Annotated in this window: 40 protein-coding genes and 1 pseudogene (1 of these 41 only partly in view); 25 read left to right on the top strand and 16 right to left on the bottom strand. The window is 70.0% G+C overall.

Translation table 11 applies throughout. From position 1 onward, the window contains the following. From dcd to NRB56_RS32845, 3 genes are all read left to right on the top strand, one after another. A protein-coding gene (gene dcd / locus NRB56_RS32835) for a dCTP deaminase (RefSeq protein ID WP_319943876.1) crosses the window boundary here: on the top strand, positions 1-254 show its final stretch. The gene continues 322 nt to the left of window position 1, outside the view; 254 of the gene's 576 nt are visible here — the last part of the coding sequence; its start codon lies beyond the left edge, outside the window; it ends in the stop codon at positions 252-254. Positions 255-388: 134 nt separating this feature from the next. After that, the gene (locus NRB56_RS32840; RefSeq protein ID WP_153348258.1) at positions 389-1,711 is read left to right on the top strand and encodes a UDP-glucose dehydrogenase family protein; all 1,323 of its coding nucleotides are present in this window, start codon (positions 389-391) and stop codon (positions 1,709-1,711) included. Between the two features lie 114 nt (positions 1,712-1,825). Beyond that, complete coding sequence (locus tag NRB56_RS32845) at positions 1,826-3,211, top strand: Hsp70 family protein (protein WP_153348259.1); 1,386 nt, start codon at positions 1,826-1,828, stop codon at positions 3,209-3,211. Between the two features lie 2,173 nt (positions 3,212-5,384). On the opposite strand, the pseudogene NRB56_RS32850 reads toward NRB56_RS32845, so the two are convergent. From NRB56_RS32850 to NRB56_RS32860, 3 genes and pseudogenes are all read right to left on the bottom strand, one after another. Beyond that, positions 5,385-6,641, bottom strand: a pseudogene (locus NRB56_RS32850) (YibE/F family protein); the annotation flags it as partial. A gap of 398 nt (positions 6,642-7,039) precedes the next feature. Further along, positions 7,040-8,299: a pyridoxal phosphate-dependent aminotransferase gene (locus tag NRB56_RS32855; RefSeq protein ID WP_406603565.1), complete on the bottom strand. Its 1,260-nt coding sequence runs from the start codon at positions 8,297-8,299 to the stop codon at positions 7,040-7,042. Positions 8,300-8,356: 57 nt separating this feature from the next. After that, complete coding sequence (locus NRB56_RS32860) at positions 8,357-9,367, bottom strand: XRE family transcriptional regulator (RefSeq protein ID WP_227838531.1); 1,011 nt, start codon at positions 9,365-9,367, stop codon at positions 8,357-8,359. A gap of 583 nt (positions 9,368-9,950) precedes the next feature. Between NRB56_RS32860 and NRB56_RS32865 the strand changes: the two genes are divergently transcribed. From NRB56_RS32865 to NRB56_RS32875, 3 genes are all read left to right on the top strand, one after another. Next, entirely contained in the window at positions 9,951-10,400 is a 450-nt protein-coding gene (locus NRB56_RS32865; protein ID WP_319943878.1) for a hypothetical protein, read from the top strand. Positions 10,401-10,506: 106 nt separating this feature from the next. Next, entirely contained in the window at positions 10,507-13,155 is a 2,649-nt protein-coding gene (locus NRB56_RS40330; protein WP_153348261.1) for a helix-turn-helix transcriptional regulator, read from the top strand. A gap of 376 nt (positions 13,156-13,531) precedes the next feature. Continuing rightward, entirely contained in the window at positions 13,532-13,762 is a 231-nt protein-coding gene (locus NRB56_RS32875) for a hypothetical protein (protein ID WP_153348262.1), read from the top strand. Between the two features lie 167 nt (positions 13,763-13,929). Here the strand turns inward: NRB56_RS32875 and NRB56_RS32880 are convergent, their stop codons facing one another. Both NRB56_RS32880 and NRB56_RS32885 read right to left on the bottom strand, forming a co-directional pair. Then, positions 13,930-14,286, bottom strand: coding sequence for a hypothetical protein (locus NRB56_RS32880; RefSeq protein ID WP_153348263.1), 357 nt, complete (start codon positions 14,284-14,286; stop codon positions 13,930-13,932). Between the two features lie 378 nt (positions 14,287-14,664). Further along, positions 14,665-18,345 carry a heterodisulfide reductase-related iron-sulfur binding cluster gene (locus NRB56_RS32885; protein ID WP_153348264.1) on the bottom strand — a complete coding sequence of 1,227 codons (3,681 nt, stop codon included), beginning with the start codon at positions 18,343-18,345 and terminating at the stop codon, positions 14,665-14,667. Positions 18,346-18,831: 486 nt separating this feature from the next. Here NRB56_RS32885 and NRB56_RS32890 point away from each other — a divergent pair, with 486 nt between their 5' ends. Beyond that, a complete protein-coding gene (locus tag NRB56_RS32890) occupies positions 18,832-19,632 on the top strand; it encodes a hypothetical protein (RefSeq protein WP_227838532.1) in 801 nt (266 codons plus the stop codon). Positions 19,633-19,946: 314 nt separating this feature from the next. On the opposite strand, the gene NRB56_RS32895 is transcribed toward NRB56_RS32890, so the two are convergent. The 5 genes from NRB56_RS32895 to NRB56_RS32915 form a co-directional block, all read right to left on the bottom strand. Next, entirely contained in the window at positions 19,947-21,242 is a 1,296-nt protein-coding gene (locus tag NRB56_RS32895; protein WP_153348266.1) for a S1 family peptidase, read from the bottom strand. Between the two features lie 129 nt (positions 21,243-21,371). Continuing rightward, a complete protein-coding gene (locus tag NRB56_RS32900; protein ID WP_153348267.1) occupies positions 21,372-22,754 on the bottom strand; it encodes a S1 family peptidase in 1,383 nt (460 codons plus the stop codon). Positions 22,755-22,939: 185 nt separating this feature from the next. Next, positions 22,940-24,118: a hypothetical protein gene (locus tag NRB56_RS32905; RefSeq protein ID WP_153348268.1), complete on the bottom strand. Its 1,179-nt coding sequence runs from the start codon at positions 24,116-24,118 to the stop codon at positions 22,940-22,942. Between the two features lie 72 nt (positions 24,119-24,190). Further along, complete coding sequence (locus tag NRB56_RS32910) at positions 24,191-26,800, bottom strand: LuxR C-terminal-related transcriptional regulator (protein WP_319943879.1); 2,610 nt, start codon at positions 26,798-26,800, stop codon at positions 24,191-24,193. A 7-nt stretch (positions 26,801-26,807) separates the two neighbouring features. Beyond that, a complete protein-coding gene (locus tag NRB56_RS32915; RefSeq protein WP_153348269.1) occupies positions 26,808-28,211 on the bottom strand; it encodes an Hsp70 family protein in 1,404 nt (467 codons plus the stop codon). 185 nt (positions 28,212-28,396) lie between these two features. Here NRB56_RS32915 and NRB56_RS32920 point away from each other — a divergent pair, with 185 nt between their 5' ends. From NRB56_RS32920 to NRB56_RS32960, 9 genes are all read left to right on the top strand, one after another. Next, positions 28,397-29,587: an IniB N-terminal domain-containing protein gene (locus NRB56_RS32920; protein ID WP_153348270.1), complete on the top strand. Its 1,191-nt coding sequence runs from the start codon at positions 28,397-28,399 to the stop codon at positions 29,585-29,587. 85 nt (positions 29,588-29,672) lie between these two features. Then, positions 29,673-30,530, top strand: coding sequence for a haloalkane dehalogenase (locus NRB56_RS32925; RefSeq protein WP_153348271.1), 858 nt, complete (start codon positions 29,673-29,675; stop codon positions 30,528-30,530). 173 nt (positions 30,531-30,703) lie between these two features. After that, a complete protein-coding gene (locus NRB56_RS32930; RefSeq protein ID WP_153348272.1) occupies positions 30,704-31,690 on the top strand; it encodes an RNA polymerase sigma factor in 987 nt (328 codons plus the stop codon). Then, positions 31,687-32,328, top strand: a complete 642-nt coding sequence (locus NRB56_RS32935; RefSeq protein ID WP_319943880.1) for an HhH-GDP family DNA glycosylase — start codon at positions 31,687-31,689, stop codon at positions 32,326-32,328. The genes NRB56_RS32930 and NRB56_RS32935 overlap by 4 nt, the downstream gene beginning before the upstream one ends. A 464-nt stretch (positions 32,329-32,792) precedes the next feature. After that, positions 32,793-34,643 carry a molecular chaperone DnaK gene (gene dnaK / locus NRB56_RS32940; protein WP_153348273.1) on the top strand — a complete coding sequence of 617 codons (1,851 nt, stop codon included), beginning with the start codon at positions 32,793-32,795 and terminating at the stop codon, positions 34,641-34,643. After that, positions 34,640-35,401 (top strand): nucleotide exchange factor GrpE, encoded by a 762-nt coding sequence (gene grpE, locus NRB56_RS32945; RefSeq protein WP_319943881.1) that lies wholly within the window; start codon positions 34,640-34,642, stop codon positions 35,399-35,401. The genes dnaK and grpE overlap by 4 nt, the downstream gene beginning before the upstream one ends. 24 nt (positions 35,402-35,425) lie before the next feature. Then, positions 35,426-36,592, top strand: coding sequence for a molecular chaperone DnaJ (gene dnaJ / locus NRB56_RS32950; RefSeq protein WP_319943882.1), 1,167 nt, complete (start codon positions 35,426-35,428; stop codon positions 36,590-36,592). Then, the gene (locus NRB56_RS32955) at positions 36,592-36,984 is read left to right on the top strand and encodes a heat shock protein transcriptional repressor HspR (protein WP_153348274.1); all 393 of its coding nucleotides are present in this window, start codon (positions 36,592-36,594) and stop codon (positions 36,982-36,984) included. The genes dnaJ and NRB56_RS32955 overlap by 1 nt, the downstream gene beginning before the upstream one ends. Before the next feature lie 456 nt (positions 36,985-37,440). Further along, positions 37,441-38,610 carry a globin domain-containing protein gene (locus tag NRB56_RS32960; RefSeq protein ID WP_153348275.1) on the top strand — a complete coding sequence of 390 codons (1,170 nt, stop codon included), beginning with the start codon at positions 37,441-37,443 and terminating at the stop codon, positions 38,608-38,610. A 25-nt stretch (positions 38,611-38,635) separates the two neighbouring features. Here the strand turns inward: NRB56_RS32960 and NRB56_RS32965 are convergent, their stop codons facing one another. From NRB56_RS32965 to NRB56_RS32975, 3 genes are all read right to left on the bottom strand, one after another. Continuing rightward, positions 38,636-39,421, bottom strand: a complete 786-nt coding sequence (locus NRB56_RS32965) for an FAD-binding oxidoreductase (protein ID WP_319943883.1) — start codon at positions 39,419-39,421, stop codon at positions 38,636-38,638. Positions 39,422-39,470: 49 nt separating this feature from the next. After that, a complete protein-coding gene (locus NRB56_RS32970; RefSeq protein WP_319943907.1) occupies positions 39,471-40,631 on the bottom strand; it encodes an FAD-binding oxidoreductase in 1,161 nt (386 codons plus the stop codon). Between the two features lie 113 nt (positions 40,632-40,744). Continuing rightward, entirely contained in the window at positions 40,745-41,680 is a 936-nt protein-coding gene (locus tag NRB56_RS32975) for an NADP-dependent oxidoreductase (protein ID WP_153348277.1), read from the bottom strand. 272 nt (positions 41,681-41,952) lie between these two features. Between NRB56_RS32975 and clpB the strand changes: the two genes are divergently transcribed. The 6 genes from clpB (at position 41,953) to NRB56_RS33005 (ending at position 49,229) form a co-directional block, all read left to right on the top strand. Then, positions 41,953-44,520 carry an ATP-dependent chaperone ClpB gene (clpB, locus tag NRB56_RS32980; RefSeq protein WP_319943884.1) on the top strand — a complete coding sequence of 856 codons (2,568 nt, stop codon included), beginning with the start codon at positions 41,953-41,955 and terminating at the stop codon, positions 44,518-44,520. Between the two features lie 73 nt (positions 44,521-44,593). Next, positions 44,594-45,403 (top strand): DUF5666 domain-containing protein, encoded by an 810-nt coding sequence (locus NRB56_RS32985; protein WP_153348279.1) that lies wholly within the window; start codon positions 44,594-44,596, stop codon positions 45,401-45,403. 106 nt (positions 45,404-45,509) lie between these two features. Further along, positions 45,510-46,610, top strand: a complete 1,101-nt coding sequence (locus NRB56_RS32990) for a type III secretion system chaperone family protein (protein WP_153348280.1) — start codon at positions 45,510-45,512, stop codon at positions 46,608-46,610. 96 nt (positions 46,611-46,706) lie between these two features. Continuing rightward, a complete protein-coding gene (locus NRB56_RS32995) occupies positions 46,707-47,537 on the top strand; it encodes an SDR family NAD(P)-dependent oxidoreductase (RefSeq protein ID WP_153348281.1) in 831 nt (276 codons plus the stop codon). Positions 47,538-47,546: 9 nt separating this feature from the next. Then, on the top strand, positions 47,547-48,092 hold the full coding sequence (gene pyrE / locus NRB56_RS33000) for an orotate phosphoribosyltransferase (RefSeq protein ID WP_153348282.1): 546 nt from the start codon (positions 47,547-47,549) through the stop codon (positions 48,090-48,092). Positions 48,093-48,164: 72 nt separating this feature from the next. After that, the gene (locus NRB56_RS33005; protein WP_319943885.1) at positions 48,165-49,229 is read left to right on the top strand and encodes a beta-ketoacyl-ACP synthase 3; all 1,065 of its coding nucleotides are present in this window, start codon (positions 48,165-48,167) and stop codon (positions 49,227-49,229) included. 21 nt (positions 49,230-49,250) lie between these two features. On the opposite strand, the gene NRB56_RS33010 is transcribed toward NRB56_RS33005, so the two are convergent. Then, a complete protein-coding gene (locus NRB56_RS33010) occupies positions 49,251-49,697 on the bottom strand; it encodes a hypothetical protein (RefSeq protein ID WP_153348283.1) in 447 nt (148 codons plus the stop codon). Positions 49,698-49,893: 196 nt separating this feature from the next. Here NRB56_RS33010 and NRB56_RS33015 point away from each other — a divergent pair, with 196 nt between their 5' ends. Then, positions 49,894-50,544: a TrmH family RNA methyltransferase gene (locus NRB56_RS33015; RefSeq protein ID WP_153348362.1), complete on the top strand. Its 651-nt coding sequence runs from the start codon at positions 49,894-49,896 to the stop codon at positions 50,542-50,544. 3 nt (positions 50,545-50,547) lie between these two features. Here the strand turns inward: NRB56_RS33015 and NRB56_RS33020 are convergent, their stop codons facing one another. Together NRB56_RS33020 and NRB56_RS33025 are read right to left on the bottom strand one after the other, a co-directional pair. Continuing rightward, on the bottom strand, positions 50,548-51,588 hold the full coding sequence (locus tag NRB56_RS33020) for a fused (3R)-hydroxyacyl-ACP dehydratase subunits HadA/HadB (protein ID WP_153348284.1): 1,041 nt from the start codon (positions 51,586-51,588) through the stop codon (positions 50,548-50,550). 235 nt (positions 51,589-51,823) lie between these two features. Then, the gene (locus tag NRB56_RS33025; protein ID WP_227838533.1) at positions 51,824-52,729 is read right to left on the bottom strand and encodes an Rv0361 family membrane protein; all 906 of its coding nucleotides are present in this window, start codon (positions 52,727-52,729) and stop codon (positions 51,824-51,826) included. A gap of 3,144 nt (positions 52,730-55,873) precedes the next feature. On the opposite strand from NRB56_RS33025, the gene NRB56_RS33030 reads away from it, so the two are divergent. Both NRB56_RS33030 and NRB56_RS33035 read left to right on the top strand, forming a co-directional pair. Beyond that, entirely contained in the window at positions 55,874-56,317 is a 444-nt protein-coding gene (locus NRB56_RS33030) for a DUF3151 domain-containing protein (protein WP_153348285.1), read from the top strand. Positions 56,318-56,336: 19 nt separating this feature from the next. Continuing rightward, positions 56,337-57,482: an FUSC family protein gene (locus NRB56_RS33035; RefSeq protein WP_194291081.1), complete on the top strand. Its 1,146-nt coding sequence runs from the start codon at positions 56,337-56,339 to the stop codon at positions 57,480-57,482. Positions 57,483-57,671: the final 189 nt, after the last annotated feature.

Consider the following 57,671-nt stretch of genomic DNA (forward strand, 5'->3'; position numbering starts at 1 on the left):
GATTGCTCACCCATTCGACGGCCGGATTCATCGATCCCGGATTCAGCGGTCACATCACGCTGGAACTGTCCAATGTGGCGAATCTGCCGATCACGTTGTGGCCGGGAATGAAGATCGGGCAGTTGTGCCTGTTCCGGTTGACCAGCCCGGCCGAGAATCCGTACGGCAGTGCGGCGGCGGGGTCGAAGTATCAGGGGCAGCGGGGGCCGACGCCGTCGCGGGCCTATCTGAATTTTCCGGTTTCCCGGCCCTGAGCCGGGCTTTCGGGTGCGGCCGGCGCGGCCCGCACCAGGCGGCGCGCCGTCCTGCCCCGCCTGTACATCTACTGTTGCCCGGTGCCTCGCCTCGATGACGCGGGGCGGTCACAGCGGCTGGATATCTCTCGAATATGCGTCTCACGGTGTTCGGGACCGGGTATCTGGGAGCCACCCATGCCGCATGCATGGCTGAGCTGGGGCACGAGGTGCTCGGTGTCGACGTCGATCCCGGTAAGGTGGCCAAGCTCGCAGACGGGGTGGTGCCGTTCTACGAACCGGGGCTGGAGGTGGTGCTGCGGCGCAACCTCGATGCCGGCCGGCTGCGGTTCACCACCTCGTATCCGGAGGCGGCCGCGCACGCGGACGTGCACTTCCTCGGCGTGGGCACGCCGCAGAAGAAGGGCGAGTACGCCGCCGACCTCAAGTACGTGCACTCCGTGGTAGACACCCTCGTACCGCTGATGGAGCGGCCCGGGGTGATCATCGGCAAGTCCACGGTGCCGGTCGGTACGGCCGCCGAACTCGGCGCCCGCGCCCGGACGGCCGCCGCGGTGGATGTCGAGGTGGCCTGGAATCCGGAGTTCCTGCGGGAGGGCTTCGCGGTCCAGGACACGCTGCGGCCGGACCGGCTGGTGCTGGGCACCGATCGTGATCGCGCCGGATCGGCCCGAGTCGAGGAGCTGGTGCGCGAGATCTACGCGGAACTGCTGGCGGCCGAGGTGCCGTTCCTCACCACCGACCTGGCCACCGCGGAACTGGTGAAGGTCTCCGCGAATGCCTTTCTGGCGACCAAGATCTCGTTCATCAACGCGGTCTCCGAGGTCTGCGAGGCGACCGGCGCCGATGTCACGGTGCTGGCCGACGCGCTCGGCCACGACGCGCGCATCGGCCGCCGATTCCTCAACGCGGGACTGGGTTTCGGCGGCGGCTGTCTGCCGAAGGACATCCGCGCGTTCATGGCCCGCGCCGGCGAGCTCGGCGCCGATCACGCGCTGGCCTTCCTGCGCGAGGTCGACAACATCAACATGCGCCGCCGGACCAAGGTGGTCGACATGGCCGCGAAGGCTTGCGGTGGAACGTTACTCGGCGCGAACGTGGCCGTGCTCGGTGCGGCGTTCAAGCCGGAATCCGACGACGTGCGCGATTCGCCGGCGTTGAACGTGGCGGGCATGATCCAGCTGCACGGCGCGGTGGTGACGGTCTACGACCCGAAGGCGCTGGAGAATTCGCGGCAGGTATTCCCGACGCTCAATTACGCCACCTCGGTCGTGGAGGCCTGCGAGCGGGCCGACGTGGTGCTGGTTCTCACCGAATGGAACGAATTCACCGCGTTGTTGCCGGAGCAGCTGAACCCGGTGGTCCGGCGGCGCACCGTGATCGACGGTCGCAACTGTCTGGATCGGGCGCGCTGGCGCTCGGCGGGATGGGCGTACGTGGGACTCGGCACTCCTTAGTGTCCGGGCGACCGGGTACAGTGACCTTCACCGCAGTGTGATGCGACGTAGGCCGATCTGCAGGGGGTCACCGCCGCGCGCACGTCGTGGAGCGTGAAACGAGATGGGCGGCACATGAGTTCGGTACTGGGAGTTTCGGTGGGGGCCGGCGCCGTTCGTGTCGCGCGACCGCACGCCGGTAACACCGCCGAATGGTTCACCGCGGATCGGTTCGACGTGCAGAACCGGCCGGTCGAGGGGCTGCGACCCGAGGATCTCGCCGCGGAGATCATCAGCGGAATTCACCTCGACACACCGGATCTCGAAGCCACCGCGGTCGGCTACCGGGACGACCAGCACGGTCGCGGGTTGCGGGCCGCCCTCGCCCGGCGGCAGCTGGTCAACTACGAACTGGTGCCGGAAGTCCTGGCGGCCGTGGAGTTCCTGCTCGCCACGGGTGAATTGCAGGGTTACCGCACCATCGCCCTCTACGACCTGGGTAGCTCCGGATTGACCGTCAGCGTGGTCGATCTGGCCACCCGCCAGGTGCACTACAGCGAGCGCACCAGCGATATCGGCGGCGACTATCTGGACACGCTGATCCGGGAACAGCAGATCGCCTCCGGCCGCATCGCGCACCCCGCCGACCCGGCCGGCCTCACCGCACTGGACGCGCTGTGCCGGCGGGCGAAGGAGCAGCTGAGCGGGAACACCGCGGTGGCGCTCCCGTCGGAATACGGCCTGGTGCTCATCTCCCAGGAGAATTTCGAGGCGCTGATCCAGCTGGCCGTCGAATCCTCGGCCCGGCTGACCCGCGAGGTGATCACGCGGTCGGAGCAGGCGGTGCAGGCGGTGGTCGCGATCGGCGGCTGCGCGCGAATCCCGTTGGTGTCCAAGACCGTCGGCCGCTGGACCGGTATGCCGGTGGTGGTGCCGGCCCAGCCCGAGACGGTGGTCGCCCGCGGCGCGTCGCTGCTGGCCCGGCCGTCGGTGCTCGCCGCGCCGACCCGGCCGGTGCCCATGGTGGCCACCGCGCCCAGATCCGCCAAATCCCAGCTCGCCAAGGCGAAGTCGGCGACGAACGGGCCGGACGCCGAGGAAGGCCGCCGGGAGCCGGGCGCGAGTCGCCGCCGGGAATTGAGCGTGGCGGGCGTGGCGGTCGGCGCGCTGGTGGTGATCGCCGCGCTCGGATCGGCGCTGGGCTGGGGTCCGCAAGTGCTGCAAGGTGATTCGCAGAGCAGCAACGCCCAGTCGAGTTCGGCCGTCACCACGACCGTGCCGTTGCCGGTCATCCCCACCGGCACCCGATCACCGGACGACCCCACCAACGCCTCGATCGCGGCGCCGCCCCCGCAGTATTCAACGACCACGACCGACGCCCCCTCGACCACACCGGGACCGAACACCATCGTCGTGGTGCCGGGCCTGCCGCCGATCGTGGTGCCGACCATCCCACCGGTCGTACTGCCGCCGTTGCTGCCGAACGGTCAGCGACAGCAGCCACAGCAACACCAGCGCTGATCCGCCGAACCGGCGGCGACGGCCCGCGAGACCGGTGCCACAGGAGCCGAATCCTGTTGACGCCGTGCTCGTCCGGCGGGTGGCCGTCGCCGGCCGGTCCGGCCTCATGCCCTTCGACGCACGTCCGACTCGTTGTACCGCGGTGGCCACCGGGGGAACGGCCTGTACCGCGGCGGCCGTCGGGAACGGACGTGTACCGCGGCGGCCGTCGGGAACGCCTGTACCGTAGCGGTCGCCGGGAACGCCCTGTACCGTAGCGGCTGCCGGGAACGACCGGGTGCATCGCCGGTGGCCGAATCGGACGCCGTATCGCTCGGTCGAGCGACATCGATACCGGGCGTCGGCCGACGTCGGTAGAAGCCGTACTCGTCCGAGGACAACCGTCGGCCGCGCCGACCGCCGGGGTCTCCGGGCCGGTCTGCCATTCTCCTGAGCTGGAACCGTGATTCGTTGTACGGAACGACTACCGGGATAGAGCGGGGCGGATTCGCCGGTGTGCGGGATCGAAGTTACCGAGGCGCGGCGGCGTCGCGGCCCGAAATGCGTCCGAGCAGTGGACATTCGGCTGATATCCGGTCGGGTCGGTGGCCGGGCTCTACGGATCGGTATTCGGCTGATGCCTGGTCGGGTCGGTGGCGGGGGCTGTACGGATCGGTATTCGGCTGATGCCTGGTCGGGTCGGTGGCGGGGGCTGTACGGATCGGTATTCGGCTGATGCCTGGTCGGGTCGGTGGCGGGGGCTGTACGGATCGGCACCCGGCTGATGTGCGGCCGGGTCGGGCGGCCGGGCCCTACAGATCGGCACTCGGCTGAGCGCGATCGGTGTGGCGGGGCCGATCGCGAATCAGTACGGCCCGTAGTCGTCCGCCGATGAGTGCCGCCCGCGGCTCTCCGAACCGCTCTGCCATTCACCGGAGTTCTGTCCGTAACCTGTTGTGCTGGAACGGCTTCCGGGATACGGCTGGGCGAATTCGCCGGTGTGCGGATCGAAGTTGCCGAGGCGGCGCGGCGGTGTCGCGCGGCCCGCGTTGCCACTCGGCGTCGCGGCGTTCCAGGCGGAGAAGCCGCCGGAATCCGGCGCCGCGTCGTGGTCCGAGGACCAGGCCGAGAAGTCTTCCGGCTGCGGCTGTCCGGTGCCGGTGAACTGATCCGGGCCGTATCGAGGGCCGGCCGGTGGTGGCTGGTTGCCGTGATTCGGTGGGACCGAAGCGAATTCGCCGGAACCATACGGCCCGGCCGGATTCACCGGACGATGTCCGGCGGCCGGATGCTCACCCGACCGATAGGGGTCGGCGGGGTACTCACCGGGCCGCCCGGTCGCGGCCGGCTGCCCACCGGGTCGATAAGGGTCCGCCGGGCGGCTGCCCGGACCGGCCGGATACTCGCCGGAACGGTACGGGTCGGCGGGTGCTTTGCGGACCGCAGGTTGCTCGGCTGAGCGGGCCGGATACTCGCCCGACCGATACGGGTCGGCGGCGGCCCTGCGGACCGCCGGTTGTTCCCCGGAGCGGGCGGGGTATTCGCCCGACCGGTAGGGATCGGCCGGTGGCCTGCGAACGGCGCCCTGCTCACCGGACCGGTAGGGATCGCTCGCCGGGTTGCGGACAGCCGACTGCTCACCGGACCGATACGGGTCGCCCGGCTTGTGCGCCGCGCCCTGCTCACCAGACCGATACGGGTCGCCCGGGTCGTGGGCCGCGTGCTGCTCACCAGACCGATACGGGTCGCCCGGGTCGTGGGCCGCGTGCTGCTCACCGGACTGATACGGATCGACCGGCCTGCGGACTGCGCTCTGCTCACCGGACCGGTATGAGTCGCCCGGCCTGCGGACCGCGGGTTGCTCACCCGATCGGTAGGGGTCGCCCGGTGGCTTGCGGGCCGCGGGCAGTTCGCCGGATCGGTACGGATCGCCCGTCGCACGCGAACCACGGCCGGTTGGGTCGGCCGCCCGGCGACCGGCATCGCCGGGCCGGGCCGCGTCCTCGTCCGGGCGACGCGCACCCCCCGGGCCGGAACGGTCGTGCAGGTCGGCGTAGTACTGATCGAGGTCGTCGTCCTCGTGCACGTGCCCCTGCTCGCCGGTGGCCGACGCCGGCTCGCGGCGGCGCGCGGGCTGTTCGGGGCGGCGGGAGCGGGTGCGCGGGGGCTCGTCCTCGACGTCGCGCCGCGGCCGCCGGGCCGTACCGCGCCGGGCCGCAACGGGTTCCGCAGCACCGAAGGGCCGGGCCAGCATCACCGCGATGACCGTCGTCAACGGCACCGACAGCGCCAGGCAGATGCCGCCGACAGCGGATCGGGCGATCTCGATCGCGACCGCGTCACCGGTGAGCACATCGGTGATCGAGCGCCCGGCGACCGAGAACAGCAGCAGCAGCGGCAGCGCGCCGCCCGCGTACGCCAGCACCAGCGTGTACACCGTGCTGGCGATGTGGTCCCGGCCCACCCGCATGGCGGCGGCGAAGACCTCCCGGCGCGAGGCGGCCTTGTCGAGGGTGGCCAGCTCGAACGCGGCCGACGCCTGGGTGATGGTGACGTCGTTGAGCACGCCGAGCGAGCCGATGATGAATCCGGCCAGCAGCATTCCGGTGATGCTGACGTGCTGCAGGTAGGTCGCGACGTTGGTGTTCTGTTCCTCGGACAGCCCGGTCACGTGGGTGAGCTTCAGCGTCAGCCATGACAGCACGGCCGCGAGCACCATCGCGCTCAGCGTCCCCAGCAGCGCCGAGCTGGTGCGCAGATTCACCCCGTGCGCGAGGTACAGCACCGCGTAGAGGATCACCGCCCCGGCGATCAGCGCGACCGGCACCGCGGGCTTCCCGTCCAGGAGCGCGGGCAGCAGGAACAGCACGAGCACCCCGAACGCGATTCCGAGCCCGAGCACGGCGCGTAGCCCGCGCCAGCGGGCGACCACGACGATCACCACCACGAAGCAGATCAGGATCAGGGTCAGCGGCAGGCCGCGCGAGAAGTCGTCGAACGAGTAGACGGGCACCCCGCTGGGGTCGTTCTGCCGCACCAGCCGGATGTGGTCACCGGCGTGCAGGTCGGGTTGCCCTGGGCCCGGGGCGATTTCGAGCAGCGTCTTCTTGCCCTGATGCGGCCCGGAATCGATCGAGACGGTACTGCGCTGACAGTCGTAGGAGTTGGGCCGCGGCGCCGCGGGGGTGTCGTCGAACACCTTGCCGTTGGACAGGCTGCCGCACGGCCCGATGTCCTGCATCACCACGGTGCCGGATTCGGTCTGCATCGCCCCGCCGACGCCGTTCTGCATGGGCAGCGGGATGTCGACGTGCTGGTGGCTGGGCCACATCCAGACCGCGCCGATCAGCACGAGCACGCCGATGCCCGTGAGCAGCCCGATCACCACCCGCTTGGCGGTCGTTCCGATCTCGAGTGGACCGGAGTGATGGTGATGATGGTGGTCGCTCACCGAGTCCCTGCCTGTTGTCGTGTGCCTGACCGAAGCGAGCCTAAATGATTCACCTCGGCGACTTCTCGAGAGTGGAGCACGGCACTGTGCGGGAGATCATCGGATCGACCGGCCCGCATCCCGGTGGCAACCACCGGATCGGGACAGCCGGGTACCCGTTCGGGTACCGCGGGGAAGTGGGAGGGGCGGCGGAGAGCAGGGGGATGTCTCCGCCGCCCGGGGATCCGGCGGCCCAGGGGGGTAGGCGCTGCCGAATCCAGGGCCGAGCGGCCCAGGGGGGGTAGGCGGCTCGGCCGGGCACCGAAGTGCCGAGGACTACTGTACACAAAACGCCGCGCTTTGCACCAGCCAGTCGTAAAAAAGCCAAGGTTTCCGAACTCAGGGTTGGTTTTGCGGCCCTATTGCCGGTAACCGGCCAGGAAGTTACCGAACCGCTCGATGGCCACGGCCAGATCCCGCGCCCACGGCAGCGTCACGATCCGCAGATGATCGTGGTGCGGCCAGTTGAAGCCCGTACCCTGCACCATCAGGATCTTTTCCTGCAACAGCAGGTCCAGGACCAGCTTGGCGTCGTCGTGGATCTCGTGGACCTCCGGATCCAGGCGCGGGAACGCGTACAGCGCCCCCTTCGGTTTCACACACGAGACACCGGGGATCGTATTGAGTCGCTCCCACGCCACGTCGCGTTGTTCCAGCAACCGTCCGCCGGGCAGGATCAGATCCTCGATGCTCTGGTATCCGCCCAGCGCGACCTGAATCGCGTGCTGCGCGGGCACATTCGGGCACAGGCGGGACGAGGCCAGCAGATCGATCCCCTCCAGGAATCCGGCGGCGTGCTCGCGCGGGCCGGTGATCACCAGCCAGCCGGAGCGATATCCCGCCACCCGGTACGTCTTGGACAGGCCGTTGAAGGTGAGGCACAGCAGATCGGGCGCCAGGGAGGCCAGCGAGATGTGCTTGGCGTCGTCGTACAGGATCTTGTCGTAGATCTCGTCGGCGAGCAGCAACAGTTGGTGTTTGCGGGCGAGATCGACCAGCTGTTGCAGCACCTCGGTCGAATACACCGCGCCCGTGGGGTTGTTCGGGTTGATCACCAGCAGCGCCTTGGTGCGGGGGGTGATCTTCGATTCCAGATCGGCGATGTCCGGCTGCCAGCCGTTGGACTCGTCGCACAGATAGTGCACGGGGGTACCGCCGGCCAGGCTGGTCATCGCCGTCCACAACGGATAGTCCGGCGCGGGGATCAGCACCTCGTCGCCGGAGTCCAGCAGCGCCTGCATCGTGATGGTGATCAGCTCGGAGACCCCGTTGCCGAGGTAGACGTCGTTGACATCGAATTCCGGGAAACCCGCCACCAACTGGTAGCGGGTCACGATCGCGCGCCGCGCCGACAGGATGCCCTTGGATTCGGAATAGCCCTGCGCGTAGGGCAGCGCGGCGATGATGTCCCGCATGATCACGTCCGGCGCGTCGAAGCCGAACGGTGCGGGATTGCCGATGTTGAGCTTGAGGATGCGGTGGCCCTCGGCCTCCAGTCGTGCCGCGTGCGCGTGCACCGGCCCCCGGATCTCGTAGACGACGTTCTGGAGCTTGGTCGACTGCTCCAGGATGCGCGGGGGCCGATGATGTGACTGGCTGGTAGGACTCACCTTGTCAATGGTGCCACTCGGTGGCAAGCGGGTTATTCACTGCGCCGGAATGTTATGAACGGCGGTTCAGGGCGTAGGGCTACCCGGCAGCATCCCCCGCGCCGCCGTGGTACCGCAGAACTCCTCGAGCCGCTCGTCCAGTCGGCGGGCCTCGCGGGCGTCCCGGAATCGCGGGCTCGCGATGTGCCGCCGCAGCCCGGTGAGGCGCTCGTCCAGTTGGGCGATGCGCTTGTCCTCGTCGAGTTGCAGGACAGGTTGCAGGGATTCGGTCGCGCCGTCGAGACTGCCGTTGATGAGATGGGCCGCCGCGCTGTCGACGCGAGCCAGCGCCTCCGCGCCGTAGGACCGCTGTTGTTGCGGCCCTTCGGTATACAGCTCGATGGCGCGCTGGGTGGCGGTTAGTGCGGGCTGGGCCTGGCCGAGGTGGATGTAGGTGGCGCCGGCGTAGTACTGACTCTTCGGCTCGCCGAAGCCGAACACGCCGCCGATCTCGTCGTGCAGGGTGTCCGTACCGGTACCGCCGCGCGCGGTGTCGGCCGCCCGGATGCAGCGTTCGGCGTCGACCGTGCTGCCCAGTTTCGACCAGACCCGGGCCTCGATGTTGTGCAGGCGTACCTGTGCCGTAGCCGATTCCGCGTACTGCTGCCCACCCTGCGCGAGCAGCACCGCGCGGCGCGGCCGCTCCGACCAGTACTCGATGAGCGCCTGCATGCCGCGGGTCCAGGCGCGAAGTCCGTTGTGCCCGCACAGTTCCGCGTACGCCCAGGCCGCACGGGCCTGTTCGCCGGCCGCGTCGTGGTAGCCGAGATCGGTACTGGCATTGGCGAGCAGACCGGACAGAATTCCGGCGATCAAATACAGATGGCTTGTGTCCGAAGGCTTTTGGCGACCCTCCAGCAATCGGTAGACCCGGCGTCGCACCCGCAGCATCTCCACCATCATCGGGGCGGGCGGTACGTGAACATAGTCGTTGGCGATCCGGAGTACGTCGCTGTCGAGTTGTTCCAGGACGGTCGGCCCTACATTGGAGGCCTCGGCCCGGCCCGCGTGCTCGCTTGCTTCGTGGGCAGCCGCCATGATCAGATCCCTCTCCGAAATTACCGCCAACGCATCGGCTCTCATCGCACCCGCGTCCACGAGGTCCAAAAGTTCCGCGTCGGAGGAATAGTGGGCGCGCACCGAATCCGGTTGCTGCGCATCATTTTCTGGCTCGACATGATCGACCGATGACCCGTCGATCAACGCCGCGAACCGTGCCCGCACGACTTCGTCGGACCTGGCCAGGGAGGTGTCCAGCGCAGCCTGATTCACCGGGCGCGGATGCACCCGGGCTCCGCCGGCCTCCCATTTCGAAACCAGCCGTTCGTGAACTCCGAGATGAGCAGCGAACTCCCGAATACTCATCCGCTTGGCATCGCGGAGAGCCCGGGCCTCCCTGCCTGACCACTGCCGTACCACGACGTCATTCCTTCCGAACGAACCGGTGCTGTCCAGGGTACGAGTGGTCGGTGATCTCGGCCACAGTCGAATTGGAGCCGGGGCGGGGCAATTCGCCCAATTCTCGGTGAGGGGCAGTGAAAGGGCAGTGGTGAGCGGGTGCCCGGGCGTTCCGGATTCCCCCCGCCCGCGCGAACCTGATTAGGAATCGAGGAGAGCGCCCGTGAACGTCGAGAAACTCCACACCGTCGCGGAATGGGTGACGTTCTACCGGCAGGAGCTGACATTGCCGGTCGCGGAACGCGGTGGATTCGTCATGCTGCCCGTCACGGCCCAGCTCGGTGTCGTCCACCTTCCCGTCGTACGGGCGGAACGGGTCCGGGATTCGCTGACCCGGCAGGGTATCGCTGGGCCGGTACTGGCCCGCCAGATCCGCTGGAGCTTCCTCGTGACCCCCGACGGCCGGCCGGGTCCGCAGGTGCTGGAGGTGCTGAACCGGCTCGACATCGGACTTCCGGCGGCGGGCAGTGCCGTCATGCTGCCCACCGGACTCGGCCGCTGGACCCGCGAGGGCTGCCATTGGGTGGTCCAGCCCGTCGCCGGCGCCGCACTCCCACCCCTGTCCATGGTCATCACGACCGCACTGGCGGTGGGGTCCGGCGGCGAGGACTGACCGCAGACCGGTCCTCGCCGCAACGAGACCGGGTCCGCCCCTTTCCGGCAGTCGACGGGGCGGACCCGGGCTCCATCCGCCGATCGCACCGGCGTTAGGTTGGATCGTGCGCACGATCGAGGGGATCTGCGGCCGGGAACGGGAGCGGGCCGCGGTCGACGACACCCTTGCCGCGCTCCGGGAGGGCCGCGGTTCGGCACTGCTGTGGTGGGGTGATCCCGGGATCGGCAAGTCGGCGCTGCTGCGGGACGCGGCCGAACGTGCCTGCGACTGCCGGGTTCTGGCGTGTTCCGGCGCCGCGGCCGAATCGCCGCTGGCGTTCGCGGCGCTGCACCAACTGCTGTGGCCGGTCGCGGATCGGATCGCGGACCTGCCCGGCCCGCAGGCCGCCGCGCTGCGGGCCGCCCTCGGCCTCGGCGCGGGTGTCGCCGGCGAGTTCCATGTCGCCACCGCGGTCGTCACCCTGCTCTCCCGGCTCGCGGCGACCGCGCCGGTGCTGCTGTCGATCGACGATCTGCACTGGCTGGACGAGGCCACGGCTCGTGTCCTGCGGTTCGTGATCCGCCGGACCGCGGCGGTGCCGATCGGACTGCTGGGGGCCTGCGACCGCGATCCGGCCGGGACCCGGTGGAATTCGCTGCCCGCGCGGTGGCTCGGCCCGCTCCCGGAATCCGCCGCCCGGGCACTGCTGCGGCAGCGGTACGGCGCGCTGAGCGCCTTCCGCACCGACCGGATCCTGGCCGTCGCTGGTGGCAATCCGCTCGCACTGTGCGAATTACCGGTCACGGCAAGAGAGTACGAGGGTACGGCGAGCCGTCCGGCGCCGGTGGGCGCGCGGATGCGGCAGGCGTTCGCGAGCCGGCTGGCCGAACTGCCCGGTCCGTTGCGCACGCTGCTGGTCGTGGTGGCCGCCGAGGAGGTCGGCGATCTCGCGATCGTGAGCCGGGTAGCGACGGAATCCGGTGTGGGCGAGTCGATCTGGACGCAGGCCGGTGAGGGCGGGCTGGTCCGTGCCGAGGACGGCCGGATCGGGATCGGGAATCCGCTGTTCTGCGCGCTCGCCTACGACGCCGCCACGGCGCAGCAGCGGCGATGGATACACCGCGCGCTCGCGTCGGCGCTCGTGGCGGCCGGCGAGCCGGACCTCGCGCTGTGGCACCGGGCCGCCGCGGCATCCGGCCCGGACGACGAACTCGCTTGTGCCCTGGCGGATTCGGCCCGGCGGCGGACGGCCCGGTCGGGGCGGCTGGTGGGCGCGGCGGTGTTGCGCCGCGCCGCCGCCCTCTGTACCGACGCCGAGCGCGCCGGTCGCTGGCTGGCCCGGGCGGCGCGCGCGGCGTGGGAGGCGGGTGACGTGGAATCCGCACGTGCGCTGCTGGATCGGGCGAGCGGCGCGTTGCCGGCCGACCGGATGGCGGCGTCCACCGCGGGGCTCGCGGGCCTGCTGGAGATCGCGACCGGCTCTCCGGTCCGGGCCCGGGGCATGCTCCTGCGCGACGCCGCGCTGGTGCGCGAGCCGATGGCCGGGGACCTGCGGCTGGCCGCCGAGCGAGCCGAGTGGGCGGCGGGCCGGGCCGAGCGGGAACCCGAGATCGCCTCGCTGCTCGGCCGGGTCGACGGATTCGCCGCCGGTTCGGCGCCGGGCGTCGCGGCCCGGCTGCTGCCGCCGGCGGCGCTGGTGCTGGTCTGGGGCCTGGCCGAGCGAACGGTCGGACTGTACACGGAAGTCGCTGCGCGACTGCGTGATTCGGGTGACATCGCGGGCCTGGCCTATCTGCTGCCACAACTGGTGGCCGTGCAGATGGCCACCGATCAGTGGCCGGAAGCCGACGCGAGCCTGCGGGAGGCGACCGGTCTGGCGGAGGCCGGCGACTGGGAGAACACCCGGGCCGCCTGTCACAACCTGGCCGCGAAACTCGCGTCGTTCCGGGGTGATTCGGCACAGGTCGAATTCCACGTCGAACAGGCGCTGGCGCTTTCCCGGCCGCGCCGCATCGGGGTGCTGATCGCCGGTGCGTATTGGCACAGCGGCGTTCACGAATTGAGCGTCGGCAATCCGGAGGCGGCCTACGAACGGTTGCGCACGCTGAGTGTGCCCGGGCACGAGTCGGCGCATCCGACCATCGCCCGGCTGGCCGCCGCCGACATCGCCGAATCGGCGTGGCGTTCCGGGAATTTCGAGGCCGCGACGACGCACAGCGAATTGTTGCGGACCTGGGCGTTGCGTTCCCGGGCGCCGTGGGCGGTCGCCTCGACATATCGGGTATTGGCCTTGCAATCCGAGGGTTTCGTAGCGGAGCGTTATTTCCGGCGGGCGCTGGAGGTACGCGGGATGCCGCGCTGCACATTCCATCGGGCGCGCACGGGGCTGCTGTACGGGGAATGGCTGCGGCGGGCCCGCCGCCGGGCCGACGCGGCCGAGCAGTTACGGCTGGCCCACGCGGGGTTCCAGCGGATCGAGGCGAGCCTGTGGATGAAACGCGCGGCGCGGGAACTCGAGCTGACCGATGCGCCCTCCGGCGGCCGGCGCGGCAGCGACACCCGGTTGACCGGCCAGGAAATGCGGATCGCGGAGCTCGCGGTGGCCGGTCTGACCAATCGTGCCATCGCCGGTGAACTGGCCATCAGCCCCCGCACGGTCGGTCACCATCTCTCCCACGTGTTCGCCAAGCTGGGTGTGCGTGACCGGAAGAGTCTGATGTTTGCCGACCTCGGCGCGGGGTTATCCACAGCCCGGGGTGAATCCATCGGGTAGCCGGGCATCCGGCACGCAGATCGCTGTCCGTTGTCGCCGGTTGTGAATAGGGATAACTTCACAACTCGGCGCCATTCCTGGATAAGTATGCGTATAGGTATGCGTATAGGCCCCGGTCTTCGGTGGTGGATAGCTGTGAAGTCGCCATATTCCACATACTCCCCGCACACGTGGGCGTTGATTTCGCCGACCGTCGCAATAGTTAACATCCCGCAAACAAGTTCCATTCGGTCTGGTATCGCATTTCCGCTACGGCGGGCGGAAACACGCATTGTCTGTGATAAAAAATCGCCGGTCGGTGTGATCACCGGCCACCCGGTCGGAGTCCGAATGGTCGTCGATCGGTCGAGGGAATGGATTCGAGGGGAAATTTCGGATGAAGAAGATGCGAATCGTGGGAACGGCGGCCGTGGCCGCCGGTCTGCTGCTCGGTGGCGCGGGTATGGCCGCGGCCGACGCCGGCACCGCACAGCCGGTGACGGAAGAGGGCGGCACCACGACCCCTTCGACCGGCTCCGCCAGCGGATCCGCCGCCCTGGCGCAGGGTCTGACGGCGCTTCTGGCGAGTGGTAGCGCTGGTTCGAAGAGCGTCGAGACACCCAGGTAAGGAATCGCGGCCCGAATCATCCGGCGCGGAGTCGTTTCCGGACCTGGTGATCACGGGGGGTCGTCGATCGGCCGGTGGCAGTCTCGCAGACCTGTCGCCCGCCGCCGGAACGCCCCGGTCTCATCGAGGCCGGGGCGTTTTCGTGCGCTGACCCGGCAAGTTCCGCACTACTCCGCCGGTTGCCAGGTCGACCGGCCGTCACCGTCCTCGTCGACGCAGGTCATCACCTGGTTCTGGGTCGAGTCGAGCGCGAGCGTCAGATCCTCACCGACGACACAGCGGGCGCCGCGGCTGACGGTCGGCAGGTTCATGGTGTGGGTCTCGGCCCAGACGGTGCCGACATTGGGGAATTCCGAGCAGTTCATCCAGACACCCTGGGGGTTGGTGAACGGACGATCGGTCGCCGGATTGCACGGGTCGCCCATCACGGGGTCGGCGTGCGCGGTCTGGACGATGCCGCCGGTGATCAGGCACGCCGCCGCGGCCGCCGCGACGGCGCCGAGTCCGATGTTCAGCCGGGCCATGGGAGATGCTCCTTCCGGGCGGGTGAAAAGTCGAAGCCGGGAAAGAACCGAGGGTATGCACGCCGCCCACCGATTTCGGCGACACTCGGATCACGATGTCGTAAGCCACCCCTGACCTGGTGATATTCCGAAGTTCGGGACACCGTACAGATTATTTTCGGTAACACGGCCGTTTCGGCCCGCGCCCGTCGAGGGCTTTCGACCACCCACCCGGCCGCAAGCCCGAGAGGCCACAGCGTGCTTTCTCCACAACACTCCACAGGTGCTGTCGGTGATCCCGCCGCCGGTGCTGTGCCGAGAAACGAATTCGGGGCGAGCCGCTGGTGCGGCTCGCCCCGAAGGTTCAGTCGGTCCGGCCCCGAGGCCGGACGCGGCTCGTCAGCTCTTGCGACCCGGTGCCTTGGCACCCGACTTGAAGCCGAGCCCGCCCGGTTTGGCGGTCGGCAGCGTCGTTCCGTTGCCGTTGGACGTGCCCGCCGGGGAATCGGACTCCGACGCCGGGTTCTCGGCTGTAGCGGTCGCCGCCTCCTCGGTGGTGGTCTCCTCCGGCGCTGATTCGGTCGGCTCGGCCGTCGCAGACCCAGCGGCCGAAGTCTCCGGGCCTCTGCCGGTTGTCTCCGACCCTCCGGCCGAAGTCTCGGGGCCGGTACCGGTTCTCTCCGACCCTCCGGCCGAAGTCTTGGGGCCGGTATCGGATGTCTTCGACCCCCCGGCCGGAGCTTCCGGGCCGGTATCGGTTGTCTCCGACTGAGCGGCCGGAGTCTCCGAGCCCGTATCGGATATCTTCGACCCTCCGGTCGGAGCCTCCGAGCCCGTATCGGTTGTCTCCGGCTCAGCGGCCGATTCGGCAGCCGGAGTGGCGGGCTTTCCGGCGCCGGGGGCCTTCGGGCCGGGGCGCTTGAAGCCCGACTTCATGGCCAAACCCTTGGCCGGGACCGTCGGCTTGGTTTCCGTCGCGGCTGCCGGAGCCGAGGACGAGGTGCCGGTTTCCGTCGTCGGAGCCTTGGTGCCGGAAGTCGGCGCATCGGCCGACGCCCCGGTGGCAGCGTCACCGGGAGCCTCGGTTGCGGTAGCGCCGGAAGCCTCGGCCGGAGCGGCCTCGGTGGACGCGGTCTCGGTGGCCGGAGCGGCGGCGGCCGGCTTGGCCCCCGGAGCCTTCGCACCCGGTGCTTTCGCCGCGCGCTTCATCGCGAGCCCGCCGGGCTTCGCCGTGGGGGTCGTCGGTGTCGCGGGCGCCTCGGCAGCGGTCTCGGTGGCCGGAGCTTCGGCGGGAGCGGCCTCGGCCGCAGGGGCCGGCTCGGCCGCGGGTGCCTTCGCACCCGGTGCCTTGGCGCCGCCCTTCATACCGAGCCCGCCGCCGGGTGCCTTCGCGCCGCCCTTCATGCCCAGTCCGCCGGGCTTGGCGGTCGGCGCCGAGGGGGCCTCGGCGGCAGGCGTCTCGGTGGCCGGTGCCTCGGCCGCAGCCGACGCTGCGGCGGCCGGTGCTTTCGCGCCCGGTGCTTTGGCGGCGCCCTTCATGCCGAGCCCGCCGCCGGGTGCCTTCGCGCCGCCCTTCATGCCCAGTCCGCCGGGCTTCGTGGCCGGTGTCTCGGCCGCCGGGGCCGCCTCGGCTTCGGGTGCCGCCGTGGCCCCACCACCGGGTGCCTTGGCCGCGCCCTTCATTCCCAGCCCGCCGCCGGGCGCCTTGCCGCCCTTCATGGCCAGGCCCTTGCCGGTCGCCGGTGCGGCCGCGGGGGTGGTTTCCGTCGCGGTCGCGACGGGAGCCGGTTCCGCCGGAGCGGCCGGTTCGGGCTCGGGTTCGGTCTTCGGCTGCTGGACCACCTTCAGGTTGGCGGACAGCGTGGCCGGTTCGACCCGGGTGATGGCCTGCAGCATCAGCTGGGAGACGTCGACGACCTCGGTCTCCTGGCCGACCTCGCCGGAATCCTTGCGCGCGGTGACGCCGTCGGTGAGCATCACGCGGCAGAACGGGCAGCCGGTGGCGATCAGGGACGGGGTGTTGCCGCCGGACAGGGTGGACAGCGCCTCGTCGGTGCGGTCCAGGTTGACCCGCTTGCCGAGCTGTTCCTCCATCCACATGCGCGCGCCGCCCGCGCCACAGCACATCGACCGCTCGCCGTGCCGGGGCATCTCGGTGAGGGTCGCGCCCGAGCCCTCGATCAGCTCGCGCGGCGCGTTGTAGATCTTGTTGTGCCGGCCCAGGTAGCAGGGGTCGTGATAGGTGACCTGCTGCGAGACCGAGGCGACCGGGACCAGCTTCTTCTGCCGCACCAGGCGGTTCAGCAGCTGGGTGTGGTGCACGACCTCGTACACGCCGCCGACCTGCGGATACTCGTTGCTGAGCGCGTTGAAGCAGTGCGCGCAGGTGACGACGATCTTCTTCCGGTTGTCGGCGACGCCCTCGAACACCGAGTTCAGCAGTTCGATGTTCTGCGTGGCCAGCTGCTGGAACAGGAATTCGTTGCCGGCGCGGCGCGCGGAGTCGCCGGTGCAGGTCTCCTCCGCGCCGAGCACCATGAACTTCACGCCCGCCGTGGCGAGCAGCTCGGCGACCGCCTTGGTGGTCTTCTTGGCGCGGTCCTCGTAGGCGCCCGCGCAGCCCACCCAGAACAGGTACTCGTAGCCGTCGAAGCTGTCGGCCTCCTGGCCGAAGACCGGGATGTCGAAGTCCAGTTCGGAGATCCAGTTGAGCCGGTCCTTGGCGTTCTGGCCCCAGGGATTGCCCTTGTTCTCCAGATTCTTGAACAGGCCGGCCAGCTCGGAGGGGAACTCCGATTCGATCAGCACCTGGTAGCGGCGCATGTCGATGATGTGGTCGACATGCTCGATGTCGACCGGGCACTGCTCCACGCACGCGCCGCAGGTGGTGCAGCTCCACAGCGCCTCGGGATCGAACACGCCGCCGGCCTCGGCGTCGCCGATCAGCGGGCGCTCCGCCTCGGCGCGGGCGGCGGCGGAGATGCCGGCGAGCTTGCGCTCGTCGGGCTTGCCGTCGGCGTCGACCAGGCCGACCTCGTCGCCGGCGGCGTCGCGGCGGCCACCGGCCAGCAGGTACGGCGCCTTGGCCTGGCCGTGGTCGCGCAGCGACATGATCATCAGCTTCGGCGACAGCGGCTTACCGGTGTTCCAGGCCGGGCACTGCGACTGGCAGCGACCGCATTCGGTGCAGGTGGTGAAGTCCAGCCAGCCCTTCCAGGAGAAGTCCTCGATGCGGCCCGCGCCGAACGTGTCGGTGTCCGGGTCGGCGGTCTCCATATCGATCGGCTTGCCCTGCGACATCATCGGCTTGGCCGCGCCCAGGGCGACCCCGCCGTCCTTCTCGCGCTTGAAGTAGATGTTGAAGAACGCGGCGAACCGGTGCCAGGCGACACCCCAGTTGATGTTGCGGCCGACCAGCAGCAGGAAGGTGCTGCCGGACACCATCTTCACGAATGCGAACACCGCGACCAGAGCGACGCTGTCGGGCAGCAGCTTGGCCACCTGCATGGTGAAGAAGTCGGTCCAGGCGGTGGACTCGTGATAGGTCGCGATCTTGCCGGCCTTCACCAGCACCATGCCGAGGCCCTCGATGAGCACGATGCTCTCGATGATGTAGGCCGGGACGAACCGGGAACCGGTGAACCGGGACAGCCGCGCGGGCACCCGCGGGTGGTTCAGCTGGCGGATGGTGATCAGCACGAGGATGCCGATCACGGTGCCGATGCCGAGCACCTCGTCCATGAAGTGGTAGATGTGCCAGTTGCCGAACACCGGCCAGTGGAACGTCGGATCGAAAGTCTGTCCGTACGCCTCGAAATAGAGGATGAATCCGGCGAGGAAGCCGATCATCACCAGCCAGTGTGCCCAGCCGACGGTCCGGAACTTGTTCATCCGGGTGTGGGCCAGGAATTCGACGATCATCGTCTTCAGACGGGGCAGGAACGGCCGCCAGCGATCGGGGGCGGGCTGGCCGATCATGATGGCGCGGACCATCGTGCCGACGCCGCCGATGAATGACGCCCAGGCCAAAAGGCTGAACACCACCCCAATCGTGCCCAGCGTCACTGTCAGGGCATTCATGTCGCGACCTTCCTTCGATTCAACGAGCCTCCGGCGGCAGGGCTGGTGCCGCCGGGATTGCACGTATCGTAACGACCGCCAAGTTACCCATCGGTAACTTATCCCGCCACCTCGGGGTCGGGCCGGCCGGGGCCCCAGCTTGTCGGGGCTGGACGTACCCGTTCTGTGACCGGATTCACGGACGGTGACCAACCCGACTTCGATCTTTACGGTAAATCCCGGCAATCCGGACCAGGCACGCGGGATCCATTCCCCACTGACGGAAAAGTCCGATCTCGCGTTGGTGGGGTTCGTTCGACTAGGCTCACGAAGTCTCGCGCGCTGTGCGTATCTTCACACCGATCGGGGAGGGTCTGCGGGTTTGTCACCCGAGGGATGCAGAGGCTCTCAGGGTGGGATACGGACGGCGCAACCTGATCGAAGATTGGACAAAATCGAATGAGGATCCGCAGCGGAACTGCGGCGGCAGGAATGGTCATCGGCGCAATGACCATCGCACTGGGCACGGCGCATGCCGAGCCTGCCCCCGACGCGGCGCAGACCGCGATCGACTATTCCGCCAAACTGGTGGACAAGACCGTCGTCACCAAACTCAAGGGCGGAACCTTCACCCTGGTCGACAAGCCGGTCACCGCCCCCGGTGCGTCGCCCGACCAGAAGCAGCAGGTCGTCGACATCAAGGACAAAGCCGGCAACATCGCCATGGAGATGCCGCTGGACTTCCGGATCGCCGGCGTGCAGATTCCGCTGAAGCCGGTTCTGAAGGAGGACGGCACCGTTCTGGAGCTGACTCCGGATCGCCCGGCCGGCGTGACCATCGGGTCGCAGCCGCTGGTCGCGGTCGCCCGCCCGGTCGACGCGCCCGCGCCGGACGCCGCCGCCCCGGCCCCCGCCGACACGCCGATCACCCCGGCGCCCGCGGACAAGCCGATCCCGCAGGCCAAGGACGTCGCCTCGGCGACGGAGAACCAGCGGGCCATGAACGACTTCACCACGAAGTTCGGCATCGCCACCGCGGTCGGCGGTTTCGTCGGCACCGCCATCGGCGCCGTGATCGGTTGCATCGTCACGATCGTCGCGGCCTGCGTCCCCGGTCTGGTGACCGGCGCCGGCGTCGGCGGCATCATCGGCACCATCGCCGCCGGCGGCCCGACGCTGCTCGCGGCCGGTCTCGATCTGGTCGGCACCATGCAGGCGCCCGACGGCACCACCCAGTGGGCGGATGCCGCGAGCAAGAGCCAGGCGGTCGCCCCGCAGCAGCCCGTCGCCGGGGCTCAGCCCAACTGAGCCCGACCCCTGCACGCGGATCGGCCCGCCCCGGAATATCGGGGCGGGCCGATCCGCGTTCCGGGCGAACCTCGCTCGGCGCGTGGCGAATCCGGCGGCCGCACCCGAGTTCGGTGGTCCGTGCTTCCGCTTCGGCCGTGGGACATTATCCGATGGCGCGGCACCGGATCCCGGACCGCAGCCCGGAATTCACCGTTCGGCGCGCTCGCGACCGTTTGTGGCGCACGAAATTCCCCCAATTGCCCTGAAGTTGCCAAAAGGGCCGGTGGCGTGATTTCGCCACCGGCCCTTTTGCGCTTGTGTCCGAATATCTCTCAGTTGGTGCGGACCGCCAGGCCCGGGTTGTCGGCCAGTACCAGATCGACCGGCTGGACGAACAGCTGAGGCCCGTTGCCGGTCAGGACGCCGAGCAGTTCCGGGATCTCGCAGACCGGGAAGTCGGCCACCGTGGACGCGCTGGAGATACCCAGCGCCAGGGTGCCACTCACCACCGGGCCGCCACTGTCGCCGGGCAGCGCGCAGATATTGGCCGAGAAGCTCTGCTGCAGATCGTGATCGCCGACCTCGACGGTCTGATCGACCGCGTTGATGACGCCGCAGCTGAAGCCGGTGCGGGCGCCGGACTTGCAGACCGGGGCGCCGACGACCGGGGTCGCCACGCCGGTGACCGGGATCGGGCCCTGGCCCGGCACCCGGACGAGGTTGTTGCTGAACCGGCCCTGGTTCGCGTCGTTGATGGCCACGATGGAGTAGTCCTGCGCGCCCAGCACCGACTTCGCGAACGAACCGACCTGTGCTCCCAGGTGATCGCCCGGCAGCAGGTCGAACACGCCGGGGGCGTCGCCGGTGCCGGCGGCCGGGATGTTCGGATCGCAGTGGCCCGCGGTGATGTTCACGACGTTGCCCGCGCCGTCGGTGCCGTTGAAGCCCAGCGAGCAGCGCAGCGAGGTGTGCCCGGCCTGCGAGGCGTACGCGTCGCCCGCCGCGGCCGGGCCGCCGCCCTCACCCGCGACCGCGGTGGCCTGCAACGGCTCCGGGCCCTGCGGCGGGGCGGCCATCACGATCACCCGGGCCGGGTCGACGAAGCCGGGCATCGGCAGCCCGGCCTGGTCGACGCGGACCGCGACGGTGTTGTTGACCACGTCGATGACCGCGCCCCGCACCGACTTGGCCACCTCCTGCGGCTGACCGGTCAGCCACTGCTGGAAGGCGTTCTTCTCGTCGCGCAGCGCGGTCTGGGTCTTCGCGACGTCCTTGACCTCGAAACCGACGGCCTGCGCGGACTTCCGGACCTCGTCCTGCCCCGGTCCGGGTACCAGCGCCACGACCGCCTTACCGGCGTTGTCCAGCCACGCACCGGCGAATACGTCCGGATACTGCTTCTGCGCGTTGGTCGAGAAGGCCGCCACCTGCTGGGCCACGCCGGCCCGGCGCAGGTATTCGTCGGCGGACAGCTTCAGGTCCCGCTGCACCGCCGCGGCCAGATCGGCCGGGAGGGCCGGGGCCGCCGGTGCCGGGCTCGGCGCGGGGGCCGGATCGGCGGCCGCGGTGACCGCGAGCGGGCCGAGGACCAGGGCCGCGGCGGACGCGGCGACGGCTGCTTTGCGCAAGTGTGGGTGCGTGTTTCGCCCGGTAACGGACGAGAGACGGATGCGTGGCAGGAGCATGTGCCGACTATATGGGGTCGAGACGGTAATGCCTACTTATCGTGCGGTGGGTTCTCGGGATTTGCTCCGAATTCACCCCAGGTTCGGGCCGGTCCGCACGCTGATACCCGAACCGACACCGCCACCGGAATTCGCGTCGATGTCGTCCAGAATCGCCCGAATCGGGATACCCAGCGAGGCGGTGCCGCCGTATTGGGCGAGATCGATATTCGCCTCACGGCAGTTCGGTGCGTCGGCGGCATTGGAACCACTGGTGATTCCCAGCGCCATCGTGCCGGACACGATCGCGCCGCCGGAATCGCCGCCCAGGGTGCAGGCGGAGCTGGCGAAGCCGCGGACGGTCTTGGTGTCGCCCTCTGTCGTGTACAGCTCGGTCTCGACCCGATCCGCCACCACGAAACCGCAAGTGAACGTGGACGATTGGCCGGACTTGCAGATCGGCGCGCCGACCACCGGATCGGCGGTGCCCGTGATGGTGAGCGTGGTGCCGTTGGCGCCGCGCATCCGCGGCTGATCCATACCGGCCCGGACGGCCCGGTCGTTCAGCTGGATCACCGAGTAGTCGAGGCCGGTGCGCCCGCCCAGCTTGGCCTGCACGAAGTTACCGACCTGGACACTCGACTTCAGATCCCGGACGTTCGGCACGTACACGCCGGCCGCCTGGTCGCCGCTGCCGAGATTCGGATCGCAGTGTCCCGCACTGATGTTCAGCGCGTTGCCGGCCCCGTCGACGGCGTTGAAGCCGAAGGAGCAGACGTCCACGCTCGTCAGCGACGGATCGTCGAGCGAGGTCTTGGTGCTGATGTAGGTGTCGCCCGCCATCGGCTTGTGCTCGATCGGGCCACCGCTGTTCGGCGACAGCACCACCTTCACGTTGGCGATCAGCGTCGGCAGGTTCAACAGGTGACCGGCCGGGGTGTTGGCGACCTGCAGCACGATCTGGCTGTTGAGGAAGTCGATGGCGACCGAGTTGATCCCGGCGGAGATCTCCCGCGGCAACCCGCCGATCCAGGAGGTCAGCTGATCCAGCGACCCCTCCAGATTGTCCGCGGAGATCGGGGCCAGCCGGGTCTGATATCCGTCGGAGGCGGCGATCCGGGCGGCGTCGAGCGAGGTGACCGCCATGACCGGCTTACCGTCGGGATTCAGCCAGGCACCGGCGAATTCGTCGGGACGCTCGGACCGGAACTCGCGGGCGTAGTCGCGCAACTGCTGTGCGCGAGAAGCGCGATCGAGGTATTCCGCCGCGGTCATCTTCAGATCGCGGCCGACCGCTTGGATCAGTTCCGCCGGCAATTGATCGGCCGGCGCGTCGGCAGCGGGGGCCGCAGGGGATGCGGGGGCCGGATCCGCCTGCGCGGCACCGGAGACGAATACGGGACCGAGAAGTACGGTCGAGGCAATCGCGGTGGTGACTGCTCTGACCGTGGCGCGCCGCGCCGCCAACTTGCGCATGAAGTCCCTTCGTCAGGCACCTGGGTTGACCAGGTCGTTCTGCGGGTTGTAAGCCGTTGCGCGGCAACAACCCTCGTCCGCACGAGACCGATCGGCCGGTAGGTTTTCGGTGAGGATCGGTCAGCGCCCCACTCTAGGGCACTTCGGCGAAGGTTTCGCTGTGAACGATCGGACCGGGGTCTCGATTACTGAGGTATCTGGAGTGTGGGCAGCCGGGGAATGTCCGGCGACGGCCCGTAGGGATCACCGTACGGGTAGGGGTAGGGATACGGGCGGGTCGGGGTGCGGGTGGTGGAACCGCGCGGGGTGCGGGTGGTGGAGCGCGGCGGCGAGGTCGGGGTGGGTGTCGTGGTGGGTGGTGGCGGAGTGTCGGCGGTGGTCGGTTCCGGGGTGGCCTCGGTGGTCTCCGGCGTCTCCTGGGTGTCGGCCGGTTCCACACTGGTCGGGCCGGATTCGGTCGTCGTGGGTGCGGGGGCGGGAGGGGCGGCGACCGTGGTCGGCGTGGGTGCGGTCCGCGCGTTCCCGGCCGAGGGGGAGATGTTCGCCCGCCACGCCACGCCCACCACGACGGCGCCGAGCAACAGGCCCAGGAAGGCGGCCGCCGCGACCAGCATCGCGATCCGGCGGGGCCGCCGCGGCACCCGGGTGGCGGTGGTGGCCGGGCCCGCCGGGGGTGACACGTTCTCGGCGGCGACGGTGGCATCGTCCGGGCCGATCGGTTCGGCGAGCGGCATCGCGGCCGAATAGGCCTGGGCCACCCGCGGCTCGTCCAGCGCCGGCAGCACGTCGGTGACCTGCAGCGAGGTCTCGCTGTGGGTCGGATCGGGTGGCGTGGTGCCCGCCGGGGTGGACAGCACCGCCGACAGCGCCGCCTGCGCGGCCGCCTGGGCGACGGCGTATCCGGAGGCCCCGGGTACCACCACCAGATCGCCCTCGCTGACCAGCACCACCGCCCGCAGGCCGAGATAGTCCAGCGCGTCCCGGACCGATTGCACGTCCTCCTCCGGCCAGTTCGGGGGATAGGCGGCGTAGAACTCGGCGGGGCCGACCAGATGTTCCGCGGCGAGGTTGATCAGGCAGAACAGCGCGGTGGCGAGCAGATCCTCCGGCCGGTACGCGGGACCGGAATCGACCGAGACACCCGCCGGATCGCCGATCGCGGACACGAAGTTCCGGATCGAATGGCTGTGCCCGGGCAGCGGCTGGCCGCCCAGTTCGGTGTCGCCGTCGTCGGCCATGTGCAGCACCGACTCGCGGAGGACGTAATGGGGTTCGGGCGTACCGGCGCCCGGACTGCCGACGCTGGTGACGATCGCGGCGACGCTCACGTCCTCGGCGATCCGCAGGCCGACCCCTGTCGCCATCTCCCTTACCTCGCTTCGATGTACGGTGCGCCATCGTGCACGACCGTCCGCGGTATCACACCGGGCGTGGTGTCACACCAGCAGCGAGCCGTGTCCCATGGCGCGGAGCATAGACAATAACTCCGACCTGGAACCGGCTCCGATGCGACGTCGGATCCGTGCGACATGATGCTCCACCGTCTTCGCCGAGATGTACAGCCGAGCGCCGATTTCCCGATAGGTCAGGCCGAGCAGCACCAACTCCGCGACCTCGCGCTCCCGCTCGCTGAGAATCGTGCCGGGGGCGGGCGCCGGCGCCGGGGCCGGCGGCATCGCGGCATCGGAGCGCATCGGGCGCGGTTGCGGCCTGGCCTCGGCGCGAACCGTACGGGCCAGCTTGAGCAGCGCCGTGGCCATCGCGGGCTCCGCCGCCGCGAGGGCGGCCTCGGAGGCCAGCCGGCCGGCGTCCCAGATCATCCCGATCCCGGCCAGCCGCCGGACCGCGGCGGCCACCGTGTCGTGATCGACCTCACCCCGCAGTGCCAGCACCCAGGTGCGGCCGGCGTCGGCCAGGATCGCGGCATGGGTGTCGCCGGCCTGCGCGGCGGCCTTGAGGCGGTGCGCAGGCGGCAGTAGTTCGTCGGGACGTTCCCGGGCGATCGCGGCCTGGATGGCGTACCAGTGGAAGGCATTCGCCCAGGCCGGGGGATATCCGAGGCGCTGCAGCAGATCCGCGGCCGCGTCCACCAGCGTCGCCACCCTGGCCTCGTCCCGCAGCCGGATCGCCGCGAGCCACAGCTCACCGATCGGCAACAGCGCCAGCAGATCCGCCGTCACGTCGTCGAACAGCGGACGGGCGGCCTCCCAGGCCCGGGTCAGCGCGGCGTGGTCGCCGCCGCGGCGGGCCAGGCCCACCGTCACCCCGTGGGCGAGCAGCCGGTCGCGGGCCTGCAGAGTGGCGAGATCCAGAGCGGTGACGATCTCGCCGGCCCCCTGTTCGTCGCCGCCGAGCATCGCCGTCCAGGCGGCCAGCACCAGCAGGTGCGGATCCTGTTCCGATCCGCCGCGCAGCGCGTCGGCGGCGCGGCGCGGCTCGCCCATGCTGAGGCACAGCAGGGTCGCGATCGAGGCCGCGGTACAGGGCAGGAAGTGGCCCGTGGCGCCGCCCGGCCCGATCTCGGCGCGGGCGGCCTGGATCAGCTCCGCCGCGGCGAGCGCGGCCGCCGAGCGGGATTCACCCGCCGCCGGGTCCGCCGCCGGCTCGCCGGCCGCCAAGAACGCCGGTGCGGCATCCGATTCCGGGTCGGCGGCGGGTTCCGCGGCACCGACGGAACGGCCCAGCGCCGAGACCATCAGGGCGGCACGGGCGGTCGCGGCGGTCGGCGGCCAGCGGTCCGCGGTGGCGGACAACACGGTCGCGGCCTCCACCTCGCCCGCCAGATACTGCACCGCCGCGCCGGCGGCCCAGTCCGCGCCCACGCGCTGCGCTCCGAGCCACGAGTACAACTGGGCGGCGCGTTGCACCAGCCCGCGGCGGGTCCACACGCCCGCGCAGATGCGCACGGCCGCAGCCAGATCCGCGTCGGGAACATCGGTGCGGGCCAGCACCGGCTCGGCCAGCCGCAGCGCGGTGTCGCCGTCGCCGGCCCGCGCGGCGGCCTCGGCCCAGCGCACCGCGACGGCCCGCGGGTCGGCGCCGGCCGCCACCGCCGCGGTGTAGTAGCGCACGGCGTCGTCGGTCTTCTCGGCTGCCGCGCAGAGGAATTCGGCCAGGCGCGGTTCCCGGACACCGGATTCCGCGAGCAGCAGGGCGGTGTGGTCGCGGAGCAGGCCGGCGTCGAGCCGGGCCTCCAGCAAGCGCCGTTGCACGGCCAGGAACCGGCGGTCGCCGACCAGCGTGCGCAGCGGCGCGACCGCCGGGGCGGGCAGCAGATCGGCGTCGGTCACCAGTGCGCCGGCCCGGGCCCGATCGATGAGATCCCAGGCGGTGGCGTGGTCCACGCCGAGGACCTCGGTCAGCTCGCCGGGATCCAGCCCCGCGCCGGTGGCGGCGACGACCAGCACCTCGAGCAGATCGGGTTCCGTCCGATCCAGCAGTGCCCGAGCCCAATTCGTCACCGCCGCGTCGACGGCGGCGATCCCGGCGTCCAGGCGGGCGGCGCACGCGGCGGTGAGGGCGGTCACCACACCGCCGTGGATGCCGCCGGTCTGGCGATGGATGTGCTGGGTCACCGAGCGCGGCACGGTCATCCCCAATTCGCGGGCGAACGGCGCGATGTCGGCGCTGCCGAGCGCCCGCACCTCGAGCACCCGGCCGCGGCGCGCCACGGCCTCGGCGAGCGCGCGCAGCGCGGGGTCGTGCGGACGGGGCCGGGCGGCCACGACGATCGTCCGGTTGCCGGACTCGACGACGGCGCGAAGTCGTTCCAGCGCAGCCGGTTCCAGCGTGTGGGCATCGTCGATGATCAACGCGGCCGGTGCCGCGTCGCGGCCGATGTCCGGTCCGTCGTGCAGCGGCACATCGGCGCGCGACGCGATTCCGCGGGCGTGCAACCGGTCCCGGATCGCCGCCAGCAGGGTGGATTTGCCGGTGCCGCAGCGGCCGCGGATCAGATGGATGAGCGGGCGTGAGGTCGCGGTGTCGAACTCCCGCAGAACTTCTCGTGCACCCGGCAGCGAGGCGAACGCGATGGTCGTGGACACGGGCACCTCATCCACCCACGCGGGACAGGGCCGGCGCGGTGGCCGGCGGCACGTTGGCGGTCGGATCGGCCGCCTCCGCGGTGGGCGGGGCCGGCGCGGCCGTCGGCTGCGTCGCGGTGACGGGACCGTCCACCGGATCGGCGGACTGCCGGGACGTGCCCAGCGCCACGGTGCCGGTAGCCAGCATCGCGACCACGATCAGCGCGGCGCCGAACATCGCGAGCCGCCGGCGGGCCGGTCTGCGAGGCGCGGGCGGCGGTAGGTCCGGGGTTTCGGGTTCGGGCCGCGAATCCGGTTCGGACGCGGGGGTCGCGGCCACCGGCACGACGGGCGCGGGGGGAACGGGCGCCGGCGGTGTCACGGTGACGGTCGGCGCGGCCGGGATCGGTTCGGTGATCGCGGCCGAAACCACCATGTTGGCAACGGATTCCGTGGACGTCGCCAGCAGATCGACCGCCAGCAGCGCGGCGCCGCGGGCCGCGGTCCGGGCGGGATCGCTCGCGGACATCACCGGCAGGCCGAATTCGGTCGAAAGCAGTTCGGCCACCAAGGGAATCGAGGAGCAGCCCCCGGTCAGCAGAAAGCCGCCCAGACCTTTCGGCGCGACCTCGGCGCGACGCAGCGTCGTCCGGACCAGACCCAGCGTGTCGAGCAGCGACTCGCGGTACAGATCCTCCACCTCGTCCCGGACCAATCGGATATCTCGCATCACTCCGGGCAGTCGTACCGGGACGATCGTCGCGGTATTTCCGGAAAGGTCTTCTTTCGCAATTTGACAGCGCCGGCGCAGAACCGCCAATTCCCTTTCGACATCGGGATCCAGTGGGTCCAGTTCGACGTCGCGTAGCACGTTTGCCAGGACGTAACGCATGATCAGCAGGTCGAATTCGGCGCCACCCACGTCGGTGCCGCGCATCGGCACCCCGAGCAGCCCGCCGCGCGGCCCGCCGCGCACCGCCGAGACCGTGACCCCGGATGCGCCGAGGTCGTACACCACGACGACATCGGTGCCCACGCCGTATTCGTGCTCCAGCCAGCGCAGGGCCGCGGTCGGCTCCGGTACCAGCGCGACGTCGCGGCGGCCCGCCCAGTCCAGCGCGGTCCGCTGCGACGCCATGGTCTGCCGCGACCACCACGCGGGGCAGCCCACCACCGTGGTGGCCGGCGCGTAGTCGTCGATCACCCGGCCGATCAGCGCCGCCACCAGGTCGGCGGCGCGCACCGACACCCCGTTCTCGCTGAGGATGTCGGTGGAATCACCGACCCGGGACAATAGATTTTGCGACAATTCGGGCGCCGGAGCCGGCGCGCCGGTTCGAACCTGCGTGGCGCCCCGGTGCGCTCCGGAGGTCGTCACCGCGACGGTGTTGGCCGCCCCGACGGTGATGCCGAGCGCCAGGCCCTGAGTCATTCGAGAACCCCTGTCGTTCGAAACGCGTGCGTGTGCCTCACGTGCCGGTGGACCAGTCGTACGGTCACTGCGACCTACCCGCCTGTCGGTTGCTGAGCGGGTTGCGTTACCGAGTTCCGGAAAATCCGGGGATATTCCCCCAACCCGCGGTTCGCCCCCAAGCCGAACGGTCCGGATTTCGGGGGGTGCGGCCCCGATTCGGTATCCCCCGGCACGTTTCTAACGTGAAAGCAATTCACCGCGGACCGCTCGATCCGCCGAGCCGGAGGAGGAGTTCGATGAGGCCCAACACGATCCTCGAGTTCATCCTCGGGCTGCTGCGCGATCACGAGGCCGCCGCCGGGTACTGCGCGGATCCGGCCGCGGCGCTGTGCGCCGCCGGGCTGGCGGCGGTTACGCCGGAGGACATCGCCGCCGTCGCGCCGATGGTGGCGGAATCCGCGTTGATCACCGATGGTTTCAGGCTCACGACGATCGTGGCCGTGGACGCCGTGGCGGTGCCGGCGGGTACTCGGCACGGTATGCCCACCGGTGGTTTCGCCGTACTGGACTCGGAATTGACCGCGAGCCTGCGGGATTCCCTCATCGGTCGCGTCGGTGCGGGCACCGCGCGCGACAGTGGTGGAGCCGGGTTCGCCGGAACCGGCCGGGCGGTCGGCACTTTCGCCGCAACCGGTGGGCCGGAGAGCATCTTCGGTGTGGAGGTCATCACGGATCTCGGTGTTCGCGCGGAGGACGGCAGTGCGGGAATCGGCCGCGGAAATCGCTCCGCGCCGAACGGTTCGGAATCGAGTGGATTCGGTTGGTCCACCGATGGTTCCGCTTCCACCGGTGCACACACCGACGTTCTCGATGGTAACGGCAGCGGGCAATTGCCAGGCGTTTTCCCCAGCGATCCGGGCGGATTCGAGCCGTCCGCGGACCTATCGTGCCCGCCCGGACACGCGAAGCCGGCGCATCCGGGCGGGCGCACGACCGACAGCGGTACCGGCCGGTCCGGCGATCGGCTCGCCGGGCCCGATGTCGCAGGTGCGCCGAGCCTTTCGGATGAGGGAGGGCTCGGCGGCGATGCCGACGGGACGGCGGCGGTGGCGCGGATCGGTGCCGGTTGGGGTTCCGCGGAAGTGCTGAGCCTGTCGGATGAGGGCGGGCTCGGCGGCGGCGCTCCGAAATTCGCTGGTGCGTCGGCGAATGCGTCGATCGGTGCCGCCGCCGCGAGTGGTTCCGGCGGTGCCGGGTTGCATGGCGGGAGTGCAACTCGGGCCGCCGGATCGCTCACCGTTTCCCGTGCGGCCGTGGCGGGCACCTGGTCGAGTGTGGACGTAGCGCACGCCTTCGGTTCCGGCGTCGGCGGCGACCGCCTCGGCCCGGTGTGAGGCAGGTCACCCACACCGGCGGTCACAGGGCATCGGGGGGATGTGTCCAACCGGATGTCAGCACCTCGACGGAAGGACACCGGCGATGCCCGTCATCGACGTTCTCGATTCGTATCTCAACTACACCGAGGTCGGCGCCGGCCCGGTGCCGATCGTGTTCCTGCACGGCAACCCGACCTCGTCGTATCTGTGGCGCAACGTGATTCCGCACGTCGGCGACCGGACCCGGGTACTGGCGCCGGACCTGATCGGCATGGGTGAATCCGGTAAGCCGGAGATCGGTTACCGCTTCACCGATCACGCCCGCTACCTCGCCGCCTGGTTCGACGCGCTGGAACTCGACCGGGTGGTCCTGGTCGGCCACGACTGGGGTGGGGCGCTCGGAATGAATTGGGCGGCACAGCATTCCGAACGGGTTCGGGGAATAGCCGTCCTGGAGACCTTCCTGCGCCCGCTGCGCTGGAGCGAGATGCCGCCGCGCGGTGCCGAACTGTTCCGCCGGTTCCGGTCACCGGAGGGTGAGCAGGCGATCCTGGTCGAGAACATGTTCATCGAATACAACCTGCCGTTCGGCGCGAAATCCCTCACCCCCGCCGACCTCGACGTATACCGGGCGCCGTATCCGACGCCGGAATCCCGGCGCCCGATGCTGGTCTGGCCGCGCGAGTTCCCGCTGGACGGTGAGCCCGCGGACGTCGTGGCGATCGTGGCGGACTACGGCCGCTGGATGGCCGCGTCGCCCGACGTCCCCAAGCTGGTGATGGCTGTGGAGAACGGCGTCGGGCTCGGCTCCGCGGAAGCGGTCGAATGGGCCGTGTCGACGTTCGCCGCCGCCGAGGCCGTCGGCATCGGCCCGGCCGGGCATCACGCCCCCGAGGATCAGCCCGATGCCATCGGCACGGCGATCGCGGAGTGGGTCGACAAGCACAATCTGCTCGGCTGAGACGCCCGTCACCGGTTCCCGCACCCCTTGTAGCCGGTGCGGGAGCCGGAATCGGGTGCGACAGGCCGAGGACCCTTGCGGGTCGTTCGTGGTCGGCGAACGATGGAGTGATGACGGCAGCAGCGGGAAACACGGCGACCGGCGGTGGCGCGGAAGATGCTGGGGGGCAACCGATGTCGACCCATCGCCAGGTGACCGGCTCCGGATCGGGCCGGAAAAGCGCGGACGGCGAGGGGCGCCGGGCCGCCGACACGGTGGATGCCGAGGCGGCGCTCGTCCGGCGGGCGGCCGACGGCGACCGCGCGGCCGTCACGGAAGTCGTCCGGCTGCTGCAGGATCCGCTGTATCGGCTGGCGCTGCGAATGCTCGCGCGGCCGGCGGACGCCGAGGACGCGACGCAGGAGATCCTGCTGCGGGTGGTCGGCAACCTTGGTACCTGGCGTGGTGAGGCCAGGCTGCTCACGTGGGCCTATCGCATCGGCGTCAACTATCTCCTCAACCAGGCGCGACGTACTCCGCTGGAGCGCTCGCACCTGTCCCTGGACGCGTTCGGCGAGGGGCTGCGAGACGGGCTGGCCGATGCCGACTATCGCGGCCCGGAAGCCGAACTGCTCGTCCGCGAGATGCGGTTGTCCTGCAGTCAGGCCATGTTGCAGTGCCTGGTCCGCGACGAGCGCGTCGCGTTCGTGCTGAGCGAGGTGTTCGAACTCGGCTCGGCGGAGGCCGCGTGGATCGTCGGCAGCACCCCGGCCGCGTATCGCAAGCGGCTGGAGCGGGCGAAGCGGCGCCTCGGCGACTTCCTCCACGCCACCTGCGGACTGGCGAACCCGGCGGCGTTCTGCCGATGTGCGCGGCGCATCGACAAAGCCGTCGCGGTGGGGCGCCTGGACCCGGCTCGTCCGGTGCTCGCGACCCATCCGGTCACTCCGGGCGGTCGCACGGTCGTCGCCGCCGAACAGCAGATGGTCCGGTTGCACGATGCCGCGGCCGTACTGCGCTCGCATCCCGACTATGCCGCACCACAGGCCCGGACGGCCGCCATCGCCGGACTGATCCGCTCGGGCCGTTTCCCACTGCTCGACGGCGGCGACTTGACGCCCGGCCGGGCCGGGAGTGTCCTGGAAAACGGGGGTACCGAGCGGGAGGCAGGTGTCTTGTGAACGATCGACAGACCGTGAACGCACTGCTCGAGCAGGCCGGCCGCACCTATGCCGACGAGGCCGGGATCACGCTGGCCGACCGGCCGGCGCCGCTGTTCCAGCTGCTCGTGCTCGCCCAGTTGATGAGCGCCAGGATCTCCGCGCAGATCGCGGTCGGTGCCGTCCGCGAGCTGATCCACTCCGGTTACCGGACCCCGCAGCGGGTCGCGGGCGCCGACTGGCAGGACCTGGTGGACGCGCTCGGCCGCGGCCACTACGTGCGCTACGACGAGTCGACGGCCACCCGGCTACGCGAGAATGCCGCTCTGCTGCTCGACCGCTACCACGGCGACCTGCGCCGTCTGGCGGCCGAGGCCGATCACGATCCGAACCGGTGCGCGGAGTTGTTGCAGCAGTTCGAGGGCCTGGGTCCGGTCGCGGCGGACATCTTCCTGCGCGAGGTTCAGGACACCTGGACCTGGGTGCGCCCGCGTTTCGACGAGCGGGCCCGGCGCGGCGCGCGACGATTGCATCTGCCGACCGACCCGGCGGCCCTCGACGGTCTCGGCCATGCCGGTCACGACGCGGAGCTGGCCGCGGCCCTGGTCCGGGTGACCATCGACCGGGACCTGGCGCCCGCCGTGCTGGGCACCGGCTGATCGCGGCGCGCACCCATCCGCGACCGGCCGTTCGGCGATACTGGGCGGGGCTTGCCCTCCCGATCGCCGGGTGACCGGTTGCGGAATCCGACTGTTCCGGTCCTGGCTTGGGGACATGACTCGTGGTGACGCTCGCCACCGCATCATCCGGCACCCGGTCGGGTGCTCGTGGGTATGTCCGGAGCGTTCGAAAAAATTCTGCGGGTCGGGAATCAACCCGGCATGCCGCTCGTTGAGCACTTCGACAACGTTGAGTGCAGTCGGCTCAAGAATGTAGTTGACTCGGGTAGCGCCCGGGGGCAGTATTGAGCCGACCACGCTCAGCGTTGCTGGGACCGTGCTCCACGCGGTGTTCGGGGTGAGGTCCCGCGGCCCGGCCGGATGCGTCACGAGCGCACCGCCGGGGCCGCGACAGGCACCTTGCCCTGTACGACACACAGGTACGTCACTTAGGAGGAACCACAATGGCTCGTGCGGTCGGTATCGACCTCGGGACCACCAACTCGGTCATCGCTGTGCTCGAAGGCGGCGAGCCGAAGGTCATCGCCAATTCGGAGGGCGCCCGTACGACGCCCTCGATCGTCGCGTTCGCCAAGAACGGCGAGGTGCTGGTCGGTCAGCCGGCGAAGAACCAGGCCGTGACCAACGTCGACCGCACCATCCGCTCGGTGAAGCGCCATATGGGCGACTCCGCGTGGAGTGTGGACATCGACGGGAAGAAGTACACCCCGCAGGAGATCAGCGCGCGCGTGCTGATGAAGCTGAAGCGGGACGCGGAGGAGTACCTCGGTGAGGAGATCACCGACGCCGTCATCACGGTGCCCGCGTACTTCGAGGACGCGCAGCGGCAGGCCACCAAGGAGGCCGGGCAGATCGCGGGCCTGAACGTGCTCCGCATCGTCAACGAGCCCACCGCCGCGGCCCTGGCCTACGGCCTGGACAAGGGCGAGAAGGAACAGACCATTCTGGTCTTCGACCTCGGCGGCGGCACCTTCGACGTCTCGCTGCTGGAGATCGGCGAGGGCGTCGTGGAGGTCCGCGCGACCGCCGGCGACAATCACCTCGGTGGCGACGACTGGGACAACCGCGTCGTGAGCTGGCTGGTCGACAAGTTCAAGGGCTCGTCGGGCATCGACCTGACCAAGGACAAGATGGCCATGCAGCGGCTGCGTGAGGCCGCCGAGAAGGCCAAGATCGAGCTGAGCTCCTCGCAGGGCACCTCGATCAACCTGCCCTACATCACCGTGGACGCGGACAAGAACCCGCTGTTCCTGGACGAGCAGTTGACCCGCGCCGAGTTCCAGAAGATCACCTCGGATCTGCTGGATCGCACCCGTCAGCCGTTCCAGCAGGTCATCAAGGACGCCGGCATCTCGGTCAAGGACATCGACCATGTCGTGCTGGTCGGCGGTTCCACCCGGATGCCCGCCGTCACCGACCTGGTACGCGAGCTGACCGGCGGCAAGGAGCCCAACAAGGGCGTGAACCCGGACGAGGTCGTCGCCGTCGGCGCCGCCCTGCAGGCCGGCGTGCTCAAGGGTGAGGTCAAGGACGTCCTGCTGCTCGATGTCACCCCGCTGTCGCTGGGCATCGAGACCAAGGGCGGCGTGATGACCAAGCTGATCGAGCGCAACACCACCATCCCGACCAAGCGGTCGGAGACCTTCACCACGGCCGACGACAACCAGCCGTCCGTGCAGATCCAGGTCTACCAGGGTGAGCGCGAGATCGCCTCGCACAACAAGCTGCTCGGCTCCTTCGAGCTGACCGGCATCCCGCCGGCCCCGCGTGGCGTGCCGCAGATCGAGGTCACCTTCGACATCGACGCCAACGGCATCGTGCATGTGACCGCGAAGGACAAGGGCACCGGCAAGGAGAACACGATCAAGATCCAGGACGGCTCCGGCCTGTCCAAGGAGGAGATCGACCGGATGGTGCGCGACGCCGAGGCGCATGCCGCCGAGGACAAGCAGCGGCGCGAGGAGGCGGAGACCCGCAACCAGGCCGAGTCGCTGGTGCACCAGACCCAGAAGTTCATCGACGAGAACACGGACAAGGTCCCCGCGGAGATCAAGACGAAGGTCGAGGCCGCGATCGCCGAGGCGAACGAGGCGCTGAAGGGCGACGACATCTCCGTCATCAAGACGGCGGTGGAGAAGCTGGCGACCGAGTCGCAGGCGCTGGGCCAGGCCATCTACGAGGCGTCCGCCACCGCCGACGCGGGTGCGGGTGCGAGCTCGGCCAACGGCGCCGGGCCCGCCGCGGATGACACCGTCGTCGACGCCGAGGTCGTGGAAGAACCGGAGAAGAAGTGAGCCAGAATCCGGAACAGGAGCCGGTCACCATCGTCGACAACCGCAAGGTCGATCCCGAGACCGGTGAGGTCCGAGAGCCCGCGGCCGACGCCACTGCGGCGCCCACTCCGGAAGCCGGGCCCGACGCCGCGGCGGCAACCGCCGCGGCGACCGGCAACGGTGAGGCGGGAAACGGCGAGGCCGCGGCCTCGGTGAGCACCGGCTCGGCCGGCGCCGAGCTGGCCGAGCGCACCGCCGACCTGCAGCGGCTGACCGCGGAGTACGCCAACTACCGGCGGCGGGTCGACCGCGACCGCAAGGCCGCCGTCGACGCGGCGAAGGCCTCGGTGGTCACGGAGCTGCTCGGGGTGCTCGACGATCTCGATCGGGCTCGCGCCCATGGTGATCTGGAGTCCGGGCCGCTGAAGTCGGTGGCGGACAAGCTGGCCGACGCGCTGCGCAAGCAGGGCCTCGACGAGTTCGGTACGGAGGGCGAGCCTTTCGATCCGACCCTGCACGAGGCCGTGCAGCACGAGGGTGACGGACACGACCCGGTGATCGGCGTCGTGATGCGCAAGGGTTACCGCTTCGGCGATCGCGTGCTGCGGCACGCGCTGGTCGGCGTCACCGACGCCGCCCTGGCCGACGACACCGCGGCGAGCCGCGTCGTGGGCACCACCGCGAGCCGCGTCACGGGCACCGGGCCGGAGGACGGCAGTGCGGCGGATCCGGAGACTCCGGAGACGACGAATGCCGGCGACGGCAGTGCCGACGAGTAACAGTGTGAAAGGAGGAGATGCTCGGTGAATCGGGAGTGGCTCGAGAAGGACTTCTACAAGGAGCTGGGTGTCTCCTCCAGCGCCACCGCGGATGACATCAAGAAGGCCTACCGCAAACTGGCCCGTGATCTGCATCCGGACAAGAATCCGGGTGATGCCAAGGCCGAGGAGCGATTCAAGGCCGTCAGCGAGGCACATGCCGTGCTGTCGGATACGGAGAAGCGCAAGGAGTACGACGAGGCGCGGCGGCTGTTCGCCAGCGGCGCCTTCGGTCGTGGCGGGTTCGCGCCGGGCGGTGGTTACGCGCCCGGCGGCTTCAACGGCGAGTTCAACCTCGGCGACATCTTCGGGGGCGCCGCGGGCGGCGGGGACGGTGGCCTGGGCGATCTGCTCGGCGGTCTGTTCAACCGCGGCGGCGGCCGGGCTTCCACCCGGCCGCGGCGCGGCAGCGACGTGGAGACCGAGACGACCCTCGGCTTCCGCGAGGCGGCGCAGGGCGTCACCGTGCCGCTGCGGATGACCAGTCCGTCGCCGTGTACCACCTGCCACGGCAGCGGTGCCAAGCCCGGCACGAGCCCGCGGGTCTGCCCGCACTGCAACGGAACCGGCGTGATCAGCCGTAACCAGGGTGCGTTCGGATTCAGCGAGCCGTGCGAGGACTGCCGCGGCACCGGGTCGATCATCGACGACCCGTGTGTCGACTGCCACGGCACCGGCATCCAGAACCGGACCCGCACGATCACCGTGCGGGTGCCACCGGGGGTGCGCGACGGACAGCGGATCCGGCTGGCCGGACAGGGCGAGGCGGGCCTACGCGGCGCCCCGGCGGGCGATCTGTTCGTCACCGTGCACGTCAGCAACGACAAGGTCTTCGGCCGCACCGGCGACGACCTGACCCTGGTACTGCCGGTCAGCTACAGCGAACTGGTACTGGGCACCACGGTGTCGGTGCCGACGCTGGACGGCCGGGTCGGCGTCAAGGTGCCCGCGGGCACCGCCGACGGCCGCACCCTGCGCGTGCGCGGCCGCGGCGTGCCCAAGCGCGACGGCACCTCGGGCGACCTGCTCGTCACGGTGAAGGTCGCGGTACCGCAGAAGCTGGACGACGATGCCACCGAGGCATTGCGGAACTACGCGGACGCGGAGAAGGCGGGTGGGTTCGACCCGCGTGCCGGATGGGCAGGTGCGTGATGGATGATCCGAAGAAGATGAGCGCGTCCACCGAGTACTTCATGATCTCGGTGGCCGCCCAGCTGGCCGGTATGCATGCGCAGACCCTGCGCACCTACGACCGGCTGGGTCTGGTGACCCCGCAACGCACCTCCGGTGGGGGACGGCGTTATTCGAGCCGGGACGTGGAGCTGCTGCGCGAGGTGCAGCGGCTGTCCCAGGACGAGGGCGTCAACCTGGCCGGCATCAAGCGGATCATCGAACTCACCAACCAGGTCGAGGAGCTGCAGCAGCGGCTCGGCGAGCTGGCCGCCGAGGTGGAGCGGATGCGCGCGGCCTACCGCCCCGACCTCACCCCGCCCCCGCGCAGCACCGCGCTGGTGGTCTGGCAGCCCCGCAACAAGCGCCGGTAGTACCCGGAAATGTCCGTGTGACAGCGCCTTCGATGTCGGAGGCGCTGTTTTTCGTTGTGCCCCAGCACCTCCGCGGCGGGTGCGGCGGTATTCCACAGCGGCGGTGGCCGGATCGTTGCCGTAATCGCCTCGAATGCCGTGCGACACCGGTTTTCGCGCTCGCTGGATTGATCAGCACCGTTCCGGCAAATATGAGTCGTGCACGGCAAGTTCCCCACTTTGTTCCTATCGGCGATCGAAATGATCCGAATTTGCTGGGCTTTCGGTATGTTTCCAGGGGGCTTGGCACGCTCGCGCCCTGATCCGTCGGAATTTCACGCCTGTTGTTCGGGAAGGCCATTCCGTTGCCGGCAAACCTCACCTAGACTCGCAGAACATCGGCTGCTGACGAGTGGCTCACGGCATTCCACTCCGGGTGCGGTCAGTGTTCGAGTGCGAAATGGGGTTGTGAGACTTATGGATTCGCGGACCGTCGCATTGATCAGAACGACATTCAAGGCGGTTGCTGCGGAGGAGGGGGGACCGGACAAACTCGCCCGGTCGTTCTACGCCATCCTCTTCACCGAATACCCGCACATCCGGGACCTGTTCCCCGCCGCCCTCGGGGCGCAGCGCGATCGGCTGATCAAGGCCATCGGCTACACCGTGGAGCGGTTGGAGGAGCCCGACCGGCTGCTGCCCTTCCTGGCGCAGCTGGGCCGCGATCATCGCAAATACGGCGTGACCGCGGAACACTATGCGGCAGTGAGCAGATCACTGCGGCTCGCGCTCGGCGGCTACGCCGGCACCGAACTGTGGACCGACGAGGTGGAGCGGGCCTGGGAGGAAGGCCTGGACCTGATCGCGAGCACCATGACGACCGCCGCCGAGCAGGAGACCGCCCCGCCGGTGTGGACCGGCACCGTCGTCGAGCACCGTGCGGTACTCCGCAATCTGTCGATCGTGCGGCTGCGGCTGGATCAGCCGATGACCTACGCGGCCGGTCAGTACATGAGCGTGCAGATCCCGTCCCGGCCGCGGATGTGGCGTTATCTCTCCGCCGCGGTACCCCCGAATCCTCAGGGGGAGATCGAATTCCACATCCGGAGCATCACCGGCGGCTGGGTCGGCCCCGCTGTCGTCGGGCATACCGTGGTCGGCGACCGCTGGCTGCTGGGGTCACCGCTGGGCGGGCTCGGCGTACTGCGCAACACCCGCCGCAAGATGCTCATGGTCGGATGCGGCACCGGCATCGCCCCGCTGCGCGCGCAGTTGCTGGCGATGACCCAGCGCCGATCCAATCCGCGGGTGCATTTGTTCGTCGGCGGGCAGCACCCGTGCGATCTCTACGATCTGGCGACACTGAGCGCGCTCTCCGTCGCACACAAGTGGCTGACCGTCACGCCGGTCGTCGAGAGCATCGAAAACCCGTGGTGGTACGCCGATTCCGGCGATCCGGCACCGGAACTGCCCGCATTACAGCGAAGACAGGTCGGGCAGATCGGCAAAGTGGTGGCCGCCGCGGGCGATTGGTCGGACCACGACGTCCAGATCGTGGGCGCCCCGCCGATGGTGCAGACCACCAAATTCCGCCTGATGGCCGCGGGTGTCCCGACGCGCAACATCCGGCACGACCCACTCTTCTGAGCCGAGCTGTACGCGGGTCCACCGGTCAAGCGCCCTCGTACCGAATGGCTCCCGGCGGGGTGCCTCCCGCGACCAGGCTTTCGACGGTCGCCTGGACCATCGCGCGCGATCCGCACACCAGTACCCGGTGGTGCAGCAGCGGGCCCATATCGCCGACCACGTCGGCGAGCGTCCCCTCCAGCATCTCGTTCACGTCGAATCCGATGTCGACGCGGCAACTCTCGTACCATTCGTCGACCCACGCCGGGTCGTAGGCGCTCTCCACCACCGGTATCACCGTCAGCCAGGGCAGTTCCCCGGCGAGCAGATACAACATGTCCGAGGCGTACAGGTCGCGCGGCGACCGGCCACCGACGAACAGGTGCGTGCGCGGCGGCTGCGGCCGTCGCGACAGGTCCAGCAGCAGCGAGCGCAGCGGCGCCAGCCCGGTGCCGCCGGCGATCATCACCACATCGGTGGCCTCCGGCTCGACCGACAGCCAGCCGTCCGGCGCCGCGATCCGCCACTGGTCACCCGGCCGGGTGTCGGCGACCATGGTCCCGCTGCACCAGCCGCCCGGCACCGTCCGCACATGGAATTCCAGTTTGCCGTCCAGCGAGGGCGGCAGCGCCGGCGACAACCGGCGCCGCAGCCCGGGATGCTGCGGCACGATGACCTCGACGGACTGCCCGGCGGTGAACGGCACGTACTCGCCGATGAGCCGGATCACCGCCAGATCGTGCCGCACCCGATGGTGCCCGACCACCGTCGCCGTCCACTCGGAGGCGGCGTGGACCGGGAACTCGCCGGTCTGGTCGGGGCCGATCGTCACTGCTGTGTCCTCATTCTCGGAAATCGCAATCCTCTGAAACCCCACGAATTCACACCGGGTCGGCGCTGATCGCCCAGTCCGGAGTGCCGACCGCCATCAGGGCCCGCCGGGTATCGGCGATCATGCGGGCGGAACCGGAGATCTGGATCTGCCGATCCGCCCAGGCCCCGAAGCTGGCCACCACCGCACCCAGATTACCGATCAGCCGGCGGTGCATCCCGAACGGCGGGTCGACCGGTGGATAGGGATGCCACCACGGGTTGGATTCGTTCTCGCACACCGGGATCACGGTCAGCCACGGATTGCTCAGCGACAGCTGCCACATGTTCTCCACGTCGTACAGATCGCAGGGGTAGCGGCCGCCGATGAAGAAGTGCACCCGCGGATTCATCCCGCGCCGGCCCATCTCGATCAATTGCGCACGCAGCGGCGCGATTCCGGTGCCGGATCCGATCATCAGCACGTCCCGGCCGGAGTCCCGCTCGACGTGCAGACCACCCAGCGGCCCCGCGATCAGCCACTTGTCGCCGACCTCGGTCTCGCTCACGACCGCCGGGCTCACCCAGCCGGTGCGCACCTTCCGGACGTGGAACTCGATCTCCCCGTAGGGATTCGTGGGGATCGCCGGGGACAGGTAGCGCCACATCTTCGGCCGCTGCGGGATCGACACCGGCACGTACTGCCCGGCCTGATACGGGATCGGGGTCTCGGACTGCAACCGCACGATGGCCAGATCGTCGAGCACCCGCCGATGCCCGACCACCGTCGCCTCCCAGTAGGGCTGCGACTTGTCGGAGTTGGCGCCGATCGCCATCGAGGCGGAGATCAGGATGCAGACGTCGCGCCAGCCCTCCTCCAGCCCGCGATGCCAGTATTCCGGGCCGTGGTAGGTGCGGAACGCGGCCAGCATGGCGCGGCCGGCGGCATCGTAGTGCGCTGCTTCCACGCCGTACTTCCGGTGGTCGCGCGCCAATTGCTCGAGGAATCGCTGGGCACGGTCCCAGTCCTCGAGATGGTCGATCACGAACTGGATCGCGGTGGTGAGCCGCTTGGCCTGCATGTCCATCGTCGGCGCGAAGAGATCGCGCAGACCAGGGTTCTCTGCGAACAGGTGACCGTAGAACGCGCTGATCAACCGCTCGGGCCCGTGCGGTGCCTCGACTATCGACCGGAAGTTGGCGCGGACCAGCGCTGCCGAACGCGCATCCACGACGTCGAGCTTCCTTTCCTGCTGTCTCGGGGGGACCGCCATGGGTCACGGCGTCCTTCGCGGTCAAGTATCCCCGAAGCTGTGTCTGAATGCCTCCGCTCCCGGAACGGGCCTCAGATGACGAGTACGGTCTTGCCGCGCGCACCGGTCGCGGACAGTGCCTGCGCGGCGTCGGTGAGGGGGCGGGTCGCATCGATCGGCACCACCAGATCTCCTTCGGCGACCCGCTGGAGTAGTCGGCGTAGTTCCGGCGCCGCGCCGGTCGAGGTGAGGTTACCGCCCTTGAGACCGTGGTCGTGCAGGGTCGCCTCGTCGGCGGCGAAGGTGGTGCTGTACGCCGTGCCACCCGGTCGCACCAGCGGGATCAGCTCGGCGAAGGTCTCGGCCGGCGCGATCAGATCGAACAACACGTCGACCCCGCCGGGATGGCCGGCGCGCACCTGGTCGGCCACCGGGCCGCGGGTGTAATCGATCACCTCGTCGGCGCCGAGCCGGATCATCCGGTCGGCGTCGTCGGGCCGCGCGGTCACGATGACCTGCACCTCGGCGGCAGCGGCCAGCTGGACCAGGAAGGAGCCGACCCCGCCGGAGGCCCCGTTGATCAGCACCACCTGACTGGGTACCAAAGCGGCGGCGTCGAGCAGGTCCTGGGCGGCGAGCCCGGCGGTGGGCAGCGCGGCCGCCTGGATGCTGCCGACGATGTCCGGCAGCTTGGCGACGGTGCTGTCGGCCGGGATGGCGGTGTACTCCGCGAAGGTGCCGTGGCCCAGCGGCGCGGCGACGGCCTTGCCCACCACCCGATCGCCGACCGCGAAATCGGTGACCCCCTCGCCGACGGCGGTGACGATGCCCGCGCCGTCGGTGCCCGGGATCATCGGGAAGTCGAAGGGCATCCGGTCGCGCAGCATGCCGTCGACGACCTTGCGGTCGTAGGGGTTCACGCCGGCGGCTTCGAGGTGGATCTGGATCCGGCCCGGCCCGGCCGCCGGGACCGGCATCTCCGCGGGTTCGGGGCTGCCACCGAATTCCTGTACCACCATCGCGCGCATCTGCCGTGCTCCATTCGTCCGGGCGGTGCTAGGGCCAACGGGGTGACGCACATCCACAGGGAGTTCACACGAGCGGTTTCGGGTCATCGTAGGCGCGCCACCACGCGCAACTACGCAATCGCGGCGTTCGGGGCGGTTCGTGGCGCGTAGCGTGGTCCCCGGAACCTTGCGGTGAGCGCCGGAAATCGACCAAACTTGAGCGGAACAGACTCAACTAGTCGCGCGTTGAACTGTCCAGAACCCGAAGCCTCATCATTCACAGGAAGGTGCCCGTGGACTCGTTCAATCCCACCACCAAGACCCAGGCGGCGTTGACCGCCGCATTGCAGGCCGCGTCGGCGGCCGGCAATCCGGAGATCCGGCCGGCGCACTTGCTGGTGGCGTTGCTGGATCAGACCGACGGCATCGCCGCTCCCCTGTTGAAGGCCGTCGCGGTGGATCCGGCAACGGTGCGCCGCGAGGCCCAGGACATCGTGGAACGGCTGCCCCGCGCCAGCGGCGCCACCACCGCCCCGCAGCTCGGCCGCGAATCGCTGGCCGCGGTGACGGCCGCGCAGCGGCTGGCCACCGAACTCGGCGACGACTACGTCTCCACCGAACATCTGATGGTCGGCCTGGCCGCCGGCGATTCCGACGTCTCACAGCTGCTGCTGAAGTACGGCGCCACCGCCGACGCGCTGCGCGACGCGTTCACCACGGTGCGCGGCAACGCCCGCGTCACCTCGCCGGATCCGGAAGGCAGCTATCAGGCGCTGGAGAAGTACTCCACCGACCTCACCGAGGCCGCCCGCGAGGGCAAACTCGATCCGGTGATCGGCCGCGACACCGAGATCCGGCGCGTGGTCCAGGTGCTGTCCCGCCGCACCAAGAACAATCCGGTGCTGATCGGCGAGCCCGGTGTCGGCAAGACCGCCATCGTGGAGGGCCTGGCCCAGCGCATCATCGCCGGCGACGTGCCGGAATCGTTGCGCGGTAAGCGCCTGGTCTCCCTGGATCTCGGCGCGATGGTCGCCGGCGCGAAGTATCGCGGCGAATTTGAGGAGCGGCTCAAGGCGGTGCTGGAGGAGATCAAGTCCAGCGCCGGGCAGATCGTCACCTTCATCGACGAGTTGCACACCATCGTCGGCGCCGGCGCCACCGGCGAGTCCGCGATGGACGCGGGCAACATGATCAAGCCGATGCTCGCCCGCGGCGAGCTACGCCTGGTCGGCGCGACCACGCTGGACGAGTACCGGCAGCACATCGAGAAGGATCCGGCGCTGGAGCGGCGGTTCCAGCAGGTGCTGGTCGGCGAGCCGTCGGTGGAGGACACCATCGGCATCCTGCGCGGCCTCAAGGAGCGCTACGAGGTGCACCACGGCGTCCGGATCACCGACTCCGCGCTGGTGGCGGCGGCCACGCTGTCCGATCGCTACATCACCTCGCGGTTCCTGCCGGACAAGGCCATCGACCTCGTCGACGAGTCCGCCTCCCGGCTGCGCATGGAGATCGACTCCCGCCCGGTCGAGATCGACCAGGTCGAACGCGCGGTGCGGCGCCTGGAGATCGAGGAGATGGCGCTCGAGAAGGAGACCGACGCGGCCTCCAAACAGCGGCTCGAGAAGTTGCGCCAGGAACTGGCCGACGACCGCGAGAAGCTGAACCAGCTGATGGCCCGCTGGCAGAACGAGAAGCAGGCCATCGACGCGGTGCGCGGCATCAAGGAACAGCTGGAGACGCTCAAGGGCGAATCCGAGCGCGCCGAACGCGACGGCGATCTGGGCAAGGCCGCCGAACTGCGCTACGGCCGCATCCCGCAGCTGGAGAAGCAGCTCGCCGAGGCCGAGCAGAAGGCCGGTACCGCCGGCGGCTCCGCCGACGCCGAGGTGATGTTGCAGGAGGAGGTCGGCCCGAACGACATCGCCGAGGTGGTGTCGGCGTGGACCGGCATCCCGGTCGGCCGGATGCTCGAGGGCGAGACCCGCAAGTTGCTGCGGATGGAGGAGGAGCTCGGCAAGCGTGTCGTCGGCCAGACCGAGGCCGTCACCGCCGTCTCCGATGCCGTCCGCCGGGCCCGCGCGGGCGTCGCCGATCCGAACCGGCCCACCGGCTCGTTCATGTTCGTCGGCCCCACCGGCGTGGGTAAGACGGAACTCGCGAAGGCGTTGGCGGACTTCCTGTTCGACGACGAGCGGGCGATGATCCGGATCGATATGAGCGAGTACTCCGAGAAGCACTCGGTGGCCCGCCTGGTGGGCGCCCCGCCCGGATACGTCGGCTACGACCAGGGCGGTCAGCTGACCGAGGCGGTGCGGCGGCGGCCGTACACGGTGGTGCTGTTCGACGAGATCGAGAAGGCGCACCCGGACGTGTTCGACATCCTGTTGCAGGTGCTCGACGAGGGCCGGTTGACCGACGGTCAGGGCCGCACGGTCGACTTCCGCAACACGATCCTCATCCTGACGTCCAACCTGGGCGCCGGTGGTGACAAGGATTACGTCATGAACGCGGTCCGCTCGGCCTTCAAGCCGGAGTTCCTCAACCGCCTCGACGACGTGGTCATGTTCCACCTGCTGAACGAGGAGCAGTTGGAGACCATCGTCGACATCCAGCTGGCGCAGTTGCAGAAGCGGCTGTCCCAGCGCCGGCTGAAGCTGGACGTCACCGATGCGGCGAGGTTCTGGCTGGCGATCCGCGGCTACGACCCGGTCTACGGTGCCCGGCCGCTGCGCCGCCTGATCCAGCAGGCGATCGGCGATTCGCTGGCCAAGGAACTGCTGGCCGGCGAGGTCACCGACGGCGATGTGGTGAAGGTCGACGTCGTCCCCGGCGGCGACGGTCTGCTGGTCGGACGGGCCTGATCCGGCCGCGAACGGGCCACGGTTGCGCGGAACACCGGCCGGCGCCTCGCGAGGTGCGCCTACGCTGGGTGGCATGACCAGTCCGCGTGATCCGTGGCAGCGGCCGGATCTCTCCGGCGCCCCGACCGAACGGGTCGGGGCGCCGGAGCCGTCCCGGCCGCGTGAGCTGCACACGTCGGAGTTCGCGGCGGCCTACGGCCAAGGTTCGGATCCGACAACGCCCCATCAGTACTTCGACCGGACCCCCGGGCCCAACGCGACCCGGGAGCTGCCCCCCTACGACAACCAATGGGGGACAACCGAATACACCACTCCGCCGCAATACGGCCAGGATCCCTACGCCCACGCGCAACCCTGGCAGCCCGGCACCCCCTATCCGCCCGACGCCTACGGCCCCACCGGCCTGCCGCGCCACCCGCGCAAGCGCCGCACCGGCCTCTGGCTCGGCATCGGCCTGGTGGTGTTCCTCCTGGTCGTCCTGGGTGGCGTCGCCGCGGGCCTACTCCTGGCCGGCCGGGACGATTCCACCCCCAGCGCCTCCGGCGGGACCACCCACCAGGTCCCCACCGCCGAACCGCTCCCCGGCACCCCCGGCGAAAAGATTCCCGGCCTGCCCCCGCTGCCCGGACTCGGCGGCGACCTGGACAGCCTCGGCGCCACCATGGGCACCATCGACACCAACGACGGCGCCACCCTCACCCTGCAATCCCTCGGCGGCGCCATGGTCACCGTGCACACCGACGACAAGACCCAGGTGATCGCCCTCGGCGGCGGCAAACTCACCGACCTGCACGCCGGCGACATGGTCGTGGTCCAGGGCGACAAATCCCCCGACGGCACCATCCAGGCCAAGCTGATAATCGGCGCAGCCCTCGCCCGCTAGCCCGCCCCCGGCCCGGTACCCCCCCGCCCTCCAAAAACACCTAACACGCCGTCGTGTAGCGGTCGGCATCAACACCTTTCCCCCCGGGGAACTAGACTCTGGGTTGATGACGGCAGCAATCTGGTTCGGGCTCGCGGCGATCGCACTCGTGGGTGCGATCGTGCTGCTGTATTTCGACCGGGTCCAGCGGCAGCGGACCGGTCATGTGCGGCAGGTCTGGGCGAAATCCCAAGGCTATACGTATGTGTCGGTCGAGCCCTCGCTGGCGGCGAACTGGCACCGCGGGCCGATGACGAAACTCGGCTACCTCTCCGCGGTCGACGTGGTCTCCGGCAACCGCAAGGGCGAGAAGTTCGTCCTGTTCGATCTGGAGGATTCCGCGACGATGGTCGCGGTGCGCCGGCAGATCGGCTCGGATATCGACATCGATCTGCGCTCCAAGACCGCGGCTCCGCCGAAGGACCACGACCTGGAGTTGCTCGGCGCGATCGGCGACCGGGTGGTGTTCGCCACCAATCCGGATGTCGCCCGGCACGCGGTCGATCAGCGCATGGTCGCGTTCATCGAGAGCCTGCCGGACTCGGTGCAGCAGTTGTGGAGCGAGGGCAACTGGACGCTGGGCATGTTGCCGGTCGGCAGCGGCCCGCGCGACTGGGAGACGGCCATCGACGCGGTGCTGCGCCTGTCCGGTCTGTTGCACGTGCTGCCGCCGGTGGTGGACCGCGGCCACTCGCCCGACGACGAGGACTACGAGTCGGATTCGGACGATCGCGACGATTTCGAGCGCGACGAATTCGAGTCGGACGACGAGTACGACCGCGACGATTACGCGCCGGATCGCCGTGAGCGCGGCCGCCGCGAGTCCGGTCGCTACGACACAGACGCCGAGTTCGATCGCGACGAGTTCGATCGCGCCGACTTCGACGACCGGGACGACGCAGAGCGCGCCGCCCGTTTCGACCGCGACGGCGACTACGCCCCGTTGCTCGAGGACATCGCGGGCGAATCAGAGGCGCGCCCGTCGCGCCGACCGGCCCTGGCCATCGTCCCGGACCCGCGTGATCGGGTCCGCCGCGCCTGGTCCGACGAGGATCGGCCCGAGGAGGCCGAGCCGGCCCGGTCCGTCGACGAGGACGATCCGGCCGACCGTCCGGGTGGTCCGTTCCATCCCGGGTTCCGGCCCTATCAAGGCCCCGCACCCCGCTGACGGGTAGGGGATGACGACCCGCACGACCGGCGGGCGCGGAGGCGGCAGCGCGGCACGACCATGCGACGTCCCGGTCGTGCGCGAAAGGATCAGAGCATGACCGATTCCTCCGATTCGCCGGGCGCCCACGAGGTCGTCCGCCTGCCCGGCGCCACCCGGCCCGTAGCCCTGGTCACCGGACCCACGTCCGGTATCGGCCGGGGCTACGCCGTGCGATTGGCCGCCCTCGGCTACGACCTGGTGCTGGTCGCCCGCGACGAGTCCCGGCTGCACGCCCTCGCCGACGAGGTGCGTACCCGATTCGGCACCGGTTCCGAGGTGCTGCCCGCCGATCTGGCCGTCGCCGCCGACCGCGACCGGATCGCCGCGCGGGCCGCCGCCGACATCCAATTCCTGGTCAACAACGCCGGTTTCGGGCTCGAGGGCGAGTTCTGGACCGTCGATCCGGCGCGGCTGCAGGCGCAGCTGGACGTGAACGTCACGGCGGTGCTCCAGCTGACCCGTGCCGCGCTGCCGGCGATGGTCACCGCGGCCCGGGGGACGGTGGTCAATGTGGCCAGCGTGGCCGGTCTGGTGCCCGGACGCGGATCGACGTATTCGGCCTCGAAGGCGTACGTCATATCCTTTACCGAGGGACTGGCCGGGGGACTGGTCGGAACCGGTGTTCGGGTGCAGGCTCTGTGCCCCGGTTTCGTACGCACCGAATTCCACGAGCGGGCCGGCATCGCGATGCAATCGCTGCCGAAAGCGCTGTGGCTGGACGTCGACCGGGTCGTGGCCGGCTCCCTGCACGATCTGGACAAGGACCGGGTGATCAGCGTGCCCGGGGCGCAGTACAAGGTGCTCACCACGGTCGCCGGTATGATTCCCCGCCCGGTGGTGAGCCGCCTGAATCGAGGCTTGTTCAACGCACGCGGAAGGACGTAACCGGTAAAGATGATCGAATCGACCGCCGATCGGGACAGATTGGCCGAGCTCGTGCGCGAGCTCGCCGTGGTGCACGGCCGGGTGACGTTGTCGTCCGGTAAGGAAGCCGACTACTACGTCGACCTACGCCGGGCCACCCTGCATCATCAGGCCGGGCCGTTGATCGGGAAACTGCTACGCGAGCTGGTCTCCGACTGGGAGTTCGACGCCGTCGGCGGCCTGACGATGGGAGCGGATCCGGTGGCGCTGGCGATGCTGCACACGCCGGGCCGCCCGCTGGACGCGTTCGTGGTGCGCAAGGCAGCCAAGACCCACGGGATGCAGCGGCAGATCGAGGGCCCGGACATCGTGGGCAAACGGGTGCTGGTGGTGGAGGACACGACCACGACCGGTAACTCGCCGCTGACCGCCGTGCGCGCGTTGCGGCAGACCGGCGCTACGGTGGTGGGCGTCGCCACGGTGGTGGATCGCGAGACCGGCGCCGACCGGGTGATCGCCGCCGAGGGGCTCGAGTACCGGTCCATCCTCGGCCTGAAGGATCTGGCATTGGGATGACCGTCCGGTGGGATAGCCTGGAGTCCGATTTCGAGAACTGCGAGTAACGGTGAAGGGTCGTGTGAGTCGCCCGTGGTGAGCATTGCAATCAACGAGGGTCGCGCGAACGTCGCGATGCTGGGCATCGGCGCCTATCGGCCACGACGGATCGTGAGCAATGCCGAGGTGTGCGAGGTCCTGGACTCGTCTCCGGAGTGGATCTTCGAGCGCACCGGCATCCGGAACCGGCGCTGGATCAGCGGCGACGAGACGCTGCGCTCGATGGCGGTCGCCGCCGGTGAGCGGGCCATCGTCAACAGCGGTATCGATCGGTCGAAGATCGGCACGCTGATCCTGGCCACCTCCAGCTGGCTGACCCTCACCCCGCACGGGGCGCCCACCGTGGCTTTCGATCTGGGTATCAACGGCATTCCCGCCTTCGACCTGACCTCCGGCTGCGGCGGGTTCGGCTACGGCCTCGGTGTCGCGGCCGACCTCATCCGCGCCGGCTCCTCGGAGTACGTGCTGGTGATCGGCGCGGAGACCATGACGGTCGGCCTCGACCCGACCGACCGGGGTACCGCGATGATCTTCGGCGACGGCGCCGGTGCGGTGGTGGTCGGGCCCAGCGAGGACAACGGCATCTCCCCGACGGTGTGGGGCAGCGACGGCGAGCACGCCGGCTCGATCATGCAGGACGTCGACTTCCTCGAGTACATGCACCGGGCGCAGCGCCTGCAGGGCACCGATCCGGGTGTGGAGCGGGTCGGCCGGATGTCGCTGCGGATGGCGGGTCAGTCGGTGTTCCGTTGGGCGGCAGTGACATTGCCGCGCGCGCTGTCCACCGCACTGGATCTCTCCGGAGTGGCCAAGGAGGACATCGAGGTCTTCGTGCCGCATCAGGCCAACGCCCGCATCAACGAGTTGATGAAGAAGAATCTGGGCTTGGCCGAGGAGATCCCCATGGCCAACGACATCGAGAACACGGGTAACACCTCCGCGGCCTCGATCCCGCTGGCCATCGAGGAGATGCTCGTCAGTGGCAAGGCGAAGGGCGGCCAGCTGGCGCTGCTGCTCGGCTTCGGCGCCGGGCTGAGCTACGCCGGTCAGGTGGTCACCCTGCCGCCGGCTCCGGCGGAGCCGAGCTTCACCGTCTGAGCGGGCCGGTGGCCGGATCACTCACAGGCACAACATGATCCGGTCCCGGTCCGCCGGGTCGACCCGAATCGAAATCGTCTCGCCGACAGCGATTTTCGGGCGGTCGATCGGTGCGACATCGAAAACAATTGTGCCCCGGTAGGTTTCGGAGCCGGGGATGGTCAGTTCCAGATCCAGTTCGGTCAGTTCGGTGTGATGGTCGGTGGGGGTGAGCGGATGCACGCCCGCGACGGTCGCCCAGCCCTCCAGCCCGTGCCGCAGCAGCCGCCGGTCCGCGCGGGACGGCAGCTGGGCCCACAACATCCCCAGCCCGACGCACGAGCCGAACGCGCCCACCAGGGCCATGATCTGAAACGGCACCGTTCCCGGTGGGGTGTGCCGCACGACCCAGCCCAGCCACAGACCGAGGATCATCAGGTACCCGGCGGTCACGCCGAGCACGGTGCGAAGAATGCGTGCGTGGTCCATGCGACCCTCCACCAACGCTGCGACAACTCCAGGATAGGTCCGGCGGACCCGTTCCCGGGCCGCATCGGTCCGGACGGAACTCCGGTCCGCGGCCATTACGATAACGCTCGTGAACGAGCCCCCGCCCACCGATGACGAGCGACCCAGCGGCCCCGCGGCGGGCGAGTCGTCGCCGGATGCGACGGAGGGGGAGTCGCTGCCGGGTCCGACGGAGTGGGGGGAACATCCGCACGGCGTCGGGCCGTGGGTGGCCGAATTCGGGACGCCGCCCCCGGCGGATCCACGGCTGGATCCGGAACTGCTCGCGCACGGGGACCGGCGCAATGTGGTCGACGCTTATCGGTACTGGCGGCGCGACGCGATCGTCGCCGACATCGACCGTCGCCGCCACCCTTTCCATGTCGCCATCGAGAATTTCGGGCACGACGCCAACATCGGGACCGTCGTGCGCACCGCCAACGCGTTCGCCGCGGCCGCGGTGCACATCGTCGGCCGCCGGCGCTGGAATCGCCGGGGCGCCATGGTGACCGACCGCTACCAGCATCTGGTGCATCACGCGTCGGTCGACGAACTGCTGGAGTTCGCGACCGGCGCCGGGCTGAGCGTGGTCGCGGTGGACAACGTGCCGGGCTCGATACCCTTGGAGACGGCCGAACTACCCCGGGACTGCCTGCTGCTGTTCGGTCAGGAAGGGCCCGGGGTCACCGACGCCGCGCGGCACGCGGCCACGCTGACGGTGTCCATCGCGCAGTTCGGCTCCACCCGGAGCATCAATGCCGGGGTCGCCGCGGGTATCGCGATGCACGGCTGGATCCGGCAGCACGCCGACCTGAGCTCGGCGTGGTGACGGTCAGCTGAGCTGCACCTGCGCGATCGCCCGGCCGAACAACTTCTTCCCGGCGGAGGTGGCGCCCATCAGGACGGTCGCGGTCCGGCGCTCCGGGTCCAGTGACTTGATCCTGCCGGTGAAGTCGACGGCGGTGGAGTCGAACGGGAACACCGGCACGAAACCCGCGAACCGCACGCTGTAGCTCTCGACGGCGGTCGGATCGCCGAGCCAGGCGGTCAGGAAATCCGCGCCCAGGCCCATCGTGAGCAGGCCGTGCGCCACGACCGTCGGCAGCCCGGCCAGTTCGGCGGCCCGGTCGCTGAAGTGGATCGGGTTGGTGTCGCCGGAGACGCCCGCGTAGTTCACCAGATCGCCGCGGGTGAGCCGGAAGCTCGCGCCGGGCAGTTCCGCGCCGACGGTGAGATCCTCGAACTTCGGCAGCGTGTGCACGGTCACCGCGCGGCGGCTGACCGCCAGATCCGGTGCGATGTGCGCGCGCTCGAGGGGGATCTCGGACAGGGTCGGTGTCGCGCACGGTGCGTCGGTGTCGCGCATCACGACATCCTCGACCAGCCGCACGATATCGGGATCGACCTGTTCGTCCAGCCGGACCACGATGGTCGCGAGACCGGTCTGCACGACCTCGCCGTGCTGATCCACCATGGTGGCGCGGACCGCGACGAAGTCGTTGCCCCGCACCCGCCGGATCGACTCGATCTCCGCCTCGAGGTCCACCCGGTCGCCGGCCAGCAGCGGCCGATGCAGTTCGAAGACCTGATCGGTCTGCAGGATCTGCGACAGGTCGTAGTGCGAGAGCACCGTATTGAGCAGGGCCTTGGTGGTGGTCATGCCGATCACCGACGAGAAAGTCGGCGGCGCGACCAGGGCGTCGTAGCCGAGCTTGCCGGCGTCGGTCTCGTAGTGGTGGGCGGGGTGACCGTTGCGCACCGCCCGCGCGAATTCCCGGACCTTCTCGCGTCCGATGTCGTAGTGATCGCTGACACGGTAGTGCCGACCGGCCAATTCCGTGGCAACCGGTGCGTCGGACGCCGGCTCGGGCATGGTCCTGTGCTCCTGATTCCGATTCGCAAAATCTGACGCAACCGCACGCCAGAATCCGGGCAATGCTACGGCGTCCGTGGGCTGGCTTCCAATTGTCTGTGATGGTTATCGCGGGACGCGGCGACAATGTCACAGGGACGCCGTAACACGCGCACGACACGCAGGGAATTGTCCCGAATGGACCCCGTGGGCGTGCCCCGCCGCGATGACCCGGATGGGTCATCGCGGCGCGTCGTCAGCGGGATGCCGGCGGGTCGCAGACCTTCCAGTTGCCGTCGACATGCTGCAGGTCGAAGGTGCGCGCCACCGGCTTGTCCGGTGTGGCGTCGGTGTAGACGCCGGCCTGGGCGACCGCCTTGTCCCCGGTGATCTGGACGGATTCCACGCTGGATATCTTCGGGATCTTCTTCTGATCGGCCGACAGCTTGTGCACGCCCTCGAACTGGTCCGCCGCGATGTTCTGATAGAAGTCGTGCAGCGGCCCGCAGGTCGAGCCGCGCAGCCGGTCGAGATCGCCGTCGGACAGCGCAGTCGCGTACGTCCCGATCGCCTTGCGCACCTGGGCTTCCGGCGAATTGCTGGTCGCGTGCTGCACCACGCCGATGACCACGCCGAGCACGACCAGCACCGCGACCACCGCCGCGGCGCCGAGCAGCAGCGTGCGCCGCATCCCACCCGTCGCGCCGGTGGGGCCGGCGGCGGGCGGCACCTGCTGCGGCGATGCCATCGGCCGCGGCGGCACCGTCTGTTTCGGCGGCACCACCTGCGGCGCCGCGACTGTGGGCTGCGCATCGGCCGGTGACGGCGCGATACCCGGCCGCGGCGGGGCGGCGTTCTGCGCGGGCGCCGACGGACCCTGCGGTCCCGCGTTCTTCGGTCCCGCGCCCGGACGCGGGGTCACCGGCGGCTTCCCGACCGGCGCGCCGGCGCCGGGCGACGACACGATCCGATCGGTCCCGGCCGCCGGGCCGGTGCGCAACTTCTCGGTGGCCCCCTGATCCGGCCGCTGCACCGGCAGCATCATGGTCTTGTCGTTGGACGGATCGGACACCTTCGGAATGGCGACCGTCTTCGGATCCTCGACCGGCGGCCGGTCCATCGAGGCCCGCACCGCATCGATGGCGGCGCGGGGGATCGCCATCGTCTTCGCCTCGGACGCATCATCTTCCGGCGTCCCCGAACCGGACCGCGCGCCCGCGGCGTTCCCGGCCCCCTGCGATGCCGCGGGGCGATCCGTCCCGGGTGCCCCCGATTGCCCGGCCGCACCGGGTCGCTCCGGTCGAACACCGGCGCCGGAGCCCGACTTGCCCTGTCCCGGAGACGCATTCCCGAAGCGGACGGTCGCTTCTTCGCCGTCGTCCGCGGATCCCGGCCCTCCGGGCCGTTGCGGCCGGCCACCCGGAACACCTTGTCCGCGAGCCGAATTACCGAATCGTGCGGTCTCCTCGTCGCTGTCGCCGGTGGAACTCGAAATCCCGCCCGCCACACCGAAACCCGATGCCCCGCGCCCGCCGGAGCCGCTCGGCGCATCCGTCCGGCCGCCGCCCGAAGCGCCGCCACGTCCGCCGGCCGTTCCGGTAGAACCGCCGAATGCCTTGTCGCCCTGCGTATTCCCCGTTCGGTCCGGCGCCCGTCGCGAATCGCCGGGTGTGCTCCCGGACCCAGCGGAACCGCCGGAACCACGAGCGGATTCCCCGAAACCTCGGGCGCCCTGCGTATCACCGGAACTACCCGGTCCCCGGTCGGCGCCCCCGGACGTAGTAGAGCTTGCACCGGCAGCCGCCGGCGAACCGCCGCCGGATCCCTCCGCCGGGCCACCGGGCCGGTCGGACGGCCTCCCCGCACGGCCGAATCCGCTCCCGGAATAGCCGGGCACGTTCCCCGGCCCACCCGGGGTCCTCGTACCGCCCGCCGTACCTGACCCACTCGGAGCGGTCGAACCACCCGGCCCTCGGGTCGACCCGCGTGACGAACCACCAGGCCCGCCCGCGACATCCGGACCGCCTACCCCGCTGCCCGCGGACCCGGCTACCGCACCGGCGGAACGCCGGTCCGCGCCCCTCGCCGTATCGGCCGGGCCGCTCACCGAACCCCCCGCCCCGCGAGCGTCGCCGCGAGAACCGTCCTGCCCACCCACAGAGCGATTCGACCCGACATTCGGCGGATCGCCGGCAGAGCCACCCGGTCCACCCTGCGACCGGTTCGAATCGACACTTCGAGTGTCGCCGGCGGAGCTGCCCAGCCCACCCTGCGGCCGGTTCGAGTCGACGTTTCGAGTGTCGCCGGCGGAACTGCCCGGTCCGCCCTGCGGCCGGTTCGAGCCGACACTTCGAGTGTCTGCGGCGGAGCTTCCCGGTCCGCCCTGCGGCCGGTTCGAGTCGACGTTTCGAGTGTCTGCGGCGGAACTGCCCGGTCCACCCTGCGGCCGGTTCGAGTCGACGTTTCGAGTGTCGGCGGCAGAGCTGCCCGTTCCACCCTGCGGCCGGTTCGGGCCAGCGTTCCGGGTGCCGGTGGCAGAGCTGCCCGGCTCACCAGGAGACCGGTTCGTGCCGACGCTTCGAGGGTCATCGATCGAGCTGCCAGGAGACCGGCCAGAGCCGGCGCCTCGGGGGTCAGCGGCCGAACTGCCGGGCACGCCGGGGGAGCGATTCAGGTCGGCGCTACGAGGGTCATCGGCCGAGCCGCCCGGCTCAGCCTGCGACCGGCTCGATTGAACGCTTGGAGCGTCTCCGGCCGCACTGCTCGACGCGCCCGGACCGCGACTCGAGCCGGCGCTGTGAGGGTCATCGGCCGAGCCGCCCAGCCCACCCCGCGGCCGGCTCGAATGGAAGCTTCGAGCGTCGTCGGCCGCACTGCTCGACGCCGCCGGACCGCGGTTCGAGTCGGCGCCGCGAGGGCGATCGGCGGAGCTTCTCGATCCGCTCGGAGACCGAGGGTCGTTGACCGAGGTGCCCGGGGCCCGACTCGAGTCGGTGCTGCCGCCGGGTTCGCCTGCGGAGCTGTTCGAGCCGGCGTTCCGGGCGTCGCCGTAGTTGCCGGATGCGCTCGACGGCCGGCCCGCGCCACGCTGGTCCTCAGCGGGACTGCCGAACATGTTCACGGAGTCGGACGCGTCCCCGATGTTGCGCGGGGCGTCCCCGATGCCGCGACTGTCGTCGGCGGGACGGCCGAACATACTCACGGAACTGCCGGACGCGTCCGCGGGCCGGCCGGGGGCATACCCGGTGCCACGACGGTCGTCCTCGGCCGGTCGGCCGAACATGTTCACGCTGCCGGATTCGTCACCCTGACGTCCGTACGAGGCAGCACCGCCGCTCGCCGATCCGCGCGGAGAACTGTCGGTGCCCGAACCTTCGGTCGCCCCACCGGGACGAGCGGGATTTCCACTACCCGCACCGTCGGCCGGGCGCCCGGATGCCGCCGACGCACCACGGACCCCCTCGCCGCGCCGATCCGCCGCCGATCCGTCCGGCGTCGCGGACGACCCGCTACGGCCCGCACCCGATGCCGGTCCGCCGGAGGCAACCGGAGAGCCGGATCGGCTCGGTGCGTCGGCGTCCGGGCGGCCGTAGGCGCCGCTCGCACCGCCGGCTGTGCCGAGATCGCCGCCGGTGCGCCCGGTCCCTGCCGCGCCGCCGGATGCGGAACCGGACACGGCCGTGCCGCCGGATGCCGATCCACCCGAGGCCTTCGATGTGCTACCCGAGCCGCTCCCGGACCCGCCCGGAGACCGCGAGCTGTCGTCCGAGCGCCCGAACATGTCGACATCACCGCTGGGCCGCCGGGCCGCCTCGGCGCCGCGAGACGAGCCCGAGTTCGCCGATCCCGCACCGCTGTCCGGCCGGTCCGAGCCGGTTCCGGTGCCGCCCCGCTCGGCCGGACCCTCGGACCGACCGGCCGCGGGTTTCGCCGACGCGGTCGGTACCGGTCTGGTCACCTCGGTGCCGGAGGGATCCTCGGCCGGTTTCCCGGGCTTGGCCGCGGCCGGGGACCGGCGGAACACCTGGGTCCGCGCGGAGGGGGAAGCCAGTGGTTCGGTGGGTGCGCTCGGGCCCGGCGCGCGGGCGATGCGCTGGGTCTGCGCCGTTTCGGCCGCGTCCCCGGAGCCGGATGTCGGGGTGCCGGAAGGACGCTGCTCGGCACCCGAACCCGGTCGCGGCTTCTGGTCGTCGTTCAGGTCGGACACTCGCTACCCCTCGCTCGGAATCGGCGGTCAATCGTTCTACAGGGATGTACCGTCGGTCAGCCTAACGAGCAATTCGGGCGCCGGTGCACAATGAAGCGCATGACCTCGTTCGGTGATCTGCTCGGACCCCAACCGGTACTACTGCCCGAAATCTCCGATGCGGAGGACGCGCTGCTCGGCAAACAGGATCCGGTGCAGGTCGCGGCCGCTCATCCGGCCGCCTCCGTGGCCTGGGCGCAGCTGGCCGAGGACGCGCTGGACCGGGCCGACGCGGCCGGGCCGGAGGTCGGCCTGGACACCGTCGCCGCTTACGCGTTCGCGCGGACCGGCTACCACCGCGGCCTGGACCTGCTGCGCCGCAACGGCTGGAAGGGTTTCGGCCCGGTGCCGTGGAGCCATGAGCCCAACCGCGGCTTCCTGCGCAGCGTCGGCGCGCTGGCCAAGGCCGCCCGCGCGATCGGCGAGACGGAGGAGTATGCGCGCTGCCTCGACCTGCTCGAGGACTGCGATCCGCGCGCCGCCGCCGAACTCGGCCTGAGCTGACGGCCGGTACCAGCGGCAATTGACCAACGGGAACTCACTCGACGCTGTCCGCGACACGAGCCGGCAGCGCCTGAACAACGGCTGGCTGCGGCTGCGCCGGTCCGCGCTGCCGATCCTGCAGTGCGCGGTCGGCGCGGCGCTGTCCTGGTTCATCGCGCATCGGGTGATCGGCCACCCGCAGCCGTTCTTCGCGCCGACCGCCGCGGTCGTCTCGATCGGGGTGTCGTTCGGCGCGCGGCTGCGCCGTTCGGTGGAGCTGGTGGCGGGCGTCACGGTCGGGATCGGTATCGGAGACTTCTTCATCTCCCGGGTCGGCACCGGACCGTGGCAGATCGCGCTGGTGGTGGCGGTGGCCATGTCGATCGCGATCTTCCTCGACGGCGGCGCGATCATCCCGATGCAGGCGGCCGGTTCGGCCGTGCTGGTGGCGACGCTGATGCCGCCGCACACCGGCGGCAGCGCCCTGCGCATGATCGACGCCCTGATCGGTGGCCTGGTCGGGGTGGTCGTGGTGGCGGTCATCCCGTTGCATCCGGTGCGCCGGGCCCGCAGACAGGCCGCGGACATCCTGGGCGTGATGAGCGCCGCGTTGATCCGCTGCGCCGACGGCCTGCACGAACAGGATCCGGAGAAGATCCGCGCCGCCCTCGATTCGGTGCGCGGCACCCAGCCGCAGATCGACAGCCTGCGCAGCATCCTGGAGGGCGGCCGCGAGCTGAGCCGGGTATCCCCGCTGTACTGGAACGCGCGTTCCCGGCTGGACGCGCTGCGGGCGACCGCCGACCCGCTCGACAACGCCGTCCGCAACACCCGAGTGCTGTTGCGCCGCGCGCTCAGCCTGGTGCTGGACGACGAGATCCTCAACCCCCGCCTGGTCGACGAGGTGGAGCAGCTCGGCGCCGCCACCGACGTGGTGCGCCGCTACATGCTGGTGGGCCCGCGCGAGCAGCCGGACGCCGCAGAGACCACCCGGATCCTGCGCCGGGTGGCGAAGGGCGCCACCAAGGATCTGATCGAGGACGCCGGCCTGTCCGCGCACGTGGTGTTCGCCCAGGTTCGGTCGGTCGTGGTGGATCTGATGCAGGTCTGCGGGGTGCGCCGGCTGTCGGCGCTCGCACTGCTGCCGCCGACGGTGACCCGTCCGTACGTGGATCCGGTCGACTGATTTCGGCCGTTTTCGAGTAGTGCGCTACTCGTGTCGGCGGCGTTCCGGCCCCATACCGTTCATGGTGTGACCGCGTGCACGAGGGGTGGCGCGGTCACAGAGTTCGCACCGGTGGTGGATCGCCAGGTCGGCCGGAGGCGCGAAACCGCTGGCGCCGGGCCGCCACGCCACGGGAGGGGCAGGCCGGAC

This window comes from Nocardia aurantia, from assembly GCF_009604425.1.
GTDB lineage: Bacteria > Actinomycetota > Actinomycetes > Mycobacteriales > Mycobacteriaceae > Nocardia > Nocardia aurantia.

Excerpts from the sequence above, each read along its gene's own strand:
- NRB56_RS32840 (WP_153348258.1), top strand. The coding sequence starts at position 389 with ATGCGTCTCACGGTGTTCGGGACCGGGTATCTGGGAGCCACCCATGCC.
- NRB56_RS32845 (WP_153348259.1), top strand. The coding sequence starts at position 1,826 with ATGAGTTCGGTACTGGGAGTTTCGGTGGGGGCCGGCGCCGTTCGTGTC.
- NRB56_RS32860 (WP_227838531.1), bottom strand. The coding sequence starts at position 9,367 with ATGGCGGCTGCCCACGAAGCAAGCGAGCACGCGGGCCGGGCCGAGGCC.
- NRB56_RS32875 (WP_153348262.1), top strand. The coding sequence starts at position 13,532 with ATGAAGAAGATGCGAATCGTGGGAACGGCGGCCGTGGCCGCCGGTCTG.
- NRB56_RS32880 (WP_153348263.1), bottom strand. The coding sequence starts at position 14,286 with ATGGCCCGGCTGAACATCGGACTCGGCGCCGTCGCGGCGGCCGCGGCG.
- NRB56_RS32885 (WP_153348264.1), bottom strand. The coding sequence starts at position 18,345 with ATGAATGCCCTGACAGTGACGCTGGGCACGATTGGGGTGGTGTTCAGC.
- NRB56_RS32890 (WP_227838532.1), top strand. The coding sequence starts at position 18,832 with ATGACCATCGCACTGGGCACGGCGCATGCCGAGCCTGCCCCCGACGCG.
- NRB56_RS32900 (WP_153348267.1), bottom strand. The coding sequence starts at position 22,754 with ATGCGCAAGTTGGCGGCGCGGCGCGCCACGGTCAGAGCAGTCACCACC.
- NRB56_RS32905 (WP_153348268.1), bottom strand. The coding sequence starts at position 24,118 with ATGGCGACAGGGGTCGGCCTGCGGATCGCCGAGGACGTGAGCGTCGCC.
- NRB56_RS32915 (WP_153348269.1), bottom strand. The coding sequence starts at position 28,211 with ATGACTCAGGGCCTGGCGCTCGGCATCACCGTCGGGGCGGCCAACACC.
- NRB56_RS32925 (WP_153348271.1), top strand. The coding sequence starts at position 29,673 with ATGCCCGTCATCGACGTTCTCGATTCGTATCTCAACTACACCGAGGTC.
- NRB56_RS32930 (WP_153348272.1), top strand. The coding sequence starts at position 30,704 with ATGTCGACCCATCGCCAGGTGACCGGCTCCGGATCGGGCCGGAAAAGC.
- dnaK (WP_153348273.1), top strand. The coding sequence starts at position 32,793 with ATGGCTCGTGCGGTCGGTATCGACCTCGGGACCACCAACTCGGTCATC.
- NRB56_RS32955 (WP_153348274.1), top strand. The coding sequence starts at position 36,592 with ATGGATGATCCGAAGAAGATGAGCGCGTCCACCGAGTACTTCATGATC.
- NRB56_RS32960 (WP_153348275.1), top strand. The coding sequence starts at position 37,441 with ATGGATTCGCGGACCGTCGCATTGATCAGAACGACATTCAAGGCGGTT.
- NRB56_RS32975 (WP_153348277.1), bottom strand. The coding sequence starts at position 41,680 with ATGCGCGCGATGGTGGTACAGGAATTCGGTGGCAGCCCCGAACCCGCG.
- NRB56_RS32985 (WP_153348279.1), top strand. The coding sequence starts at position 44,594 with ATGACCAGTCCGCGTGATCCGTGGCAGCGGCCGGATCTCTCCGGCGCC.
- NRB56_RS32990 (WP_153348280.1), top strand. The coding sequence starts at position 45,510 with ATGACGGCAGCAATCTGGTTCGGGCTCGCGGCGATCGCACTCGTGGGT.
- NRB56_RS32995 (WP_153348281.1), top strand. The coding sequence starts at position 46,707 with ATGACCGATTCCTCCGATTCGCCGGGCGCCCACGAGGTCGTCCGCCTG.
- pyrE (WP_153348282.1), top strand. The coding sequence starts at position 47,547 with ATGATCGAATCGACCGCCGATCGGGACAGATTGGCCGAGCTCGTGCGC.
- NRB56_RS33010 (WP_153348283.1), bottom strand. The coding sequence starts at position 49,697 with ATGGACCACGCACGCATTCTTCGCACCGTGCTCGGCGTGACCGCCGGG.
- NRB56_RS33020 (WP_153348284.1), bottom strand. The coding sequence starts at position 51,588 with ATGCCCGAGCCGGCGTCCGACGCACCGGTTGCCACGGAATTGGCCGGT.
- NRB56_RS33025 (WP_227838533.1), bottom strand. The coding sequence starts at position 52,729 with ATGGCGATCCCCCGCGCCGCCATCGATGCGGTGCGGGCCTCGATGGAC.
- NRB56_RS33030 (WP_153348285.1), top strand. The coding sequence starts at position 55,874 with ATGACCTCGTTCGGTGATCTGCTCGGACCCCAACCGGTACTACTGCCC.